The organism is Vibrio sp. 397, assembly GCF_033339395.1.
In the GTDB taxonomy this organism is placed as follows: domain Bacteria; phylum Pseudomonadota; class Gammaproteobacteria; order Enterobacterales; family Vibrionaceae; genus Vibrio; species Vibrio alginolyticus.
The window spans coordinates 1-55,712 of sequence record NZ_JAWOUN010000021.1; the positions used below are offsets into that span (position 1 = coordinate 1).

52 protein-coding genes are annotated in these 55,712 nt (G+C 44.5%); 33 read left to right on the plus strand and 19 right to left on the minus strand.

Annotated elements, in window-relative coordinates:
• Positions 1 to 75 precede the first annotated feature (75 nt).
• Positions 76 to 375 (minus strand): YfcZ/YiiS family protein, encoded by a 300-nt coding sequence (locus R7P36_RS21860; RefSeq protein WP_005385031.1) that lies wholly within the window; start codon positions 373 to 375, stop codon positions 76 to 78.
• 607 nt (positions 376 to 982) lie between these two features.
• Between R7P36_RS21860 and R7P36_RS21865 the strand changes: the two genes are divergently transcribed.
• Entirely contained in the window at positions 983 to 1,444 is a 462-nt protein-coding gene (locus R7P36_RS21865; RefSeq protein WP_005385033.1) for a TetR/AcrR family transcriptional regulator, read from the plus strand.
• Between the two features lie 112 nt (positions 1,445 to 1,556).
• Here R7P36_RS21865 and R7P36_RS21870 read toward each other — a convergent pair whose 3' ends face one another.
• Genes R7P36_RS21870 through R7P36_RS21895 form a run of 6 tightly spaced genes read right to left on the minus strand, consistent with a single transcriptional unit; the run spans position 1,557 to position 6,135 of the window.
• The gene (locus R7P36_RS21870) at positions 1,557 to 2,339 is read right to left on the minus strand and encodes a heme ABC transporter ATP-binding protein (RefSeq protein WP_005385036.1); all 783 of its coding nucleotides are present in this window, start codon (positions 2,337 to 2,339) and stop codon (positions 1,557 to 1,559) included.
• On the minus strand, positions 2,339 to 3,376 hold the full coding sequence (locus tag R7P36_RS21875) for an iron ABC transporter permease (RefSeq protein ID WP_318122301.1): 1,038 nt from the start codon (positions 3,374 to 3,376) through the stop codon (positions 2,339 to 2,341). Before R7P36_RS21875 ends, R7P36_RS21870 begins: the two co-directional genes overlap by 1 nt.
• 9 nt (positions 3,377 to 3,385) lie before the next feature.
• A complete protein-coding gene (locus R7P36_RS21880; protein WP_213899136.1) occupies positions 3,386 to 4,255 on the minus strand; it encodes a hemin ABC transporter substrate-binding protein in 870 nt (289 codons plus the stop codon).
• A 28-nt stretch (positions 4,256 to 4,283) separates the two neighbouring features.
• Positions 4,284 to 4,697, minus strand: coding sequence for an ExbD/TolR family protein (locus R7P36_RS21885; protein ID WP_213966344.1), 414 nt, complete (start codon positions 4,695 to 4,697; stop codon positions 4,284 to 4,286).
• Positions 4,694 to 5,392 (minus strand): MotA/TolQ/ExbB proton channel family protein, encoded by a 699-nt coding sequence (locus tag R7P36_RS21890; protein ID WP_005385044.1) that lies wholly within the window; start codon positions 5,390 to 5,392, stop codon positions 4,694 to 4,696. Before R7P36_RS21890 ends, R7P36_RS21885 begins: the two co-directional genes overlap by 4 nt.
• On the minus strand, positions 5,392 to 6,135 hold the full coding sequence (locus tag R7P36_RS21895; RefSeq protein ID WP_021707650.1) for an energy transducer TonB: 744 nt from the start codon (positions 6,133 to 6,135) through the stop codon (positions 5,392 to 5,394). Before R7P36_RS21895 ends, R7P36_RS21890 begins: the two co-directional genes overlap by 1 nt.
• Before the next feature lie 160 nt (positions 6,136 to 6,295).
• Here R7P36_RS21895 and hutW point away from each other — a divergent pair, with 160 nt between their 5' ends.
• From hutW to R7P36_RS21915, 4 genes are all read left to right on the plus strand, one after another.
• Positions 6,296 to 7,666, plus strand: coding sequence for a heme anaerobic degradation radical SAM methyltransferase ChuW/HutW (hutW, locus tag R7P36_RS21900; protein ID WP_064354555.1), 1,371 nt, complete (start codon positions 6,296 to 6,298; stop codon positions 7,664 to 7,666).
• Positions 7,667 to 7,698: 32 nt separating this feature from the next.
• Positions 7,699 to 8,202: a heme utilization cystosolic carrier protein HutX gene (gene hutX / locus R7P36_RS21905; RefSeq protein WP_005385051.1), complete on the plus strand. Its 504-nt coding sequence runs from the start codon at positions 7,699 to 7,701 to the stop codon at positions 8,200 to 8,202.
• Positions 8,203 to 8,258: 56 nt separating this feature from the next.
• Positions 8,259 to 8,789, plus strand: a complete 531-nt coding sequence (gene hutZ / locus R7P36_RS21910) for a heme utilization protein HutZ (RefSeq protein ID WP_005375331.1) — start codon at positions 8,259 to 8,261, stop codon at positions 8,787 to 8,789.
• A gap of 97 nt (positions 8,790 to 8,886) precedes the next feature.
• The gene (locus R7P36_RS21915; RefSeq protein ID WP_033906781.1) at positions 8,887 to 9,423 is read left to right on the plus strand and encodes an ATP:cob(I)alamin adenosyltransferase; all 537 of its coding nucleotides are present in this window, start codon (positions 8,887 to 8,889) and stop codon (positions 9,421 to 9,423) included.
• Between the two features lie 80 nt (positions 9,424 to 9,503).
• Here R7P36_RS21915 and R7P36_RS21920 read toward each other — a convergent pair whose 3' ends face one another.
• Positions 9,504 to 10,418 (minus strand): chemotaxis protein, encoded by a 915-nt coding sequence (locus R7P36_RS21920; RefSeq protein ID WP_033906782.1) that lies wholly within the window; start codon positions 10,416 to 10,418, stop codon positions 9,504 to 9,506.
• A 215-nt stretch (positions 10,419 to 10,633) separates the two neighbouring features.
• On the opposite strand from R7P36_RS21920, the gene ppiC reads away from it, so the two are divergent.
• The 6 genes from ppiC (at position 10,634) to R7P36_RS21950 (ending at position 17,676) form a co-directional block, all read left to right on the plus strand.
• A complete protein-coding gene (gene ppiC, locus R7P36_RS21925; protein WP_080276970.1) occupies positions 10,634 to 10,975 on the plus strand; it encodes a peptidylprolyl isomerase PpiC in 342 nt (113 codons plus the stop codon).
• A 343-nt stretch (positions 10,976 to 11,318) separates the two neighbouring features.
• Positions 11,319 to 12,623, plus strand: a complete 1,305-nt coding sequence (locus R7P36_RS21930) for an MATE family efflux transporter (RefSeq protein ID WP_170897046.1) — start codon at positions 11,319 to 11,321, stop codon at positions 12,621 to 12,623.
• Between the two features lie 171 nt (positions 12,624 to 12,794).
• Positions 12,795 to 13,544 carry an ATP-binding cassette domain-containing protein gene (locus R7P36_RS21935; protein ID WP_318122303.1) on the plus strand — a complete coding sequence of 250 codons (750 nt, stop codon included), beginning with the start codon at positions 12,795 to 12,797 and terminating at the stop codon, positions 13,542 to 13,544.
• A gap of 20 nt (positions 13,545 to 13,564) precedes the next feature.
• Positions 13,565 to 14,413 (plus strand): ABC transporter ATP-binding protein, encoded by an 849-nt coding sequence (locus R7P36_RS21940; RefSeq protein WP_054701280.1) that lies wholly within the window; start codon positions 13,565 to 13,567, stop codon positions 14,411 to 14,413.
• On the plus strand, positions 14,403 to 15,917 hold the full coding sequence (locus tag R7P36_RS21945; protein ID WP_170897045.1) for an ABC transporter substrate-binding protein: 1,515 nt from the start codon (positions 14,403 to 14,405) through the stop codon (positions 15,915 to 15,917). Before R7P36_RS21940 ends, R7P36_RS21945 begins: the two co-directional genes overlap by 11 nt.
• Before the next feature lie 4 nt (positions 15,918 to 15,921).
• On the plus strand, positions 15,922 to 17,676 hold the full coding sequence (locus R7P36_RS21950; RefSeq protein WP_395234527.1) for an ABC transporter permease subunit: 1,755 nt from the start codon (positions 15,922 to 15,924) through the stop codon (positions 17,674 to 17,676).
• A gap of 178 nt (positions 17,677 to 17,854) precedes the next feature.
• On the opposite strand, the gene R7P36_RS21955 is transcribed toward R7P36_RS21950, so the two are convergent.
• Entirely contained in the window at positions 17,855 to 18,613 is a 759-nt protein-coding gene (locus R7P36_RS21955) for a DeoR/GlpR family DNA-binding transcription regulator (protein WP_005375354.1), read from the minus strand.
• A 274-nt stretch (positions 18,614 to 18,887) separates the two neighbouring features.
• Between R7P36_RS21955 and ltnD the strand changes: the two genes are divergently transcribed.
• From ltnD to R7P36_RS21985, 6 genes are all read left to right on the plus strand, one after another.
• Entirely contained in the window at positions 18,888 to 19,796 is a 909-nt protein-coding gene (ltnD, locus tag R7P36_RS21960; RefSeq protein WP_054701282.1) for an L-threonate dehydrogenase, read from the plus strand.
• 25 nt (positions 19,797 to 19,821) lie between these two features.
• Positions 19,822 to 21,078 carry a 3-oxo-tetronate kinase gene (otnK, locus tag R7P36_RS21965; protein ID WP_005375358.1) on the plus strand — a complete coding sequence of 419 codons (1,257 nt, stop codon included), beginning with the start codon at positions 19,822 to 19,824 and terminating at the stop codon, positions 21,076 to 21,078.
• A gap of 11 nt (positions 21,079 to 21,089) precedes the next feature.
• Positions 21,090 to 21,737: an aldolase gene (locus tag R7P36_RS21970; protein WP_005385078.1), complete on the plus strand. Its 648-nt coding sequence runs from the start codon at positions 21,090 to 21,092 to the stop codon at positions 21,735 to 21,737.
• On the plus strand, positions 21,737 to 22,513 hold the full coding sequence (gene otnI, locus R7P36_RS21975; RefSeq protein WP_005375365.1) for a 2-oxo-tetronate isomerase: 777 nt from the start codon (positions 21,737 to 21,739) through the stop codon (positions 22,511 to 22,513). Before R7P36_RS21970 ends, otnI begins: the two co-directional genes overlap by 1 nt.
• A 61-nt stretch (positions 22,514 to 22,574) precedes the next feature.
• Positions 22,575 to 23,534, plus strand: coding sequence for a D-erythronate dehydrogenase (gene denD, locus R7P36_RS21980; RefSeq protein ID WP_005375367.1), 960 nt, complete (start codon positions 22,575 to 22,577; stop codon positions 23,532 to 23,534).
• Positions 23,534 to 25,027 (plus strand): GntP family permease, encoded by a 1,494-nt coding sequence (locus tag R7P36_RS21985; RefSeq protein ID WP_005375369.1) that lies wholly within the window; start codon positions 23,534 to 23,536, stop codon positions 25,025 to 25,027. Before denD ends, R7P36_RS21985 begins: the two co-directional genes overlap by 1 nt.
• 266 nt (positions 25,028 to 25,293) lie before the next feature.
• Here the strand turns inward: R7P36_RS21985 and rcnR are convergent, their stop codons facing one another.
• Positions 25,294 to 25,566 (minus strand): Ni(II)/Co(II)-binding transcriptional repressor RcnR, encoded by a 273-nt coding sequence (gene rcnR / locus R7P36_RS21990; RefSeq protein ID WP_005375370.1) that lies wholly within the window; start codon positions 25,564 to 25,566, stop codon positions 25,294 to 25,296.
• Positions 25,567 to 25,701: 135 nt separating this feature from the next.
• On the opposite strand from rcnR, the gene R7P36_RS21995 reads away from it, so the two are divergent.
• Together R7P36_RS21995 and R7P36_RS22000 are read left to right on the plus strand one after the other, a co-directional pair.
• Positions 25,702 to 26,778: a nickel/cobalt efflux protein RcnA gene (locus R7P36_RS21995; protein WP_158173187.1), complete on the plus strand. Its 1,077-nt coding sequence runs from the start codon at positions 25,702 to 25,704 to the stop codon at positions 26,776 to 26,778.
• 549 nt (positions 26,779 to 27,327) lie between these two features.
• Positions 27,328 to 28,887: a methyl-accepting chemotaxis protein gene (locus R7P36_RS22000; RefSeq protein ID WP_017635256.1), complete on the plus strand. Its 1,560-nt coding sequence runs from the start codon at positions 27,328 to 27,330 to the stop codon at positions 28,885 to 28,887.
• Positions 28,888 to 29,034: 147 nt separating this feature from the next.
• Here the strand turns inward: R7P36_RS22000 and R7P36_RS22005 are convergent, their stop codons facing one another.
• A complete protein-coding gene (locus R7P36_RS22005) occupies positions 29,035 to 29,934 on the minus strand; it encodes a LysR family transcriptional regulator (RefSeq protein WP_005385088.1) in 900 nt (299 codons plus the stop codon).
• Positions 29,935 to 30,075: 141 nt separating this feature from the next.
• Here R7P36_RS22005 and accD point away from each other — a divergent pair, with 141 nt between their 5' ends.
• Positions 30,076 to 30,939, plus strand: a complete 864-nt coding sequence (gene accD / locus R7P36_RS22010) for an acetyl-CoA carboxylase, carboxyltransferase subunit beta (protein WP_017821534.1) — start codon at positions 30,076 to 30,078, stop codon at positions 30,937 to 30,939.
• A gap of 31 nt (positions 30,940 to 30,970) precedes the next feature.
• Here the strand turns inward: accD and R7P36_RS22015 are convergent, their stop codons facing one another.
• On the minus strand, positions 30,971 to 31,948 hold the full coding sequence (locus tag R7P36_RS22015; RefSeq protein WP_005375380.1) for a hypothetical protein: 978 nt from the start codon (positions 31,946 to 31,948) through the stop codon (positions 30,971 to 30,973).
• A gap of 448 nt (positions 31,949 to 32,396) precedes the next feature.
• Between R7P36_RS22015 and R7P36_RS22020 the strand changes: the two genes are divergently transcribed.
• Entirely contained in the window at positions 32,397 to 34,823 is a 2,427-nt protein-coding gene (locus R7P36_RS22020) for a M9 family metallopeptidase (protein WP_213899137.1), read from the plus strand.
• Between the two features lie 280 nt (positions 34,824 to 35,103).
• The gene (locus R7P36_RS22025) at positions 35,104 to 35,334 is read left to right on the plus strand and encodes a PAS factor family protein (protein WP_005375384.1); all 231 of its coding nucleotides are present in this window, start codon (positions 35,104 to 35,106) and stop codon (positions 35,332 to 35,334) included.
• Between the two features lie 77 nt (positions 35,335 to 35,411).
• Here R7P36_RS22025 and R7P36_RS22030 read toward each other — a convergent pair whose 3' ends face one another.
• Positions 35,412 to 35,789, minus strand: coding sequence for a carboxymuconolactone decarboxylase family protein (locus R7P36_RS22030; RefSeq protein ID WP_213899138.1), 378 nt, complete (start codon positions 35,787 to 35,789; stop codon positions 35,412 to 35,414).
• A 58-nt stretch (positions 35,790 to 35,847) separates the two neighbouring features.
• The gene (locus R7P36_RS22035; protein ID WP_017821530.1) at positions 35,848 to 36,204 is read right to left on the minus strand and encodes a MerR family transcriptional regulator; all 357 of its coding nucleotides are present in this window, start codon (positions 36,202 to 36,204) and stop codon (positions 35,848 to 35,850) included.
• A gap of 520 nt (positions 36,205 to 36,724) precedes the next feature.
• On the opposite strand from R7P36_RS22035, the gene R7P36_RS22040 reads away from it, so the two are divergent.
• The gene (locus tag R7P36_RS22040; RefSeq protein WP_005385092.1) at positions 36,725 to 38,074 is read left to right on the plus strand and encodes an alpha-amylase family protein; all 1,350 of its coding nucleotides are present in this window, start codon (positions 36,725 to 36,727) and stop codon (positions 38,072 to 38,074) included.
• Between the two features lie 108 nt (positions 38,075 to 38,182).
• Here R7P36_RS22040 and R7P36_RS22045 read toward each other — a convergent pair whose 3' ends face one another.
• Complete coding sequence (locus tag R7P36_RS22045; protein ID WP_005375388.1) at positions 38,183 to 38,476, minus strand: ArsR/SmtB family transcription factor; 294 nt, start codon at positions 38,474 to 38,476, stop codon at positions 38,183 to 38,185.
• Between the two features lie 245 nt (positions 38,477 to 38,721).
• On the opposite strand from R7P36_RS22045, the gene R7P36_RS22050 reads away from it, so the two are divergent.
• Entirely contained in the window at positions 38,722 to 39,015 is a 294-nt protein-coding gene (locus R7P36_RS22050) for a hypothetical protein (protein WP_005375389.1), read from the plus strand.
• A 92-nt stretch (positions 39,016 to 39,107) separates the two neighbouring features.
• Here the strand turns inward: R7P36_RS22050 and R7P36_RS22055 are convergent, their stop codons facing one another.
• The 3 genes from R7P36_RS22055 to R7P36_RS22065 all read right to left on the minus strand — a co-directional run bounded on the left by R7P36_RS22055 (position 39,108) and on the right by R7P36_RS22065 (position 42,278).
• Positions 39,108 to 41,072 (minus strand): monovalent cation:proton antiporter-2 (CPA2) family protein, encoded by a 1,965-nt coding sequence (locus R7P36_RS22055; RefSeq protein WP_005375390.1) that lies wholly within the window; start codon positions 41,070 to 41,072, stop codon positions 39,108 to 39,110.
• Positions 41,069 to 41,686, minus strand: coding sequence for an NAD(P)H-dependent oxidoreductase (locus tag R7P36_RS22060; RefSeq protein ID WP_005375391.1), 618 nt, complete (start codon positions 41,684 to 41,686; stop codon positions 41,069 to 41,071). The genes R7P36_RS22055 and R7P36_RS22060 overlap by 4 nt, the downstream gene beginning before the upstream one ends.
• 166 nt (positions 41,687 to 41,852) lie before the next feature.
• Complete coding sequence (locus R7P36_RS22065; RefSeq protein WP_005375398.1) at positions 41,853 to 42,278, minus strand: universal stress protein; 426 nt, start codon at positions 42,276 to 42,278, stop codon at positions 41,853 to 41,855.
• A gap of 445 nt (positions 42,279 to 42,723) precedes the next feature.
• Here R7P36_RS22065 and R7P36_RS22070 point away from each other — a divergent pair, with 445 nt between their 5' ends.
• From R7P36_RS22070 to R7P36_RS22105, 8 genes are all read left to right on the plus strand, one after another.
• Positions 42,724 to 44,295, plus strand: coding sequence for an ATP-binding cassette domain-containing protein (locus tag R7P36_RS22070; protein WP_213899139.1), 1,572 nt, complete (start codon positions 42,724 to 42,726; stop codon positions 44,293 to 44,295).
• 206 nt (positions 44,296 to 44,501) lie between these two features.
• Entirely contained in the window at positions 44,502 to 46,661 is a 2,160-nt protein-coding gene (locus R7P36_RS22075; protein ID WP_213899140.1) for a prolyl oligopeptidase family serine peptidase, read from the plus strand.
• A gap of 527 nt (positions 46,662 to 47,188) precedes the next feature.
• Positions 47,189 to 47,980, plus strand: coding sequence for a hypothetical protein (locus R7P36_RS22080; protein WP_017635247.1), 792 nt, complete (start codon positions 47,189 to 47,191; stop codon positions 47,978 to 47,980).
• A gap of 90 nt (positions 47,981 to 48,070) precedes the next feature.
• Positions 48,071 to 49,213, plus strand: coding sequence for an efflux RND transporter periplasmic adaptor subunit VmeP (gene vmeP, locus R7P36_RS22085; RefSeq protein ID WP_063518257.1), 1,143 nt, complete (start codon positions 48,071 to 48,073; stop codon positions 49,211 to 49,213).
• A 10-nt stretch (positions 49,214 to 49,223) separates the two neighbouring features.
• Positions 49,224 to 52,364: an efflux RND transporter permease subunit VmeQ gene (gene vmeQ / locus R7P36_RS22090; protein ID WP_213899141.1), complete on the plus strand. Its 3,141-nt coding sequence runs from the start codon at positions 49,224 to 49,226 to the stop codon at positions 52,362 to 52,364.
• Positions 52,365 to 52,484: 120 nt separating this feature from the next.
• On the plus strand, positions 52,485 to 53,570 hold the full coding sequence (locus R7P36_RS22095; RefSeq protein ID WP_213899142.1) for an OmpP1/FadL family transporter: 1,086 nt from the start codon (positions 52,485 to 52,487) through the stop codon (positions 53,568 to 53,570).
• A 176-nt stretch (positions 53,571 to 53,746) separates the two neighbouring features.
• On the plus strand, positions 53,747 to 54,226 hold the full coding sequence (locus R7P36_RS22100) for a hypothetical protein (RefSeq protein ID WP_250154945.1): 480 nt from the start codon (positions 53,747 to 53,749) through the stop codon (positions 54,224 to 54,226).
• A gap of 42 nt (positions 54,227 to 54,268) precedes the next feature.
• The gene (locus R7P36_RS22105; protein WP_250154946.1) at positions 54,269 to 54,544 is read left to right on the plus strand and encodes a hypothetical protein; all 276 of its coding nucleotides are present in this window, start codon (positions 54,269 to 54,271) and stop codon (positions 54,542 to 54,544) included.
• A 47-nt stretch (positions 54,545 to 54,591) separates the two neighbouring features.
• On the opposite strand, the gene speG is transcribed toward R7P36_RS22105, so the two are convergent.
• A complete protein-coding gene (gene speG / locus R7P36_RS22110) occupies positions 54,592 to 55,131 on the minus strand; it encodes a spermidine N1-acetyltransferase (RefSeq protein ID WP_005375417.1) in 540 nt (179 codons plus the stop codon).
• A 246-nt stretch (positions 55,132 to 55,377) separates the two neighbouring features.
• Here speG and R7P36_RS22115 point away from each other — a divergent pair, with 246 nt between their 5' ends.
• Positions 55,378 to 55,530, plus strand: coding sequence for a hypothetical protein (locus R7P36_RS22115; RefSeq protein WP_005375418.1), 153 nt, complete (start codon positions 55,378 to 55,380; stop codon positions 55,528 to 55,530).
• Positions 55,531 to 55,712: the final 182 nt, after the last annotated feature.

Genomic DNA, 55,712 nt, shown 5'->3' on the forward strand with positions numbered 1-55,712 from the left:
TTGGCGCTGGACTAAACAAAGGCCCCCTTTTAGGGGGCTCACACAAAGCCACCTTCTTTAGAAGGTGGTAATTTACTAACGCGCGAGTGAGCGAGTTTTTAATTCAAAGATAAGTTTTTCAGCACTTACTTCAAATTTGAATCGAGCCGTCGCTTGGTTCGCTTCTTCGGTTATTTCTGAAACATTGTATTCAACATCAGCACATACTGATTTAGCGAGCTCGATGTATTTTTGTAGTTCAGACTCTAGCTCTGTTTTTGTCTGTGCGAAAACCGTTACGTCGGCAACTTCGTCACCTTCTTTGATGATAAAGCCTATCTCGCCAGCACAGCCGCAGGCCTCACATACTTGGTTTTTTTCTAATTCGACACTCATAACGAATCCTCTTGTAAATACTAAGGGTATTCTATCAGGTATTTGATCTGTATCTACAAAAATGACGACTTTTGCGTAAAAAAGGAACAGAATAGGCACTTGTTAAGTAAGGGTTAAAGATTGGATTACTAAATCATCAAGAACGTTAATGTGATATATATCAACATTTAAAATCAATTAACGAACATAGTGACGAGATTTTGCTCAGTCCAGTTGAACTAATGGTTAATTTATAAGACTATTTCTTGATTGATTATTTTTAATAATTATCATTCTTGGTCTTTGAATAGTTTCGATGAATAATTGGCGCAAGGTTTTGATGAGACTAACTTTTCGCCTTATTTTGAGTAGCATGTATTGACAAAAACATAACTGAAAATTACACATTACGCAGTGTAAAGACGTTATGGTTTGGAACTCGACATGATATTAAATAGTCGCAATACATATACCCAAAGCGCTTTCAAGTGCAGCGCTTAGCAACCTGATTTCTAGGTTTTCGCTAATCGAACCGCATCGGCGAGCCGGGTATAATGCTAAGAATGATTTCATTCTGGCCTCATTTAATAGTGAGTTAGATGGATTTACAAAGAGAAGAGCTTAAAATATGCCAAAGCGTAGTAAAGAAGATACCGAAATCACTATCCAAAAGATCATGGATGCCGTTATTGATCAGCTACTCAGATTAGGTTACGACAAAATGTCGTACACGACGCTAAGCCAGCAGACAGGTATATCGCGTACCGGTATTAGCCATCACTTCCCTAAGAAAACGGACTTCACCGCCGCACTGGATGGCCGTATCTTTAAAATGTTTATTGAACACTTAGAGTTTGATAAAGGATTAAATGCATTTTCACAAAGTTGGATTAAAGCGCTGGAAGATGCTGAGTTTCTCGCGATTTTACGACTGCTATTCCATCACATTGTCACCGCTGAAAATGCGCAAGAATTTGCTGCTAATGGTATTGACCGCTTATACAAAATGGTTGAAAGCCAGTTTGGTGCGGGTGGTGACAAAGAGCTTGAGTGGTTGATTGGTCGATCATTGATCCAAATGAGCAAGTAATAGCCTTTAAAGCACCAAATTCTGCCACTATCAAAGCAAAGGCCCGCAATTCTTATATTGCGGGCCTTTGTCGTATCAAAGTGTTTTAGAGACGGCTTAGAGGAAATACGCTTTATGCTGCGGCATGCACTTGAGGGAAGTCTAGCGTCGGATGTTTTGTCACAATAGATCGATAGCCATAAACTTGCTCAATGCGCTCTGACGTTAGTGCATTCCATGGCGTGTCATCACAAACTAGTTTCCCGTTATGCAAGAGTACAAGGCGGTCTGCGTACTGAGAGGCTAGATTCAAGTCATGTAACACCACAACCACCGCTGCGTTTTGTGCTTTTGCCGTTTCACGAGCAATCTTTAACGTGTTGTGTTGGTGGGCGAGATCCAACGCTGAGGTAGGTTCATCAAGCATTAAGATTCGTTTTTCGCCAGATTGATGTAGTTGTGTCATCACTCGTGCTAGATGCAGTCGTTGCTTTTCTCCACCAGATAAAGACGGGTACAGGCTTTCTGCTAAATGCAATACGTCGGTTTGTTCCATGTAATGTAAAGCCAGTTTAGTGGTTTCTTTATTGGACAGTGATAGCGGTATTGCCCCCAGCTCTACTACTTCTCTGGCTAGAAATGGGAAGGTTAAGGTGCTGTGCTGCGGGAGCATTGCAATATGTTTGGCGCTTTTTTCAGGCTCCCAATCATGCTTTTGTTTGCCGAAGTAGGTGATGTGATGATTCGAAGAGATCTCACCGCATAGAAGCTTGAGTAAAGTACTTTTACCTGCGCCATTGGGGCCGAGTAGGGCGGTCACTTCACCAGCTCGGATATCAATGTTGATGTCATCGAGCACCACACGGTTGCCATACGTCATCGAAATGTTTTTCCCCGATAAAACGATCTGGTTCATTACAAAATCTTCCCTTTTTGCTGGAACAATAAGTAGATGAAAAAGGGCGCGCCAATCAATGCGGTCACGATTCCAACTGGTAATTCAGCTGGTGCCACGGCAACACGAGCATACATATCTGCGGCAGTAAGAAGCAGTGCTCCCATTAAGGCAGATATTGGTAATAGCGTTCGATGGTCAGGCCCAGCGAGCATGCGCCCTAAGTGAGGAATCACGAGCCCAATAAAGCCAATTGCACCACTGATGCTCACCGTAATACCAACACCCAGTGCAGAAAGTAAAATAAGCTGACGTTTGAGTTTTTGAACCGGAACTCCTAAGTGTCTTGCTTCTGATTCCCCTAACAACAGAGCATTCAGCGCCATCGACTTCTTCTGAAACCAGAGCAATAGGATGACGAGTGTTATAGCAGATAGAGCAATCCCTGACCAATTTGCACCAGCTAATGAGCCCATCGACCAAAGCGTCAAATCTCGCAGCATCTGATCATCTGCGATAAAGTTCATGTAGCCAATCGCAGCACCCGAGAGCGCGCTGATGGCAACGCCGGCTAACAACATAATTGTAACTGAGGTACCAAACTTACTTGTGCCGAGTTTATAAACGAGAATAGTCGTTAGTGCACCGCCAAGGAAAGCAAAAAGAGGCAGAGCCGCTAAGTTCATTAGTTGCGGATAGTTTTGGCTAAATTCAGCAAATACAACAATAGCGAATGCACCACCAAGAGCAGCGCCAGCAGACACACCAATGATACCAGGCTCGGCTAATGGGTTACGGAACAAGCCCTGCATAACCACACCACAAATTGCCAAAATGGCGCCGATGAACATACACAAAATGGTGCGAGGCAATCGGATTTCGTTAATGACCAACTGAATGTGAGGAGCGAGATCAGAACTGCCTCCCGTTAGGCTACGCAAACTGTCAGCAAAGCTAATGTTCATTGGGCCAACGGTAATAGAGGCGATAGCAATAAATGCTAAAAATCCACTAAGCACTGATAACGTCGTTGAAAGGGGGATGCGTCTTAACAACATGTCATGTCTCTATGGGTAAAGCAGTGCATTCAAGCGTTTAGCTTCTGCAAGGCTTTTAAGGCCCAAACCACCTACCAGAGCATGGCCATCAATCGTTATGATGTCTTTGTTCTTTCCAGCGGGTGTTGCAGCAAGAAGCGGCATTGCTTTTAAAATTGCATCGGCACCACCCAACGTTCCATAGCTGCGACCGCTAACAAGAATCACGTCAGGCTGCATCTCTACCATCGCTTCTGTGGATAGAGGCTTGTAAGACGAGAGTTGTGTAGCGGCTGGGTTTTGTCCGCCGGCGAGTTGAATAATTGCATCGGGTGTCGTTTGTGAGCCCGCAACATTTGCAGGTCGCCCTTCATGGATCAGCAGAAAGAGCACTTTCTTTTTCTTCGCTTGATCAGGTTGGTTTGCATTGAGTGCTTGTACTTGCGCCTGGACATCTTGCTTTAAGCTTTCAGCTTGAGCCTTGCGATCCATAAGGTTCGCAATTTGATCAATACGTTGATAAAGGCCCTCGACATTTGCATCAGTATTAACAATTTCTACATCTACGCCAGCCGATTTCAATTGGCTCAATGTTGTTTTCGGCCCCATCTCATCAGAACCAATGACTTTTGTCGGACGTAAGGCGAGCAACCCCTCCGCTGAAAGACGACGATGGTAGCCCACTTTAGGCAGTTCCATCCCTTTTGGTAATTGACTGGTGACGTCGATAGCAACCAAGCTATCTTTAGCGTCGAGTTCAAGCAAGAGTTCAGTGACGGCGCTGCCTGCGCTAACAACGCGCTCTGAGGATGGCGTTTCATTGGCAAAAAGTTGACTACTCGCAAGTAGGGAAATAGCTGCCGTGACAACAGCATGAATAGTGATGCGTGTGTTCTTCATTTTGAAAGGATCTCTATCTTACTTATTTTTATGATGGCTCTTCAGTGAGTAACTGAGTTGCTTGAATTCCGTTTTCTTGTAAAAAGCCGAGAAGTTGTACTAGCGACTGAATATTCGCGGTTTTTTCTGCTCCAATTACAATCGGTTTATCGCTTGACTTACTCTCTTCTAACAGCGCGAGGGTAAAGTTGTCCCAATCGATATATGTCTTGCCGTTAATAGCCCAGTAAGGCTCGTCTTTAAGAATATTTACCGTGATGGATTGCTTATCGACATCTGCAACAGCCTGAGATTCTGTGCTCGGTAAATTGACGTCTAATGAATCGAGTTTGACCGCTGCGGTTAACATCAGGAAAACCATGACGATAAAAATAATGTCTAACAGCGGTGTTAAATCGGGGGTTAAACCGTTAAGACTATTTTCTTGTGGTGTTTTAATCATTGAGTTGCAGCCTCAATCTTCTCAGAAGAGCGCAGTGTTACTTTTGAGTGGTCTGGCGAGACATGCTGTAACGAGATACCTTCAAGCCATAAGTTGACGTAGTTTAAAGTGTGCTCAAGCTTGGCGATTACACGATCCGCCCACAAACCAATGATCTGCGCTCCTGAAATGGCAGGAAGTGCGATAATGAGACCCGCGGCAGTGGTGCGCATAGCAAGACCTAGGCCGTCAGCTAAATCATTCGGAGTGATATTCCCCGTTGAAACCGCGATGCCTTTAAACATGTCAATTAAGCCAAGTACCGTACCAAGCAAGCCAATTAAAGGGCTGATGACGCCAATCAGCGTCAGCAAACGAAGGCCGGAATGCAACTGATGGCGTTTTTCTTGCAGCCAAATACCTGCGGCATCTTCTCTTAAAGATTTCGAAAACGAATGATGAGCAAGCAACATCGCAACACCACGGTACAGAAGCGGCCGCTTATTCGACAACTCTTCAGCAAGTGCTTCAAGTTCGCTCCCATTTGTTGGGTCTAATCCTGTGAGCTTTTGGCGAATGGCTCGCTTTCCTACACCAAGGCTAATTAACACATGGAATAATCGCTCGGCGATGATCATCACGGTTAGAGCTGAGCAAATGATCAAAGGCCATGTCATCAGCCCAAATTGAGTTTGTAATTCTTGTAGTTGTTCCATTATCCATCCAACTTAAAACGAACAGGTACTTGTACTCGGTGAGCGACTTTTAGCCCACCTGAAATATGTGGTGTAAATTGCCACTGTTTGATCGCACGAAGTGCTGAGGCATCTAGCGACTCTGTGCCGGAAGACTCAATCAAAACCTGTTTAATCTGGTTACCATTCTCATCTAGCCATATCTCATACAAGGCTACACCTTCAATACCGCGTCTTTGTGCAGACCTTGGGTAACGGGGTTGTGTTGGTTGACTCACAAACGTTGGTTTGTCGACCAAGACAGGCTGAGACGTTGCCCCTTTGGATTGGCTCGCAGGTGCGGATTGTTGAGCTACCGTCTCTTTCTTCACCGGTTCCGTTTTTTTCTTTGGTTTCGCTTCGGGCTGAACCTTTTGCTTTGTTACGGTTTTGGTGGGCTCGACCGTTTTAGGTTTAGATTGTTTAACCGGTTCTGGTTTTTTCTCTACTACCTTCTTCTTAACAGCGTCTTTCTTGACGACCTGTTTTTTTACAATCTTCTTTTCTGGTTCAGGTTGGTCTTGAGGCTGCTCTTTTGGTGGCGCTACATTTTCTGGTGTAGATTTTTCGACAGCGGGAGGAGCAGACACAAGATTTAGACTTACCGAACTTGCTGGGTTTCCAGCCGGCATCGCGAACACCTTTGTCTCTTGAGAAACAAAAAGAAGTGCGGCATGGATGGCAAGGGAAGCACCTCCTGCAATGACATATCTTTGTACGTTCACGGAATATCTCGGGAAACTATGAAAACTTGGGCAGATTATTACTTACAATGGAAATAAGATCAATTATCAATTGCATTATCATTACGCTCAAATTATGATTCTTGCAGAATTTTTAAGATCAGCTTCCATCCCTTACATGATGGGAGTTAAGCGAGTATATATGAGCGTCGATATCGATAAGCTTGATGAATCAGTGTTGGGCAGTGATAGTCCTGATCCATTGCGATTTGCTTTTGTTAAGAAGCATTCTGCACATGCCGGGGGAGCGAGCGTACCTGTGCCCTCGTCTCAACAACAGGCGATTTTTTCGAGTATTACGGCTAACTCAATTAAAGCGACCAATAAGCGCTGTCTTTATATTCATGTTCCGTTTTGTCGCGTTCGTTGCACTTTTTGTAACTTCTTTCAAAATGCTGCAAGTCGCACACTGGTTGATGAGTACTTTGAAGCATTAATGCAGGAGCTTAGAGAGAAAGCGGCATTACCTTGGACACAAAATGGTATTTTTCACGCCGTATATATCGGGGGCGGAACGCCAACGGATTTATCTCCAGTACAGGTTCGTGTGTTAGGCCAGGCTATCCGAGACCACTTTCCTTTGGCTGCAGACTGCGAAATCACCTTAGAAGGTCGCATCAATCGTTTTTCTGATGAGTTGTATCAAGGCGCTTTAGAGGGTGGGTTTAATCGTTTCTCTTTTGGTGTGCAAAGTTTTAATACACAAGTGCGCCGCAGCGCAAAACGTTTAGATGATAGGGAAGATGTCCTCAAACGAGTGAGCGAGATCGCCAAAGAAGACAAAATTCCGGTCATTATCGATTTACTCTATGGCTTACCTTATCAAACCAAAGAAGTGTTAGAGCAAGATTTAAATGATTTCCTCTCGACTGGCGCACACGGACTGGATTTGTATCAGTTAGTGGTTGGTGGGTCAGCTCCCATGCTCAACCTCGTAGAAAAGGGAAAAATCCCGCCACCTGCGACCACACCAGAAAAAGCGGGAATGTATGAGCTCGGTGTGAACTTTATGGCCAAACACCATATGAAGCAACTGAGTGTGAACCATTGGGCAATCGATAACCGCGAGCGTAGTTTATACAATAGTTTAGCCAAGACTTATGCAGAGGTATTGCCAATTGGCTGTGGTGCTGGAGGTAATATCGGTGGCTACGGGATGATGCAACACCGCACACTAGAGACCTATATTAAAGCGGTCAAAGAAGGTCAAAGCACCATCGCGATGATGATGAAGCAAAGCCCTCTAGAACCACTTTTTTCTGCACTCAAATCTGCGTTTGACCGTGGCATTGTTCAAGCAAATCAACTTCCATCATTTATGGGAGAGGACGCGTTCGGGTTTTTATTGCCTCTATTTAAAGTGTGGCAAGCGAAAGGCTTAGTACAACTACATGAACGTAGCGCAGTCCTTACTCTTGCAGGCAGCTTCTGGGCAGTGTCATTGGCTCAAAGTTGTATTCAGGTACTCACGTCGGAGATGAACGAAACCGTACCGAAAGCATCCAATAATTAATGAAAACAAATTGAACAAAAACGGAAGACACAATGGAATCAATCAAGCAACAAGTTGAAGTATTACTAGAGCAAGAACCACAATTATTGCCAGCTGCGATGGCAGAGCGTCTTGGCATTTCCGAGTTTGAGGTTGTTGCGGCTCTACCTCAGGAAATGGTGGCTATTGCACCAGGAGAGCAAGCGCAAAGCATCCTAGAAAGTTTGGTTGGTTTTGGCCCGGTGACGACCATCGTCCACTCTTTTGGTTCTATCTTTGAAGTTAAAGCGCCGTTTCCAAAAGGAAAAGTGGCGCGTGGCTATTACAATTTAATGGGTAGAGAAGGTGAACTGCACGGCCACCTTAAATTAGATAACGTTAAAAATGTCGCATTAGTCAGTAAACCGTTTATGGGTAGAGAGAGTCACTATTTTGGTTTTTTCTCGGAGTGCGGAAGCAATATTTTCAAGGTTTATTTAGGCCGTAACGAAAAGCGCGAGTTGATTGAAGAGCAAGTAACCGCATTTCGCGCCCTACAAGCCGAATTAAAAAAGTAATCACAAACATAATCGAGGCTTAACTCGAATACTAATTAGTAAAGTCAGGTATCAATATGGATCAACAAGTTAAACAAGAGCGTTTGCAAGGTCGTTTAGGGCCAGAGATCAAAGAGTTTCGTCAGGAGCGCCGTACACTTCAGCTTGCAACTGTCGATGCAGAAGGTCGCCCGAATGTAAGCTACGCGCCTTATGTTCAAAACCAGGAAGGTTATTTCGTTCTCATTTCTAAAATCGCTCGTCATGCCCGTAACCTTTTAGAAAATCCAAATGTTTCATTGATGATGATCGAAGATGAAGAGTCTTCAAAGCAGCTGTTTGCTCGTAAGCGCTTAACTTTTGATGCGGTAGCAAATGTAGTTGAGCGAGACACAGAGATGTGGCAACAAGTTGTTGGACAAATGAAAGAGCGTTTTGGTGAGATTATTGATGGTCTAAGCCAGCTAGAGGATTTCGTTTTGTTCAACTTAAAGCCAGAATCGGGGCTATTTGTTAAAGGTTTTGGTCAGGCGTATCAAGTGTCTGGTGATGATTTAGTCGATTTTGTTCACCTTCAAGAAGGTCACAAGAAAGTCGAAAGTGCCTGATTGTAAACCGATCATATGAATGTCGATTATTTGGCATAATGAACGTTTAAAGGGAGTTAGGTTATACTGACTCCCTTTTTTATATTGGAACAAAAGCATGAAACCTGTAAGCAAGGAATTGAGCGAGATTTGCTATCCGTTTATTTACGAGGACAGTCCGGTTTGTGACTTTGAAATTACAGCAGATGAACTTTGTAGTCGTATTGGCCTTGTTCTCGCTATGGAGTTGGACGAGTTTAGCCGTGATATACTGACAAGAATGCAGCCTAATGTTTATCATCTAAATGGTTCGGTTCGCGGAAAATTAGCGATTACAGAGACGGAAGTTGAAGAGTTAAAGGCCGATTATGCTTTGCTCAAGCAACGCATTGATGGTGGCTTCAAAGGCTTTGTTCTACCCGGAGGACACCCGGCAGCCAGTCAATTGCATTTGTGCCGTTGCCAAGCTAAAAAAACGGTACGAGCATTAGTTGCCGTTGAACATACAGGTAAGAAGCAGCCCGCACCTATTTTGTTTCGTTACGCGAACTTATTAGCGAATGTACTTTACAGCCTAGCTTCTTATATTAATCATACTCATCAAGTCAAAGAGACGGAATTCGTTTCTCGTAGTTACGCGATGCCAAAGAAGTGAGCTGAGAAATTAGCGGATGTGAGCATCAGGGATAGGACAAGCACTGCATTATATTCTCAAATCAACTCGTCCAATAAGAGTTAAGAAGTCATAGCTTTGGCTTCTAGCTCTTTTGCTCCGCGAAGCATCGCTTCGATTAGTTCTCCTGCATTGAATTTCTCAAGTGCCTCATGCGCGCCAACTTGGTGAGCTCTGTCTACACAGATTTCGCTCGATAACGATGTATGTAAAATGCGGTATGAATGGTTCAGAGAGGAATTATTCTGAACTTCAAATGCTAATTCATAACCGTCTAATCCGGGCATTTCAATATCGCTGACCAGAATATCAATTGGGCGATGAGCCGCAGCGTCACTTTTCATCAGTTCCAATGCATCTAAACCATTTTTACAGATTTGATACCCAATATTGATGCTATCGAGTGCGTCACACAGCTGTTTACGAGCGATGGAAGAGTCATCCACCAATAGAATACTGAGTGCTTTTAGGCGTTCTCGCTCAATATCTGTCAGCATTGGGATCTTTGAATTCTCGTACTGCGGATAAATTTTGGAAAGTAGAAGCTCCACATCCAGCATTTGAACAGTTTTGTCCTCGTAGCGGGTAATTCCAGTCACGAAAATATTTTTTCCAGCGCTCGGAGGTGGCGTTTCAATAGCTTTCCAATCGCACTCAATGATCTTCTCTATACTACGAACCATAAAAGCTACCACGGTTCGCAAGCAATCTGTCACGATCAAGTAGCAGCTTTTATATTCTTCTTCACTTATAGGACGAAAGCCAACAGCCGCTGACATATCGATCACTGGTACTGTTAAGTTACGTATCGTAACGGTTCCAATGACGTGATGATGCGAGTAAGGGATCTTTGTCGTTGGCATGTACGGGACGATTTCACGGACTTTTAGCGTACCGATAGCGAAACTCTGTTGCAGGGTGAGCTTAAACATCAACATGCCCTGAGATTGATTCGCTTTGCTAATGACTTTTGCCATGAAAATAACCTTATAAACACCACCGAATTGTGTCTAATCTAATCTTATCAGACGAAGGCTTCAACCATCGGAGAGACAAATGTGAGCTTTTTAGACAATCTTTTAGAGACATAGTGATTAACTGAGCAAAACTTGTTTGTATTTTAAACTCATTATGTAGACGATTTTATATTCCTCGTGTATTGGGGCCTTTACCGCTGAGCTATTATTAAGAAATGTTTGGTCTGTTAAAAAGGATTGGGTACACTTGCGCGACCAGAATAGTGAGAGATAGATCAATGGCAAATACAGCAGCCGCATTACATATTCTTGTGAAGCACAAAGAGCAAGCGGAAGACATAATCAAGCAACTGAAAAAAGGCGCAAAGTTTCAGACATTAGCGAAGAAGTATTCAACTTGCCCGTCAGGCAAACGCGGTGGTGACCTTGGTGAATTCCGCCGTGGTCAAATGGTACCTCAATTCGACAAAGTGTGCTTTTCTGGCGAAGTGTTAACGCCGCATTTAGTTAAAACCAAGTTCGGTTGGCATGTTGTAAAGGTGCTTTACAGAACATAAGGCTTGGTATCGACCTAAACATTGTCAGATGAAACCCACAAGCATTAAATATCATCTGTACGGTCTCTTTTCACCAATCACTACCGTCATGACATGGCAGATACATTCTGATCTGCCATGCTCAACCAAACGCTAATCTTTCCAAACTAGAAACTCATTTATATGCAGTTAACTTGGCTTTTCTCATAAGTCGTTATCCTATTTCAAGCTTTGGTATGAGAATACGTTTGCTGGTTGTATCAATTATCAATGCTATTTCTTGCTGGCGAACTTTGGTTCATGTTCGGGCGCCATTCGCATATGATAGCGACCTTATAAAAATTAACCCCGTTCATAATTTAAGATGTCCCTGACTCATAAAGACTATTTTAAAATCGCATTTCCTTTCATTGTTTCTACTGTTACCCAACCATTGTTGGGGGCGGTGGACACCGCGGTGATCGGTAAACTCGGTGTGGCTGAGATGATTGGTGGTGTGGCGATCGGCACCGTCATCATGAACACCTTGTATTGGTTGTTTGGCTTTTTCCGCGTAAGTACTACGGGGCAAAGTGCAATCGCATTAGGTAAAAATAGCCCAGAAGATCAAGCGAGCAGCTTATTTCGTCCTTTCGTGCTTTCGCTTTGCCTTGGCTTGATTTTCATTGCGTTGCAGTCCGTGATTTGGATGGGGGCAGAGCTGATTATCTCCCCTGATGCAGTCGTGGCCGAAAACGCGAAGATTTACTTCGATATCATGATCTTTGGTGCACCGTTTGTACTGCTGAACTACACCGTGATTGGTTGGCTGATGGGGCAGGCGAAAGCCAAAGAAACCTTGTTCACGCAAGTGTTTGGTAACGTGCTGAACATCGTGCTGGATATCGTCTTTGTGTTGTACTTCGATATGGGCATTGCTGGTGTTGCGGTGGCGACACTTATCGCGCAAATCTCGACGTTTGTTATTGGTGCGGTGCTGGTGTTGAAAACCTGTCGCTTCCCGCTGTTTGATCACATTCAGACCGCAAAAATGACGCGTAAAGATCTCAAAGTCATTGCGTCTTCCAATATGGATCTGCTGCTTCGTACTGTGTGTCTATTGGTGTTCTTCAACATGATGGCGCGTGTAGGCTCTCAGCTTGGTTCTGATGTGCTTGCTGCGAACGCAATCATGATGCAAGTGACCTTTATCGTCAGCTACATGTTCGACGGTGTAGCGAACGCGTCGAGCGTCTTTGCAGGTAAAGCGGTAGGGCAGAAGAATCCAACATTGCTTGATAACGTGATTAAGCTAAACACGCAATGGACCGCGGCGTTCGTTCTTGTATTGACCTTGCTGTTGGTGCAGTTCAAACACCAATTAGTGACGTTGTTTACCACTTTGCCAAACCTTGTTGAGCTGTATCTAGACATGAGCCCTTGGTTATTGGCATTCCCGTTGGTTGCTGGTTTTGGTCTTACGTTTTACGGCATCTTTACCGGTACAGGGACGACGCGACCAGTGCGTAACTCTACCTTCCTAACCATGGTTTTGTTCTTAGTGACGCAATTTATTGCGGTGCAATATTGGGGCAATCACGGTTTGTGGCTGGCATTCACTTTGTTCTACGTTGGGCGCTTTGTCTTCTTGTTTCGATACCTCGGTCAAGTTAAACAAAAGTGTCTTTAATTCACACTGTCACAAACGACCTAATTTAGATGTTCTTATAACAAGGGTGGAGCCATCTGCCCTTGTTGATAAATCTGAAAAAGGTGATGAAATAACCTTTCCGACTGGTTTCCTTGCTTTAACCCGCATGATATTATTTGTGATGTTATATTATTACATTTACTTTATGCCGTGATTTCTCAACCAATACTCTCCGTTAATAATGACTCAGAGCGTACACTCTTCAAAGACATTTCTTTTGAGCTGTCTCAAGGTGAAGTTCTTGCCATTATGGGACCTTCCGGCATTGGTAAATCCATGTTGTCGAAAGCCGTCGCAGGTTTTTTGCCGTCTGATATTTGGGTAGACGGAAGTATCCAGCTTAACAGCAGTGAAGTCGCACAAACTGTCATGCTGCAACGTAGTCAATTGCAGCGTCCCGCGGTCATTTTCCAAGATGCACTTAAAGCGCTGAATCCATTGGCGTCTGTCGAACAACAACTGTGTTTGGCATTGACGGGCAAAAAAACGCGCTTGTCTTCAGCAAACCGAGACACCGTGACGACCTTGTTGTCTCAACTCGGATTTGCGGATCCAAAAGCAGCATTAGCGCAGCATCCAAGCCAGTTATCTGGTGGTCAGCGCCAGCGTATTTGTATTGCGATTGCGTTGCTTGGTAGTGCCAACTTGATCATCGCTGATGAGCCCACCAGTGCGCTCGATCCAATCACCGAAGCGGAGATCCTTGAGTTGTTTCGCAGTAGTGTTCAGCAACGCAACATCAGTGGTTTGTTGATCACGCACGATCTGTCTGCGGCTTTGGCGTGTGACAAAGTCTTGGTGATTGCGGACAACACCATGGTGGCTTATGGCGCACCTTGGCAAGCCATTCAGCAAAGTTCGCATCCTTTCTGCCAACAACTTGCGCAACTGCTGCCTTAACCTCATCTCTGGAGCCTATTTTGACTAAGCACAACTTGAGCGGGCACACGCAGCCTAAATCGGCGGAAGTTCGCTTTGAGCAAGCCAGTGTTCACTATTACTCCAAACCAAGTTGGTTGGGGGGCAAACCGTTTAAAGCGCTCGAACAATTGGATCTTTCCATCGACACAAAGAACATTGCGATTGTTGGTCCTTCTGGTGCGGGTAAATCGACTTTGATTGAGCTTCTGTTTGGTCTTCGTAAACCCACATCTGGTGAAGTGTATGTGTGTGGCTATCCGCTATCGCGTAGCTCGGCTAAGCAGCGCCAAGAGTTGTGCCAGCACATTCAATTGATTCCGCAAGAGCCGCAATCGAGCTTGAATCCTTATTACACCGTTCGCCAGATCTTACTGGAGCCGCTAAGCAACATTGGTTTGACACAAGAGCTCAATGAGAAGGTGGAAAAGGTGTTGGCGGATGTCGGTTTGGATCTCACATTGTTGGATCGTAACCCGCAGCAATTATCAGTTGGGCAAGCGCAACGTGTGGCTATCGCTAGAGCTTTGATTGTCGAGCCTTGTGTGTTGGTTGCCGATGAGCCAACCAGCAGCTTAGACCCCGTCAGTCGTAAACAGATTCTCGACTTGTTGGCAGGCATTCAAAAGAGTCGTCAGATGCGCCTGATTTTGGTGACACATGACCTCGATGCGGCACAAACCCTATGCGATGAAATCCTAGTGTTAGACAAAGGACGCGTTGTCGAGCACGGCACAGCACAGAACGTGACAAATAACCCATCGCACTTGATCACGAGAGCCTTGATGAGCGCTCAACACAAAAGTAATGAATTCACAAAAACCATTGGAGAGGTTTCTTATGCACCTTAGTACTCCCAAGTTAGCTTTGTCGCTGGCTTTAAGCGCATTGCTGACGGGTTGTTTTGACTCTGGCGAAAGCAAGCCAGAAGCGGAAAAAGCAGCTGCACCGCAAGCAACGGAAATTCGCGTTGCCATGATGCAACCACCACGCACAGGTTTATCGCCACTTTCAGATGACGCGTTCAAACTGTCACGTTGGAGCACGGCAGAAACGCTAGTGAACCTAAACGATCAGTCGGTAGCAGAACCTATGCTGGCAACAGAGTGGGAACAAGTTGACCCGATGACGTGGCAGTTTACGGTACGTAAAGGCGTGAAATTCCACGATGGTTCTGACCTTGATGCCAATGCGGTTGTGAACTCTCTACAAAAAGCATTAGATGCTGCACCAAAACCACGCATTTTGGATGGTATCGAATGGCAAGTTAGCGCACTGGACGACTTCACTGTTGAAATCAAAACGACCTTTAACGATCCATTGTTGCCAAGCCGTCTATCTAGCCCACAGCTAGCGATCCTTTCTGGTGCTGCATATCAAGAAAACGGTCGCGTTGTGCCAATTAATGCGGGTACCGGTCCATTCGTTCTGACAGAAATCAACGGTACAACCAGCGCTAAATTGAAGCGTTTTGACGGTTACTGGGGCGAAAAAGCAAAAGTAGACAGTATCTTTGCTGAATACGTACCAAACGGTTTTGCTCGTGCTGCGGCACTACGTACCGGTGAGGCGGATGTCGTTGAAGCCGTTCCTGTATCGCAAATCGCGATGATGGAATCTTCACAGCTGCACGAAGTCGCAATGCCACGTACCAACACGCTTTACCTAAACAATAAATCAGATGTGTTTAGCCAGTTCGGTTTGCGTAAAGCAGCGGCTCAAGCGGTTAACCGTGAGCAAATCATCAAAACGGTTTACGAGAACCACGCCGACTCAGCGAAAGGTTTGTTAGGTCCTGCATTGGCATGGGCTCAACCAATTCGTGACGCGAACCCTCGTATGGAAACCATGGAAATGCGCCACGCGAATGGTGAGAAGATCACCATTGGTACGTTTACCGACCGTGCAGAGTTGCCAGAAGTGGCGGTGCTGCTAAGGCAACAACTTGAAGCGGCTGGGTTTGTGGTTGAACTAGACGTTCGTGAATACGCACAAATCGAAAACGATGCACTAGCAGGTAAGTTCGATGCGTTCTTGTTGTCACGTGCAACAGTGTTGGATTCTGGTGACCCAGTGGCGTACATGCAAAGTGACTTTAGCTGTAAAGGTTCTTACAACCTAGGTCAGTTCTGCTCTGAAGAAGTGGATGCTGCATTGAAACACGCTGATCGTCAGCCGTTGGGTGAGAAACGCCAACAAGCGATCATCGAAGCAGAAAGCAAAATCCTTGAGCAATACGCTGTGATTCCACTGCTTCACGAGCGTGTAATCCAAGGTGAGAGTGATCGCGTGAAGAATGCACAACGTGACCCACGTGAGCGTCGCCTGATCGACCAGTTTACTGAGGTGAACTAACTCGATGTCGTCTGTTGCCAACATGCGCTCTCGTTGGAGCGCTTGTATGCCTGAATGGTTTACGCGTTTTTTGTCGCGCTTCCTGTCTCTCGGGGTAGTGGTTGTGCTGGTGGGTTTGATGCCGGATATTGCCGGTATCGACCCAAGCCAATCAATCCTCCGTGCCCGTGCGGGTGCTCAACAATTGCTGACGGCAGAAGCTCTGCAAGCAATTCGAGAAGATCTTCAACTTGACCGCAGCGCTGCTGAGCGACTGTGGGATTGGTTGACGCTTGCCATGCAAGGTGACTTAGGTGTCTCTTGGGTGAGCGGGGCGTCCGTCATGGAGAGCGTTCAACAAACCGCAAAAAAGTCACTATTACTGATGCTTACAGCGCTAGGCATGGCATTTGTAATGTGCATGGCGAGTGTGCTTTACACCGTGCGTCGTTGGCAACAGAATCGTTTAGACAAGCATCATGACACGCTCAGTTCGGTGTTGGTTTCATTGCCTGAATACGTGATTGCTTCGTTGCTGATCATGGTGTTTTCCATCTGGTTTGGCTGGTTCCCGCCTTATGGTTGGCAAGGTGTGCAAAACCTCTGGCTACCCAGTTTGGCAATGGCATTGCCTGCTGCTGGCTTGTTCGGGCGCTTGCTCAATGACAGCCTCAAGCGTGTACTAGATGAGCCTTGGGTGATCACTTGGCTATCGGCGAACGTCAGTAAGTTTCAAATCTTACGCTTTGCCTTGTGGCGTGCCGTTAGTAACTTGATTCCTCAAATCGCAATGACGGTGATTGGTTTGACCGGCGGCGCGGTTGCTGTGGAGCAAGTGTTCTCCATTCCGGGTATCGGACGACTAATCTTAGGCGCCGCGAAGTCACAAGATCTGCCGATGCTGCAAGGTGGCTTGTTGGTGTTGCTGGTGTTCTCGATGTTGATCAGCAGTGCGAGCATCTTATTGCAACGCTGGTTACTCGGGCACAGTGTCACAAGTGGCAAGTTGATCAGCAGTCACAGCACGTTCCGTTTTACCCAAAGCACCACCAAACGCATCGTCAGTGCCACAATCTTTGCCTTGCTGATTGGTTGTGCGGGATGGGCATTAATGCGCGATCCTTACACCATCCAATTTACCCGCCTTGAATCGCCAAGCTTCGCAGCACCGTTTGGTGCCGATGCGGTTGGACGAGATCTGCTTGCTCGCGTTGGCGGCGGTATGATGTCGACAATCAAAATGGGCATCATCGCGACGTTCCTAAGTTTGGTGATTGGTTTGCTGCTCGGCTTCGTGACTCGTTATAGCCAAGGCTTAATTGAGATCACCAAAGGTGTGCCATACATTGTGGCTGGTCTGCTGATTGCTGGTCTAACGGGGATGAACCCAAACAGTGCTTTGATTGCGATTGTTATGGTGTCATGGGCACCATTAGCGGCGCACTGCGCGAGCTTGTTGATGGAAGCCAAAGCGCAGCCTTATACGCATCTTGCGCCCATTTGGGGAACCAGTCAGTGGCGAGTACTCCGCTACTACTTGTTGCCTTATGTGCTGCCGCCATTGATTCGTCATGCGTTTCTGCGTTTGCCTTACATTACGCTTAGCCTGACGTCTCTGAGTTTTATCGGACTTGGCGTTAAGCCGCCCGAACCTGAGTGGGGCTTATTGATTGCTGAAAACTTGCCTTACATAGAGCGCTCACCATTGGGTGTCTTGCTGCCAATCTTAGGCTTAGTTTTGATGGCAATTGCGGTGAATTTGATTTTTGATGACAAGTGACGAGCAGCGATAAAGCGAAGTGAGCTTCCATATCCCAGATGTAATCAGTAATTTGGTAATTTAGAAAACAAAAGGATGTGTTTTCTGCCAGAAAGTACACAGCACGGTCTATGTATATTGGAAGCACCTATAAATTAACGAGTATAAAAGTTACGCGAACTCAGATATTTAGGTAGTGTTACTCTTTATACACACGTAATCCTTTATCCGTTAATTCTTGAGTGACCACTTCGGATAGGTTTCGATCGGTAATAATTCCGTCCAATTGCTCGATGTCTAATGCATGAAAGCTCGCTATCTGACCGTATTTAGTTGAGTCTGAGATCAGATAATTGGTTTGTGCCGCCTTGATGATTGCTTTTTTAACGAGAACTTTATTTTCATTAGGTGTTGATAAGCCTTTCAAGCTCCAAGATGAAGTCGAAATAAAGGCGATATCAATATTTAGCCCATTCAAGAACTCTGCGACTTTTCCTCCAATGGTGGATTGGTTCTCGCGGTCAATTTTTCCCCCAGTGTGGTAAAGCTCACATTCACTGTGCGTCATAAGGAAAGCAGCAATAGAGAAGTCATTGGTGATCACTAAAAGATCATTACGATTTGCTATTTGATGGGCGATTTCTAGAGAGGTTGTTCCCGCATCCAAGTAAATCGTAGCGTCTTGACCAATTAACGTAGCCGCCAGCTTACCAATTTGAATTTTTTCATCCGCTTGTTGCTCGACCTTCGCATCATGGGAAAGTTCGGAATGTAGAGCTTGAGCGAGTTGCACTCCACCAGAAACAGAAACGACTTTACCTGAGGATTCAAGCTTCACGATATCACGACGAATGGTCATATGTGATACGCCAAGGTGGTCGGTTAAATCTGAAATGCTTAACACTTCTTGATGTGATAACAGGGATAATATGGTTCTTTGACGTTCTGCTGGGATCATAGTTTCACTTCTATATTCTTGTTTTTCAGTATCCTACCAATCTTTTCATTTGTTGTGAATATCTGTGAATTATGTTCTCAACGTTGTAAGAACAGCCTTCGCTTGTGTTAACTGCTCGGATTATCTCTGCCCATAAAGAGGTATATATCACGACATTGTTAATTTGTGTGAAAAAATGTGATTCAAAGCGAGGTCTTAGTATTAATCTTCACATATAATCACATCAACCAAACAAGAATTAACAAAGTTTAATAGACCAGAAGGCATTGTTTTTATGAGTGAAGTTCAATCTGTAGGTGTTATCGGTTTAGGCTCTATGGGAATGGGCGCCGCAAAGTCATGTGTGCGTGCAGGCCTCGATGTCTATGGTTTCGATTTAAATTCTCAAGCGCTTGAAGAGTTAGGTTCATTCGGTGCAAAAGCTGTTTCTACAAATGCAGTTGAGTTTGCAGATAAGCTTGATTCGGTTCTAGTTCTTGTTGTGAACGCAGCTCAAGTTAACACGGTCTTGTTCAAAACCGGTCTTGCTACAGCGCTTAAGCCGAATACGCCAGTAATGGTTTCAGCAACCATCTCAGCAGAAGACGCAAAACAAATTGAAGCGAAATTGGCAGAACACAATCTTGTGATGCTTGATGCACCGGTATCTGGTGGTGCTGCAAAAGCAGAATTAGGTGAGATGACTATTATGGCGTCGGGAGCGCAAAGCACATTTGATGCACTTGAACCAGTACTCAACGCAACGGCAGCTAAAGTCTACAACATCGGTGAAGCGATTGGCCTAGGCGCAACTGTGAAGATTATCCACCAATTGCTAGCAGGTGTTCATATCGCAGCTGGTGCTGAAGCAATGGCATTAGCGGCACGTGCAAACATTCCTCTTGACCTGATGTACGACGTGGTGACGAATGCAGCGGGTAACTCTTGGATGTTTGAGAACCGCATGAAGCATGTAGTTGATGGTGATTACTCCCCTAAATCTATGGTCGACATCTTTGTGAAAGATTTAAACCTCGTATCGGACACAGCAAAAGATCTCAAATTTCCACTTCCTCTATCAAGCACAGCACTAAACATGTTTTTGAGTGCAAGCAATGCTGGTTTTGGCCAGGAGGACGACAGTTCCGTTATCAAGATTTTTGATGGTATTGAGCTTCCAGGTGTAGAAAACAAACAGAAATAAGCGCACGTAAAACGGAGAAAAAATGATGTTATTAGGCGTTATCGCAGACGACTTTACTGGCGCAACAGACATCGCAGGTTTTCTTGTAGAAAACGGCATGCGCACAGTTCAGCTTAACGGTATTCCAAAAGAAGAGATTGATGTAAACGCAGATGCGGTCGTGATCAGTCTTAAATCTCGCTCTTGTCCTGTAGATGAGGCAATCGAGGATTCAGTAGCGGCGCTTAAGTGGCTGCAAGCAAATGGCTGTCAGCAGTTTTACTTCAAGTACTGCTCAACGTTTGACAGCACAGCAGAAGGTAACATTGGTCCTGTAACGGATGCACTGCTTGCAGAGCTAGGTGAAGCGTTCACCATTGTATGCCCATCATTACCAGTGAATGGTCGCACAGTTTACAACGGCCATCTATTTGTATTCCAAGACTTGCTAAGCGACTCAGGTATGCGTAATCACCCTGTGACACCAATGACTGATTCAAGCCTAGTTCGTATGATGGATGCTCAATCTCAAGGCAAATCTGGCCTGGTGAACTTCCAAATAATTGAACAAGGTCCAAAAGCGGTAATTGGGCGCTTTGAAGAGCTAAAAGTACAAGGCAACCGCTATGCAGTGGTTGATGCATTCAATGCAGAGCATCTTGTCACACTTGGTCAAGCGGCGAAGTCTCTAAAACTGGTAACTGGTGGTTCTGGTTTGGCTGCGGGTATTGCTAAGAACTGGATAGAGAACCTTGAAGATCAAAGTGATGCGAAGCAAGAGGGGAACCCTAAAAAGGCACCAACCGTTGTGTTATCTGGATCTTGTTCTGTCATGACCAACCAACAGGTCGCTGTTTACAAAGAAAAAGCGCCACACTTTGCTATTGATGTGAAGGCGTGTCTGACGGAAGAAGATTACTTAAATCAAGTGTTTGATTGGGTCATGACCAACATCGAAAGCGAGTTCGCACCACTGGTTTACGCAACCGCAGATGCAGCGGCGTTAAAAGCGATTCAACAAGAGTTTGGCGCGCATGCTTCAAGTCACGCGGTTGAACAATTCTTTAGCCAACTTGCAGTTAAACTTCAGCAGAACGGTGTGAAAAATTTCATCGTTGCGGGTGGGGAAACCTCAGGGGTTGTAACCCAAAGCCTAGCCGTAAAAGGTTTTCATATCGGTCCTCAAATCGCACCAGGTGTACCTTGGGTGAAGTCACTTGAAGGCGAGCTTTCTTTGGCTCTGAAATCGGGCAACTTCGGCGATGAACACTTCTTTGCCAAAGCACAGTCGTTTTTTGAATAGGTGAGGTTGTGATGAATAAAGAATTGATGACAGAACAACAACTGCGAGAGCAAATGGTCACTATGGCGCGCTCTATGTTTGAACGTGGCTATGCGACTGGCGGCGCTGGCAACCTTTCTCTAAAACTGCCTAATGGACACTTTCTGGCAACGCCAACTGGTTCTTCGTTCGGCCGCTTGATTGCTGAAGAGCTTTCGGTTGTGGATATTGATGGCAACCATATCTCTGGTGAAAAGCCATCAAAAGAAGTCGCTTTTCATCTGGCGATTTATCGAAATAACTCAAAGTGTAATGCGATTGTGCATCTGCATTCTACTTACTTGACGGCGCTTTCTTGTCTTGAAGGTCTAGATCGCGAGAATGCCATCAAAGCTTTTACACCTTACTTTGTAATGCGCATTGGCGAACTGCCAGTGATTCCGTACCTGCGCCCGGGCGACCCTCAGATTGCTGAAGAACTTGCGCAACGGGCTAGTGACTACCGAGCTTTCCTCCTGGCGAACCATGGTCCAGTGATCACGGGTACGGACTTTGAAGATGCAGTGGATAACGCAGAAGAGCTAGAAGAGACAGCGAAGCTAGCGTTCATTCTGAAAGACAGCAACATCCGCTACTTAACGGATACTGAGATTCAAGACCTAAAAGGGAGAGGTAAGTAATGGCTAAATTCGCGGCAAATCTGACAATGTTATTCACAGAAGTTCCTTTTCTAGATCGTTTCGAAAAAGCACACCAAGCGGGCTTCAAAGCGGTGGAATACCTTTTCCCATACGCATTCGAAGCGCAAGAACTAGCAAGCAAGATACAGCAGTTTGGTTTTGAGCAAGCGTTATTCAACATGCCTCCAGGTGATTGGGATGCAGGTGAACGAGGTTTTGCAGCTATTCCGGGGCGTGAGGATGAATTTAAAACGAGCGTCGAGACTGCGCTGATGTACGCCAAGGCACTGAACTGTAAAAAGGTTCACGCTATGTCTGGCATTGTTGATTCACGCTTCACTCGTGATCAGCATATTGAAACCTTTATCTCAAACATTCGTTATGCAGCGGATAAGTTTGCCGAACATGGTGTTGAGCTGATGATTGAGCCACTCAACAATCGCGATGTACCGAACTACTTTGTTGCACATCAACGTGAAGCGGTGGAACTCATCAAACAAGTGGCTCGTCCAAACGTGAAATTGCAGCTCGATCTCTATCACGCACAAATTATGGACGGTGATCTGAGTACGTTGATTCGCGATGTGGCGCCATACACAGGCCATATTCAAATTGCTTCTGTGCCTGAAAGGCACGAACCATCGGAAGGCGAACTGAATTACCCACACCTATTCAATGTTTTGGATGACTCTGGTTACCAAGGCTGGATCGGTTGTGAATACAACCCAAGGCATAGCACGCAGCTGGGCCTTAGTTGGGTTAAACCATACCTATAACAATTTTAATTTCTATCCATAAATAACTTGAAACCAATTACAAAAACAAAGGGTCGTGACTATGAATATTATCATAACTGGAGGGGCGGGTTTTCTCGGAACCCTACTTGCCAAATCACTACTAAAAGAAAACAAAGCTGAAAGTATTACTATTGTCGACATTCAAAAGTCGCGCTTAGAGGGCATTGATGACCGAGTCGTTTCTTTAGTCATGGATATGACAAAGCGAGAAAATATAGACCAAGTTATTACTGCCGAAACGACACACATTTTTCATTTAGCGGCAATTGTATCGAGCCATGCTGAGCAAGATTTTGATTTAGGCGTAGCTGTAAACCTGACGACCACACAGTTATTGCTTGAGCGTTGCCGTAAAGTAAACCCTAATATTCGTTTTACGTTTGCTTCATCTTTAGCTGTATTTGGTGGTGATCTTCCGGAAACGATTACACCAATAACAGCACTTCATCCTCAGTCATCCTACGGGACGCAAAAAGCTATAGGTGAGTTATTGGTGAACGACTATGCCCGTAAAGGCTTTGTTAAAGCTGTATCCGTACGTTTACCGACTATTTGTATTCGCCCTGGGAAACCAAACCTTGCCGCTAGCTCTTTCGTAAGCGGAATTATTCGTGAGCCTTTGAATGCTCAAGAATCAAATTGTCCTGTAGACCCTACGCTAAAACTTTGGATATCGAGCCCGTCTAGAGTGGTGGACAATATTCAATATGCAGGGCTAATGCCTTATGAGCAGTTAAATAATCTGTCCTATAGAACGCTTAATTTACCTGGTATTCAAACTACACCAGCTGAGATGATTCAAACAATGGACACTCTAATGGGTAAACAACTTTCTAATTATATTACCTATGAGCATGATGCGGGTATTGATCGTATTGTGAGTAGTTGGCCACAAAAAATTGATTGTACTAAAGAACTGGAGCTTGGATTTAAATCAGACAGTAATTTCAAGGATGTATTACAACAATTTATTTCTGTTAACAATATGGAGATTGTCTAATGTTACCAACCTCAGTAATTGGACTAATAGTAGCCGTATCAGTCCTTGTTTTTCTTGTATTACGTACAAAAGTACATGTGTTAATTGCGATGTTAATTGCGGCATGTATCGCAGGTATTATTGGTGGGTTAAGTGTTGACGACACGATTGCGACCGTTAGCAAAGGATTTGGTGGAACATTAGGCGGTATAGGGATTGTCATCGGTCTCGGCGTTATGATGGGGGCTATTTTAGAGGCTTCTGGAGCAGGAGAAAGTATTGCCTATAATTTTATAAAGTGGTTAGGAAAAAAGAAAGAAGAGGCCGCTCTTGCTGTAACTGGCTATATTGTTAGCATCCCAATCTTTGTGGATAGCGCGCTTATCATTCTTTATCCAATAGCGAAGTCTTTGTCAAAAACGTCCAATCGCTCGATTTTAACGCTTACGGTTGCTCTGGCGGGCGGCTTGGTCGTAGCGCATCACGCTATTCCGCCGACTCCAGGGCCTTTGGGAGTTGCTGGTATCTTTGGTGTCGATCTTGCCAGCATGTTAGGTTTTGGTTTGATGATCGCAGCGCCTTGTGTCATGGGTATTGTTTGGTATGCAAGATGGTTAGAAAAGCAGTTTCCTGAATTCATTCCAACCGAACATTTCTCGAAGTCTAGTGAGCAACTGATTAATGATCACAAAGAGTACATTGCAAGTAAAGAAGCGAAAGACCTACCATCTTTAAGTAAATCTATCGCTCCAATTATTATCCCAATTTTACTTATACTTGCGAAATCAGTGATGGGTTTATTAGAGGGGACTTTCGGTTTCGAAGGGCTGACTGCAACAACATTTGGTCAATTTATCGCTTTTATCGGCAGCCCTACTATTGCACTATCAATAGCGACGTTATTAGCGGTTTACACATTGGGTAATAACCTTACCAAAGAAGAAGCGAATGAAAAGATGGAACAAGGAATCTCCACTTGTGGCATCATTTTGTTAGTAACAGGAGCTGGTGGCGCGTTAGGTGCCGTATTGCGTGAAACGGGTGCGGGCGCAGAGATTGCTAACCAAGTTGCAGGGCTTCCTATTTCTGCGGTTATGATTCCATTTATTATTGCGACGTTAGTTCGTATTATTCAGGGCTCTGGTACAGTCTCCATGATAACCGCTGCTTCTATATCTGCCCCAGTTTTAGTAAATATTCCTGACGTTAACCTTTTATTCGCAGCGACGGCAGCTACGATGGGATCTCTATTTGCTGGCTACTTTAATGACTCGCTATTCCATATTGTTAATCGATTAATGGGGGTGACTGAGGTTAAGAAACAACTCATTATTTGGACTATTCCAACAACAATTGCTTGGGCTATTGGTGGTTCATTAGTCATGATTCTTAACTTATTCTTCGGATCTCATGGTTCAATCTTTGATCCTGTGTTACCACTTGCTGTACTTTTGGGGTGTGTTGCATTTACAAAATCTTACAGCGCTAAGCACGTCGAATTACAAGAGGTATAAAGGTTTACTTGTACTCTTCCATAAAGTAAAAACCTATCACAATATGTATTTTTATCAGATAGTTTAGAGTTTTTTAATAATATGAACGGCCCTATGTTTGGGCCGTTTTAGTTCTTATAAATAAACTATTTAACTCGAACCGATATAGGTTCCATTTTCAACTTAATCAATATGAAATGGAATTGTTATTTCCCGCTTAGTAAGCGATTACCTATAAAGGATCTATTCGAGTTTAACCCTAGTGACTTTACTCTAGCGAAGTAGGGTTACTTTATATAAGAGTCCAGTACTTTTAATACGACTTCCATATCTTTTTCACGTTGAGTTTTGTCTTCCTCAAGTACAACGTGCTCAAGTAAGTGACCTTTAATTACTTCTCGCATCAAACCATTTACTGCTCCCCGAATAGCGGCAATCTGCTGCAACACATCTTGGCATTCATGCTCTTCTTCCAGCATTTTTTTAAGTCCATTCACCTGACCCTGTATTTTACTGACTCGAGTGTTGAGCTTCTTTTGATCTCTGGTTGTATGCGACATGTCTTATCTTCTTTAAGTTACGGGCCGAGTTATTCTAACTGATAATGTAGCACTCAATTTATACTGGGGGGTAGTATTTAATACTAGGGGGGAGTATAGTTTGCGATAAATTAGAATCAACAACAGAGAACAACAATGGATTTTGTCGCGTTACTACAACAAGGTAATGGGTGGTTCTTTATTCCCAGTGCCATTTTGCTTGGCGCTTTGCATGGTTTAGAACCTGGGCACTCTAAAACGATGATGGCGGCGTTCATTGTCGCTGTGAAAGGAACGGTCAAACAAGCCGTGATGCTGGGTTTAGCTGCCACACTTTCTCACACTGCAATTGTATGGTTAATCGCTGTTGGCGGGATGTATATTAGCCAGAAATTCACCGCTGAAGCGGCTGAACCATGGATGCAACTTATCTCTGGGGTCATTATCGTGACAACCGGCGTATGGATGTTTTGGCGGACATGGAGCGATGAGCGAGCTTGGAACAAAGCTCAGGAGCATGCTCGCGACTGGACGACGCAAGTTGTGGATACAGGACATGGGCATGTTTCGCTTTCGATTACACAGGAAGGGGAGCATCACCGTTTCCAATTGCGAACACTCAGCGGTAAACCTTTAACTGCTGAAGGTATCAAGGTTTCGGTATCGAGTGATGGTTATCAACCTGCTGATATTTATCACTTTATAGAGCGTGATGGATACTTGGAATCGGCGTCTTGCATTGAAGTCTCTAATGGACTTTCTGTCACTTTGATCATCGGGCACCATGATCATACCCATGACTTTGATGTACATTTCCGTCCTGGGTCTCATTTAGAAAGCGAAGATAAGGAATATCAAGATGCTCACGAGCGCGCTCACGCTTTAGACATTCAAAAGCGCTTTGAGAATCGAGACGTGACGAATGGGCAAATTCTGCTGTTTGGATTAACGGGCGGTTTGATTCCATGCCCTGCTGCGGTAACGGTTTTGCTTATCTGTTTGCAGCTTAAGGCAATGACTCTTGGTGCGACTTTAGTTGTGTCATTCAGTATTGGCTTAGCCTTGACTCTGGTTGCTGTTGGCGTTGTGGCTGCAGTGGGCGTGCAAAAAGCGACATCTAAATGGAGCGGTTTGAATGATGTTGCACGTCGAGCTCCTTACTTATCGGGCGTCTTGATCAGTGCAGTTGGTTTATACATGGGTATGCATGGATACATATCGCTGACGAGTTAAACTCTGTGGTAAAGATTTTTTTCCTTTCTTTTTTATGGGCAATGGCTTCATGCCTTGGTTTACCTATTTTGCTGCCGATTCTTGATTGAGAATTACTCGATCTGACATCGCTGCCATATCTACAAACCAAGTCATTCTCGCTTCACCAAACATCTCGTATTACAACCGCTGCGATTGTGGCTCTAATATCTGAACCTGAGATACTAAATGATAAAACGGGAGCACTGACCACAGCGCTCCCGACGGTCAAAACGCTAATTAGAAGTCTTTTCTTTAATGTTCGATACCAATTTGGTCGCATAGTTAAATTTAACTATGCAAACGTTTCCTTTTGCGTACTCGTCCCTTCGCCAAACCTCGTAGAAATGTGACGTTTTGAAGACTTTTTTTCCTTCTGTCTAAAGTAATCGGGAACCAAGCAGATACATAGTTATAAAGTTATGTCTTGCTCTGCCAAACAGACCCAAAATGCAGTTTGGTTGGTTTTGGAGAAGAAAGGCTTAGCGCTCGATTAATGAGCATCAATTGAATTGTATTGAGACAATTATAATGAAAAGAATCATCTTATTAGCAGTCTGCGCCATGTTTGGTATTGCTGTCGTGGCGAGTATGGCATCAACGTACCTAATTTCGAGTCAGAAAATCGATGACATCATCTTAAACAAATCCCAAGTTCAAGCTGAGTTTCTAGCGGGAAATGCGAGTTATATTTTGGAGAACTCAGCCAATCCAATGCAAGATTTACAATCGCTTGTTGAGGGGCTGAAACAACGTTCAGACGTGAGTTATGCCGTTGTAATTGACCGTAACGTAACGGCAGTAGCCCACAGTGATAAGCACAAGCTGAACAAAACCTATAACGATGAATATACTGTTGAAGGCGCGACGAGAGGTGTTCAACAGTACTCAAAGTGGTATGCCGATGTCCAGAAAGTATGGGTGTTTGACATCATGGCACCAATTTATGTGGATGGTCAGTTATACGGTACTTTTGATATTGGTATTCCTATTACCGAAGTGAGCCAAGCGACGAATGGAATTATTACTTACCAGTTGATCTCTATGGTGGCGATCTTCGTTATGTGTGTTTTGATTCTGTCACTTCTGCTAAATAAACTGATGAGACCGCTTTCTGCGCTTAAAGACGCTCTACAAGACATCTCAAAAGGAGACGGAGACTTAACCGTTCGTTTGCCAGCGAAAGGTAATGACGAAGTCGCGCAAATTTCTTCTGCTTTCAACGTTTTTGTTGGGAAAGTACATGAGATTATTACACAAGTTGTAAATACTGGTGTGGAGCTTAATAGTTCAGCTGTCGCTTTGCGTGGGCAATCTCAGCAAGCGCTCACAAGAGGGCAAGAGCAGAACGAGCAAACCATGCTGGTTGTCACATCCATGAACGAAATGATTGCGACGGTCAATGAAATTGCCTCCAATGCTGCCGGAGCGGCAAATGCTGCGAGTGCAGCAAGTAATGAAGCGCAAGATGGCTACACGACGCTAGAAAGAACCAAAACGGCGATGACTAATCTTGAAAACGAGATGAACAGCACTTCCAACATTATCGTGAGTCTTGCTGAAAATACTCAGTCGATTGGTAGTATTCTAGAGGTTATTAGAGGTATTTCGGAGCAAACCAATCTATTGGCTCTCAATGCGGCTATCGAAGCTGCACGCGCTGGTGATGCCGGCCGAGGTTTTGCAGTCGTAGCTGATGAAGTTCGCAACCTAGCGACTAAAACGGCTCATTCTACCGATGAAATTGACAACATGATTCACCAGCTACAAACTGAAGCTCAAAGTGCGGTGAATTCAATGAGCAATAGTAAGACTCTTATTGAAGAAGGAACGGCAGAAACCGAGTTAGCTCGACAGGCTTTAGAAGCAATAGCTGCACAAGTGACGACTATTTCAGATATCAATACTCAAGTAGCAACCGCAACAGAACAGCAATCAACGGTAGCAAACGAAATTAATATGAACATGGATACCGTCAGCCACTCAGTGAAAAGTGCGCTAACGGCGAGTGAGCAACTAGAAGAATCAAGTCAACAACTCGCGGAGCTATCGCGAACACTCGATCGTCACGTAGGAGCGTTTAGAATCTAAACGCCAACTGACCCTCTTTAATAAAAGCCAGTAAATGTTAATTGCTGGCTTTTTTATTTGAAAAAATCGAGTCTCAAATCGCTTAGCGGTGTTTGTCCTTTCTAGACGATAAAACAGAATACGATAAATTAGTTGAGTAAAGCTTAGCTAGGCGTTAAGTTTTGCGTTTTGCTTTAAATGTTCAACAAACATAGATATTTTCTTAGCTACATGTTTTCTAGACGAGTAAAAGGCGTAAAGCACTAAATCCTCAGGTTCGTACTCTAGAGTGACGATTTCTAGCTCACCATTTTTGATCTCATTTTGGCATGACTCAATTGGCAATATTGCGTATCCAAGCCCTGATAACGCGCCATATCTGGCGAGATGACCGCTGTTTACTTTGAATGAAGATTGCACAGTTTGAGTAATATGGCCCCCAACAGGGTTTCTGAATACCCATGGTGCACCATTTACTGCGGTAAGCGTCGTGATGCAGGGAACATGACTTAGATCCGTAATTTTGTAAGGGGTGGCGTATTTCTCAATTAGTTGAGGCGCGGCTAAAATGGCACTGGGCCAGCGTTTTATCTCTCTCGCCACCCAGTTACTGTCTGACAAAGTCCCTCTATGAAAACTCAAAATGACATCAAAGCTGTCAATAACATCATCTTTAGGGTTTAGCGTTGTATCGCAAGACAAAGAGATTGACGGGTATTGCGTGCAAAAGGTGACAACCGCTTTGGCCAGTACAGGTGTGTCTGGCATAAGAATTCGCAGTTCCCCTGTTACCGTGTGTGAGTGGCGCGTTACCGTTTCTAGTGCGGCGTTGAGTTGCTCCAATAACGGACGAGTGCTGCTATAGAGCTCTTCTCCAGCCTCGGTAGGCGTCATTCGCCTTGTTGTTCTATTGAACAACCTAATGTTTAACTTTTCTTCAAGCAGGGCAATGTGTCGGCTGACATTTGATGTTGGTATATTCAAACACTCAGCGGCTCGCTTAAAGCTGTTGTTCTCATAAACACAGTGAAAACTTTTTAACCAGATTTGGTCAACGTTATCAAACATTTCATTATCCCACTTTATTGGATTATCAAGCCAGCATATCGCACTTTATCCCTGTACTAAGTTACATACAATCTTATTTACAAGTTTAAGCGAACAAACAACGAAATATCGCGCTAGAACGTAATCAATAGTGGTGAATTTATGAGCTGGTTAGAACGGTTATTTGAGAATAAAAATATAATAGGTTCGCGCAAAGCGTCTATCCCTGAGGGAGTTTGGACAAAGTGTCCTGAGTGTGAACAAATACTTTATCGTGCCGCGTTAAAAGAAAATTTGGAAGTATGCCCTAAATGCTCATATCACATGAGAATGGCTGCGCGTCAAAGGTTGATCTCTTTTCTGGACCATGGAACACAACAAGAGTTGGCAAGTGAGTTGGAGCCACAAGATATTTTGGGTTTTAAAGACTTAAAGCGATATAAAGAGCGAATTGCTTTAGCACAGAAAACGACTGGAGAAAAAGATGCGTTGGTGGTGATGGAGGGCAAGTTATTGGGGCTGCCTGTTGTTGCGTGTGCATTCGAATTCTCTTTCATGGCAGGCTCGATGGGCGCAGTGGTTGGCGAGAAGTTTGTCCGAGCAGTTGAAAGCGCAATTAATACAAAATCTGGGTTAGTATGTTTTTCCGCTTGCGGAGGGGCGCGCATGCAAGAGTCTTTGGTGGCACTAATGCAAATGTCAAAAACCAGCGCCGCGTTAAACCACTTATCTGAGCACAGATTACCCTATATCTCAGTATTGACGGACCAAACTTATGGTGGCGTCTCGGCGAGTTTAGCCATGTTAGGAGACATCAATATTGGTGAACCTAAAGCAAGTATTGGCTTTGCGGGAAGACGTGTCATTGAGCAAACGGTACGTGAAAAGTTACCAGACGAGTTTCAGCGAAGTGAATTTTTACTAGCGCATGGTGCGCTAGATATGATTGTCGATAGACGTGAAATGCGCGATCGCGTTGGCCGCTTACTGGCTAAGTTAACCAACGCGAGGGTGGTCTCAGAATAGGTTGTATTAAAATTAGACTTAGTACTTGCGTTTATTGAGCCGTAATCATTACAAACCGTTCATTTTGCCCCCATCTTGGTTCCGCATTCATTAGGCTGAGATCCAACGCCGTTTGGTATGGGTCAACAGCAAAATGGTTGCTTACTAACCCCCAGAGCATCCAGTTGATTGCGGTTTCATTCTCGGTAAGCTCTTCGAGTGGCGCTTGGAGGAAAAAGTACTCATCTTCGCCATCGTAACCGAGCCGATCATAGATAATGTTGCGTAGCTCTCGATCCAAATCATGTTGGAGGTTGATTGAGTCGTACAGTTGCTCTTCTGTTGGGCCATTCTCATGGTGATAAACATTGCGTTTTGACTCTTTGTGTAAAGTACCTGCGCCAGTTTCAATGCTTACTTTCTTTTGCGAGTGTTGCTCAAGAACTTGAATGATTTCATCCTCTAGTTGATCGAGTTTACTCAGCAAAACTTGATTGTTTATGTCACCAGCGGGGGAGGCCATCGTTTGGAAGGCTTTCACTCTCTCGTAGACTGCTTTCCCGTGAGGAAGGGCTGCAAAACACTGTTCTTGGAGCGCTTCATTGGCTTGCCAAATGCCCGAGTAGAGCTCGTAATCATGTGTATATGGTGGAAGCTCTTCAGTATCTTCCCCTAATAATTCTCGCCAGCGCTTTTGCCACTGTTCTTCTTTTGCGTGTTTTACACGCGCGTATTGCTTAACCCAGCGGTTACGAAGTTTTACCCCAAAAATGGCAAGTCCCCATGGAGCGAGCAAATAAAAATAATAGTGAGAAGAGTTATCCCAAAAGTAACCGTAAACGTAAACACCAAAAGCAAGCACCCAAGTTCCAATAGTACAAGCAATAACCCCGGACATTATTGATGATTGGCGCTTTGTTTCTCTTAATGTATTACCTTCAGCACATAACCAAAAAATGCCACCAAAAACAAAGGCAAACGTTGTCATGAAGTAGGCAATCCCCGCTCCCAAAAATCCCCAAAGTGACATGTATTATCCCTAGCCAAATATCTGCTTTATTCACTCATCAATGACTGGAGGAGTAAATGTGTTTGATTTGGCGGAGAATTTACCATTAATGCCAGCCTTTTGATATGCACTCGATGACTTATTGGGAATGAGTCACAAATAAAAATAGATGGTATCAAGCATCAAAATTTAATTTAGAACCTTTGATTGTCGTGAACTCTATCTGGAAGAGTTAAGGGGGGCGTTTAAGGGCAATTTTCCTCATAAAGTCGTTATTTAGAAAAAGGTAAATTAATGTTTTTATTGATAATTGTGAGTTTTTTGGGAGTGGGATTGCTCCCATTTAATTAGAGTAAAAGACCTATTTTTGGGAGCGGTTTCATAAATTTTATGACACTGATTTCACTGTTTGAGCTGTAAAGAATATAAATCCCCACTCAATGTATGTTAATAATCAATGAGTGTTGTTATGTCTCATATCCGTTTTTTCCCGCGCCATCGTTTGGCGCTTGCTTGTATGCTAGCGAGTGTGTCTGGCTTCTCTTTTGCACAAAATCAGTGTGCTGTTGCTGATTTACAACAATCGCGAGATCTGGCTACTGCCGTTTCTGGTGCTGAGTATGATTGCTACCACGCTTGGTTTTCAGCACCTTCAGAAACGCTGAATGATATCTATAGTGAAGCGAGCCTAAGCCGTATCCAAGTCGCGCTGGATCAAGAAATCGCTCGCTATCGTGGTGAAGCAGATCAAGCTCGTATTCTAGAGAACCTAGGCGAATTTATTCGAGCGGCCTACTACGTTCGCTACAACGCTGGTACTGGTACACCTGAGTTTTCGCAAGCGTTGAGTCAGCGTTTTGCTCAGTCGACGAACCTATTCCTAAACAACCCTCATGCTTTGGATCAAGGTCGTGAACAAGTTGGTGCAATGAAGAGCCTGACTTTGATGGTTGATAACGTTAAGCAGTTGCCGCTGACCATGGATAGCATGATGGCCGCGTTGATGCACTTTAATCGTGAAACCGCGCAGGACACGCAATGGGTCGATGGTTTAAACAACTTGTTCCGCTCTATGGCAGGCCATGCGGCGAACGATGCGTTCTACCGATACATGGCAAACAATACACACCATATTGATACGTTGGTGAAATTCGCATCTGATAATGCTTGGGCATTAGATACGGATGCAAGCTTTATCGTTTTCAATGCATTACGTGAAACTGGTCGTTTGCTCGCGAGCCCAGATCAGGAGACCAAACGCAAAGCATTGGCAGTAATGCAACAGGTGATGCAGCGTTATCCACTGGGTAGTGAGCATGACAAACTATGGCTTGCTGCCGTTGAAATGATGAGCTACTACGCACCAGAAGGCCTAAATGGTCTGAATATTGAGCAAGCCAAGCAAGATTTAGCTGCACGTGTAATGCCAAATCGTTTTGAATGTCAGGGACCTGCCATTATTCGCTCTGAGGATCTGACCGATGCTCAAGCAGCGAAAGCGTGTGAAGTGCTAGCGGCAAAAGAAGCCGACTTCCATCGAGTTGCGAATACGGGTAATCAACCTGTCGCTGATGATTTGAATGATCGTGTTGAAGTGGCGGTATTCGCGAGTAACACTAGTTACGTTGATTACTCTTCATTCCTATTTGGTAATACAACGGACAACGGTGGTCAGTACCTAGAAGGTGACCCTTCAAAAGCGGACAATACTGCGCGTTTCGTCGCTTATCGCTACGCGAATGGTGAAGATCTCTCTATCTTGAACCTAGAACATGAATACACGCACTATTTAGATGCACGATTTAACCAATACGGTTCGTTCAGCGATAACTTGGCTCATGGTCATATTGTTTGGTGGCTAGAAGGTTTTGCTGAATACATGCATTACAAGCAAGGTTACCAAGCTGCGATTGAGCTGATTGCAGATGGTAAACTGAGCCTTTCCACTGTGTTTGATACCACGTACTCTCACGATACCAATCGTATCTATCGTTGGGGTTATCTAGCTGTTCGATTCATGTTAGAAAATCATCCACAAGACGTCGAAAGCTTGTTGGCATTGTCGCGCTCTGGCCAGTTCGAACAATGGGCACAGCAGGTGACGTCTTTAGGTCAACAATACGATGCTGAGTTTGAACGTTGGTTGGACACATTAAAAGTGGAACCTGAGCAACCTGATACAGACCCAGAAGAGCCAACAGAACCAACAAGCCCTGAAGCACAAGTGACTGAATTGACGGCGAACCAAAGCCTTCAGCTCAGTGGCGAAGCATACAGCGAAAAACTGTTCTACGTTGATGTTCCAGCCAACACCGTTAACTTCAATGTATCTATTGAGGGTGCGGGTGATGCGGATCTTTACATGAGCTACAACAAAGTCGCGCATTACTATGATTTCGAAATGAGTCATTATGCTGATGGCAGCAATGAAGAGATTGTGTTTGAACCAGAGCAAGATGGTTACGTTAAAGCGGGTCGTTACTACATCAGCTTAACTGGACGTGATAGCTATGACTCAGTGAATCTTGTGGCTGCGTTAGAAGTGGAAGCGCAAACACCGCCAACCCAAGTGCAAGATGATTTAGCACCTGTGGTATTAGAGTCTGGTGAAGCCAAAATGCTTACCGTTCACAAGCAGCGTTATGCAGCAGTTTATGTGCCTGAAGGTGTTGAAGAGGTTCGTGTATGGCTAACGGCCCACTCTCAAACTGGTAATGTCGATCTATACGCGAGTAGGGAGCATTGGCCTACAGTAGAGCAGCACGAGTATGCGTCCAACTATGCAGGCAGCAATGAATACCTTGCGATTCCTGTTACTGAAGTAGGGTACGTGCACTTCGCTCTTCAGGCTCCAGAGCAAGGCGATGACGTTGAAATGCTAGTGCACTTCAACTAAAAATTCGATTAACTAAAGTCGAGATAAAACGTCGCTGATACAGCGGCGTTTTTGTTTATATCGGACACGATTATGAACAAACAGCGGCGAATGCTAGTTAATCGGCTGGTTTATCGAGTTATCAGTTGCCCTTTTTCTAAACGGCTTTAGGTTTGTATTGCAATTTACCGCGTACATAAACTTTTTTAGCGACGCGTTCTGTGACCTAGCTTCTGATTTGTGCTTCCCAAATGGATACAATATATATGCACCCCGTGCAATAAAGTGAAAAGGGAAAGACATGAAAACGCTTATTTATGAAACGTTGATTAGCCTTGCTAACCAAGAACCAGAACAACATGCAAGAATCCGACAAAATCTCTATGAACAGTTGGATCTGCCGTTCGATAAGCAGCTGGCTTTGTATTCTTGTGCCCTTGGTCCTGCAAGTTCAGGTAAGTTGGAGAGCAGTCAAGGCATTAACAACGCGGTAGATTGCGCAGTTAAACTGCTTGAAACTCCTGAGCGCTAATTCACTCGTTGTTTTAATCACGGCCCGATCCCCAAGGGCCGTTTTTAATTGCGGTTAAATTGATTTCAACGTTGTTATTACTCTGCTCTTTCCGCTAGCACTTCTTTGAATGCAAACATGCCGTTTAATGCCGTGGGAAACCCTGCGTAGACGGACATCTGCAAAATGATCTCTTTAATCTCATCCTCGCTGCAGCCTACATTCAGCGCTGCATTTAAGTGCACTTTTAGTTGCGGCGCGCAATTCCCCATTGCCGTTAGCGCGGCGACGGTTGCGATTTCTCTCGATTTTAGGTCTAAGCCCGGGCGAGCATAAATATCGCCAAACGGATACTCAATGGTGTACTGAGTTAAATCTGGACAAATATCTTGTAAGCTTTCGATGACATTATGACCAGCGTCGCCATCAATTTGAGAGAGTAGTTCTAATCCTTTGTTAAAGCGCGATTGTTCCATCGGTATGTTCCTAGTGAATAAATGTAAACACACCTTAATCGTTAGAGTTAACTCTAAGTCAACGAACTTTTCCACTTGTATACAAGGCAATTTTTTCTTCTAGAGCCGATAAGTGCTTTTTCTGTTGCTCAATGTGGCGTTTGAGGTTTTCTTGGTGTTGTTCTAACAGGGCTTGACGTTGTGGTACAGATTGAGAGCCGACTTCCCTTAATTTGGCATACTCTAGAATCTCTTCAAGTGGCATTGCAGTTTCTTTTAAACGCTTAACAAAGCTTATCCAGTTTAGATCTTTCGAACTATACATTCGATGTCCACTCGCGTTTCTATGGACATGTTTAAGTAAACCGATTTTTTCATAGTATCGAAGTGTATGAGCAGATAGCCCGACGAGGTCAGAAAATTCTTTGATATTCATTATTATCCTCCAAGGTAGAGCATACCCCATAGAGATAAGCTAAGTTTCGCATTTTGAAGTCATTTCGGGACAGATACAAACAGAAATCTTTAGTCTTTTAACGCTAGGTATGGTGATTTACTGGATTTTTGAAACGCGCCAAACGTGATCCATCTGCCAGTTTCGTTTTATTAACAATTGATTACTCAACGGGTTGGCTTGGCTATTTTTATCCTTTGGGCCTATTTTAGGGCGTACATAGGTCTTATGTTCTATCTTTTTAAATTTAAGTTTTTGTTAATCAAAACAATGCCTTAGTTTTATGTTGGTCTGTTCGGGTTGTATGTCGTGTGCCCGTTATTCACTCAGAACGATTTATCGCTGTGCAATGGATGAGTCGCTACGCCTTCGATTTCAGCCTTGAGTTAGTGCTAAAAGGGTGAGTGCCTCTGATGAATAGCTTTTATAATTTCGATTATTGAATTCACTCACAAAAAAATGCAAACAAGTAATCGTGAGTGGAAACGAGCAGGAGAACAACATGAGTGGCTCACAGGAAACACAATCATTCGGTGCAAACGTTATCTTACATGCGTTTGATTGGAAGTATGCTGACATTGCCCAACGAGCAAAAGAAATCCGCGAGCTTGGTTATGGCTCTGTGTTGGTTTCGCCACCAATGAAAAGCGCACACGATGAGCGCTGGTGGCAGCGTTATCAACCACAAGATTATCGTGTTATCGATAATGCTTTGGGTGATACCAAAGATTTTATTCATATGGTTCGTGAACTGGAGCAAGTTGGTGTGTGGGTTTATGCCGACGTAGTGTTTAACCATATGGCAAATGAGGCCCACCTTCGCAGAGACCTTCAGTACCCAAGACAAGAGGTCTTGGAGGAATACCAGAACAACAAACAGAAATATCAGTCGCTAGCGTTGTTTGGCGATCTATCTCAACCACTTTTTGATGAAGAGGACTTTGTTGAAGCATTCGGCATCAAAGACTGGAAAGATAAGTGGCAGGTTCAAAACGGACGTATCACAGGTGGGCCAACCGATCCTGGCTTGCCAACTCTTCGTGTTTGTGACCATGTCGTTGAGCAGCAGCGAGCGTACCTAAAGGCGCTGAAAGCTATTGGTGTGAAAGGTTTTCGTATTGACGCTGCGAAACACATGACGTTAGAGCATCTTAAGCGTGTTTGGACAGACGACATCACGCGGGATGTGCATATATTTGGTGAAATTATTACCGATGGCGGTGCGACGGAAGAAGAGTATCAGCTGTTTCTTGAGCCGTATCTACAGGAAACTCGCCTAGGTGCGTACGATTTCCCTTTGTTCTCAACCATGTTTAAGGCGTTTGCTAAAAAGGGCAGCTTCAAGTCTCTGATTGATCCCTATTGTTTTGGTCAGGCTTTGTCCCCCGGTCGTGCGATTACATTTGCTATCACACATGATATTCCTAACAATGATGTCTTTCTTGATCTCATCATGGACGAGGAAAACGAATGGTTAGCTTATGCCTATATTCTAGGCCGAGATGGCGGTGTGCCGTTGATTTATACCGACTTAAACACCAGCGGTATTAAAGGTAAAAATGGTCAGCCAAGGTGGCAAGGTGCATGGAGCGACCCGAGAATGGCAAAAATGATCCAGTTCCATAATATGACGCATGGCGAGCCGATGAGTGTTCTTGAAGGTAACGATGACATGCTCGTACTTAAGCGAGGTGACAAAGGTATTGTGGTGCTTAATAAATCACAGCGTCAACAGTCTTTGACATTAAAAACGGATGGCAATTGGGTTGATTTGATGACAGAACAAATCATTCCAACTGACGGTAAGTTAATCGTACCATCTAAGTCGTCGATGTTACTTGTCGCGAACTAGAAGATGTACACACCGAGCTTAGCAACTTCGGTGTGTATGTTTTTCATCGTCATTCACGTTCTGCTGAAATTCAATATAAACTCAAACTCTCTCGTTTTTGCTAGAAATTTATGAGCACTCGTTAACGCAACATTCTGCTTTTAAAAAACCAATTACGTCATCTAAGCACTGATATTCTGCAACACAAAAAAGGGTTCTACCCTCACGGCGCTGGGTGAGAAGACCGGCTGAAGCAAGGCTAGAGATATGATGAGAGAGAGTGGATGCTGGAATGCCAAGCTTTTCTTGTACACCGCCTACCGCGATACCTTTGTATCCCGCTTTGACGACTTCTTTGTAAATACTTAAACGAGTCGGATGCCCTAACTCTTTTAGTGCTTTAGCAACGGCTTCAAGCTCCATACTGACCTCTAAAGAATGACCACAGTAATTTTGTTTCGATAATAGGGAAAGTCTCAGTAAATGCCAACTATTACGATCTCAGAACAATTTAAATCAGATGAGATTCATACTGGCTCATGCCTTCATGACAACAGTTGTCTGTTCTAATGAGACAGATCAATCTTCATTATTATTTCACGCCACGTTCAAAATCCCTCGTCTACACTCAATGTTGAGTTGTCAGTTGGCAGACCAAGGAGGCGGCCATGATTGCGGTTCATAGAGATTATTGTTTGTCTAACAGTTCGGAGTTACATGCCCACGTTAAAGTCAATCCTGTCGGTAAATTAGAAGTTGAGATTGTTGAACTTCAAGAGCGCCACACCACAGAGTTTGATGATTTGTCTTTTGAGAGTCGTGGGTGTGAAACTCGAATCTGTGGTAAAGAAGACACAACTCCGTGGCAGTTCAATCTTGCAGTTACTGATGCGTTAGAGCTTTCTCATTTAGTGGAAGAAGCAAACGAAGAGTATGAGATTTTAATGAATGATCTTATGTAATATCGAGAAGATCATTTTATCCTGCACGGCGTGTGGCTCTGTACTGAAAAAATAAAAACCTCCCAAGCGGGAGGTTTTTAATATGGAGTGCGTTATCGTTGGATAGGCTCTTCTCTTGGTGGTGTTAGCTCTTGGACGTTATCTTCATTAAAGTCATCGGCGTAACCTTTAGGTGGCGGTGTCCAACCACGTTCTGACCGCGATAGTTTGTCATGACGATCTTTTTGCATCTCTTCCGCCATTTTCTCCTCTAACTGAATAAACAGTTGTCGGAAATTGTTGTCATAGCGTTCACCTTCAGAATCATCTTCCCAAGCTTTGTAGAGTATTTCTGACTTACGTGCTTCAACACGCTTATATGTCGCCTTCTGTTGTTCAACAAAGAAGGGGTGAATGCCAAGGGCTTTCATTGTGTGACCGCCCATCTCCAATGCAGAATGGTAGGTCTCTGATTCAATAATATCAGCTCCCGCTTGACGCAAAAGATAGCCATGTCCACGGTCAAAGGCACGTGCAATCACTGTTACTTTTGGGTACGTGTGCTTAACGTACTTCACCAGTTCTACACTCGATTCTTGGTTATCAATCGCCACAACCAACGCAGCGGCGTGCTCAATGCCGGCTGTATGTAGCATATCTGGTCGAGTCGCGTCGCCAAAATAGGCGCGAGTGCCAATCTGGCGCATGTTATCGACTTGGTCAGATTGATGGTCAAGTACCACGGTAGTCACGCCGTTTGATACCAATAGGCGATTCACTATTTGTCCAAAGCGGCCGATGCCGGCGATGATCACCGTGCCTGTTTCCTCAATCGTATCGCTTTCGCGTTCATTTGACTGGCTTTCAAAGCGCGGCAGAATCACTCTATCAAACAGAATAAACAAACCTGGTGTCAGGAACATCGAAATCGCAACCACTAACGCAAGAGTTTGTGAAAGTTCAAATGGGATGACGTGGTTTTGCACTGAAAAGCTTAGAAGCACAAAGCCGAATTCACCTGCTTGAGCCAAGCTTAGGGTAAACAGCCAGCGGTTGCTGCCTTTCACCCTAAATATCAGTGCAAGAATAAACAGCACCAAGGCTTTCAAAACCATCACGCCAATGGTCAATGCCATGACCAACCAGAAATCACCAAAAAGGACCGAGAAGTTGATCCCTGCGCCAACGGTAATAAAGAACAGACCTAACAATAGGCCTTTAAATGGTTCGATGTTGGATTCTAACTCGTGGCGGAATTCACTGTTCGCCAATACAACGCCAGCCAAGAAGGTTCCTAAGGCAGGAGATAAGCCCACTAAGCTCATCAGCGCAGCGATACCAATGACCAGCATGAGTGCAGTTGCGGTAAAGATTTCTCGCAAACCAGAGCTAGCCACATAATTGAGCAGAGGTCGACTTAAAAAGTGTCCACCAACGACGACGATTGCAATCGATGCTGTGATTACGATGCCGTATGCCCAGCCGGGCAACCCCGCAACGAGGCTTAATTCTTCATGGTGCGCTGCGGCTGTTTGAGCCGCGGACTGTGCCTGTTCAATTAATTCAGGTAAGGCCAATAGAGGAATGAACGCCAACATTGGTATCACTGCAATATCTTGAAAAAGCAACACGGAGAAAGCGTTTTGTCCACCTTCCGTCTTCGTTAATCCTTTTTCGCTAAAAGTTTGCAAAACAATCGCAGTAGAAGAGAGGGCGAAGATCAAACCTATGGCTAAGGCTATGGTCCAAGGCTGGTCAAAATACAAGGCAATACCCATAATCGCCGCGACGGTACCGCCGACTTGCAGACCTCCTAAGCCCATTAAGCGATTGCGCATTGCCCACAACATTTTGGGTTCGAGCTCTAAGCCAACGAGAAACAGCATCATCACCACGCCAAACTCGGCAAAGTGCTGGATTGTTGTTGTTTCTTCACCGACTAAACCGATAATTGGGCCAATGACCACACCTGCGATGAGATAGCCTAAAACGGACCCAAGTCCCAAACGCTTAGCAAGTGGGACTGCAATTACAGCAGCAATCAAATATACGAAGGCTTGTAAGAATATCCCTGTCATGAAGCCTCCTTAATGAGCTCTGGCAATGCGCTGTTAAGCTTGATTAATGACGCCGCAGCTTCAACATCCAACCTATCTTCGACTAAAGCTGTTAGCAGGCTCTTGTACCGCTCAACATGACGAGGGATTCGCCCTTCTTCATCTGCTGTACGTGCGCCAAACATCGCGAGAGGGGCAATGTAGTTCATGCCTGTCAGTGCGGACATTTGTTCAATAGGCGCAAGCAGTTGACGAATCGTAAAGTGGTTGTAGCCCTCTGCCTTATAAGCTTCTTCTTTACCCCCTGCAGACAGCACACAAAGCATGGTCTTACCTTGCAGTGCTGTGCCATCTGTACCGTAAGCAAAGCCATATTCCAAAACCAGATCTTGCCACTCTTTTAAAATTGCAGGCGTTGAATACCAATATAGTGGGAATTGGAAAATCACCACGTCATGCTCACGTAGGCGTTGCTGCTCACGGTCGATATTAATATCGAAACGAGGGTATTCGCCATAGAGATCAACACATGTCACGCCTTCAATTTTTTGAGCTTCTTTGAAAAGTGGAGTATTCACTTCTGAACGATGCTGGGAAGGATGAGCAAAGAGAATGAGTACTTTTTTATTTGCCATAGGGATCCTTGCTATCTAAATAACCATGCCCAGTAGGAGCGCGGGTTGGTTAGAAAATGTAACTCATAAATGATCGCCAAGCTAGTTTGGAAAACTGTTTAAGCTGTTTCAATATCAATAAAAAACCACCAAATAAATTGGTGGTTTTGGGAAGCGTTACGTTTTACTAATCATGAATAGGGACGACTAGAATATCCACCGGTGACTTGTTAATTAAGTGTCTGGAGTAAGAAATAATCTTGCTCCAGAAATCTTGGTGGTGACCACAAATCAGAAGATCCACTTCTTGCTCTTTAATGGTGACCTCTAATTTATCAGCCAAGTCGCCAGTACCTACGAAGAAATGTTTAAGTGGGTAATCCATGTAATCACTAAATGTTTTTAAACATTCCATTGAATGCTCATTCAACGGCCTTTGATCCGGGTTTTCTTTAATGTCTACAAGCTCACGATAGATTTCTCCGTGCGTACCATCAATATGAATAAAGGAGATATCGGAGTCGAGATAGTTTGCCATTGATACCGCTCTGTCGATAAGCACGGTGCTTTCATCTGACAGTTCGAGTGCAACAAGGATATGTTTGTATTTCATAACCACGCCCTTATGTGGATTATCTTTACCCTAAGCATAGTATGGCTTGGATAAAAATTGTGTTGCTAAGATCTCGAAATTGTTCAAAGACTTGTTAAAAAGTTAATGTGATATAACAACTTACTGTGAAACTTTCTTTTTGTTCGCATTTGGTTAGAAAGCTTGCTTTTTGAACAAAAAAGCGACTACACTCTGCGCATCATTTCTCTAGGAGATTACGCCAACATGAAGAACTAAACCTGTCATCCATATTTTTACTTATTTTTTGGATCTGCAGGGTTAGTAGGCGTAGCTCACTTTCCGATATTTCTTTGCAACAAGACGACTTTTTGATTTGACGTATATCGTCGAACTTTACATAGAGCTTAATGCGTTTTTGCACGCGTTTTGTTGCAATTTCAAATCATAGCTACGGCTGTTGTCCCTGTCATACAGGAGGCAAATTATGCCGGTTTTACAAGCTTTTAATGTTAGCCATCAGTTTGATAATGGCGAGACGCTATTTCAGTCTATTTCTTGTTCCATGACTAAACGACGTGTTGGTTTGGTTGGGCGCAATGGCATCGGTAAGTCGCTTTTGGCTTCCATTTTGGCGGGAGAAACTCAGCCTGCCAGCGGTGTTGTGACTTCTCCCTCTTCTTTCATGATGTATCGCCAGCAGCCGTCTGATCTGCTTTCAGGCCAGCAATCGATCGCCCAGTTTCTGGGAACAGACTCGGTCTTACATGCTTTGAAGCAGATTGAACAAGGTGATGTTTCTGAGCATTGGTTCGAACTGGTTGGCGAACAGTGGGATATTGAACAGAAACTCAAACAGCAGCTTGCTGCGATGGGCTTGCCGCAAGACCCTGATTTCTCTTGTGCTCGGCTCAGTGGTGGTCAGTTGGCACGTTTGCAGTTATGGCAGTTGTTTGAAAACGAAACGGAGCTTTTGATTCTTGATGAGCCATCCAATCACCTCGATACCGAGGCGAAACAATGGCTGATAGAGTCTATGAGGCATTTCGGTGGCGCGATTTTACTCATCAGTCACGATCGTGAGCTGCTACGAGAGATGGAGGAAATTTGGGAACTATCGGGCCTAGGCTTACAAGTTTTTGGTGGAAATTACGATGTGTACGCCGAGAAAAAACGCACTGAACTGCAAGCGGTCGAGAGGCAGTTAGCGCAAGTCGATAAACAGAAAAAACGGTTAGCCGAGCAAGCCCAGAAAAATCGCGAAAAAGCAGACCAACGCGCCGCGCAAGGGAACAAACTGCGCAAAGACGGCAGTCAGCCCAAAATTTTGCTTGATGGAAAAAAGGATAGCGCGACCGCCAGCGCTTCAAATCGCAATAAGAATGAGCAACTCAGACAAGCGCATTTACAAGCCAAAGAACAGGCGTTGCAATCGCGACATGAGCAACTCAAGGCGCAAAAGCTTTATCTTACAGATAATCCGAACCGTTCGCGAAAAGTGTTGTCGATACAAGAAGGTATATTACCTTTTGGGAATTCTACGCCTATCACGTTGCAGATTTTTGCGAACGACAAAGTCCATCTCAAAGGGAGAAATGGCTGCGGAAAATCAACCTTGTTAAAGACGTTGCTTGGCGAGTTATCGTTGCAGAGTGGTGAGTTGCAAGTGAATACGCCTTTGTATTATCTCGACCAACATTTTGGTGCAGTGAATCCAAATCTTTCGTTACTTGAGAACGTAATGGAGAGCTGCCAAGAGATGACGGAAAGTGAAGCGAGGACCTTATTGGCCGGGATCGGTTTTCGTCGAGATGCAGTGTTTCGATTGGGGCGCCTACTGAGCGGTGGCGAGAAGATGAAGCTCGCGATGCTGATAGTCAGCCACCAAAATTCTCAGCCTTTGCTGCTGCTTGATGAACCAGATAACCATCTCGACCTCGAGTCAAAAATAATGCTTAGTCAGGCGTTAAATGTATACAAAGGTGGATTTGTTCTGATTAGTCACGACCAAGATTTCGCTTCTGAGTCTGGGGTTTTGCGCCAAATCGAGCTGACTTAGACGAAATAGAGTAAACGCCATCGTAGCTCTTCAGTATTGTTCCCAAGTTCTACACTTCCACTTACTAGTTTGTAGAACTGGAAGGAAATGAGGGAGTTAGGATGGCTTTCACAACTCGTTTAGTGAAATTAGATTCATTTTGTCGATATATAGTAGAGTTCTGATGTATTGCACAAAAAGACAACAGAAAAATAAAAAGGAATTTCATGAAAAAGAACACCCTAGCACTCACAACGGCTCTCGCACTCGGAAGTGTGTTGTCTGTGGCGTATGCAAATGAAGCGGCGCAATCGTCGGTTGAACAGGTAACCCCGAAAACCATCACGTATCCAACCACACAAAAAGTGGATGTTGTCGATGGCTACTTTGGTACAAAAGTGAGTGATCCTTATCGCTGGTTGGAAGACGATCTCAGCCCAGAAACCGCAGAATGGGTTAAGGCACAAAATGCAGTGACGTTTGATTATCTGTCGAAAATCCCTTACCGCGAGCAGATTGAAGAGCGCATCACTAAGCTCATGGACTACGAAAAGCAAAGCCAACCGTTCAAAGAGGGTAAGTTCACTTATTTCTACAAAAATGACGGGCTACAAAACCAAGATGTGCTTTATCGGCAGTTAGGTGATGGCGAAGCAGAAATTTTCCTCGATCCAAATACTTTTAGTGAAGATGGCACCACATCGTTAGCGGGAGTGAGCTTTTCACGTGATGGTTCTTTGGTTGCATACAGCATTTCGGAAGGCGGTAGCGATTGGCGCAAAGTCATTGTGTTAGACACAGAAACCAAAAAGCCCGTCGGCGAAACGCTGGTGGATATTAAGTTCAGCGGCATCAGTTGGCTCGGCAATCAAGGCTTCTATTACTCAAGTTATGACAAGCCAAAAGGGAGTGAACTTTCCGCGAAGACAGACCAACACAAGCTCTACTTTCATAAACTAGGGACGAAACAAAGTGAAGACCAATTAATTTTCGGTGGTGTAAAGGACGAAAAGTATCGCTACGTTGGGGGTTACACGTCGGAAGATGAACGCTACTTGTTTATCTCAGCCAGCGTATCGACGTCGGGCAACAAACTGTTCTTCAAAGACCTGAGTAAGCCAAATAGCCCGCTGAAAACCATTTTAGATAACACCAGTTCTGATACTTGGGTGATAGACAACCAAGGCACGAAACTGTACTTGGTTACGAACCTTAATGCGCCGAACAAACGCGTCGTGACGGTGGATGCAAGTCAGCCGCAACCCAAAAACTGGAAAGATGTGATTCCTGAAACAAAGAACGTGTTACGTGTTTCTACCGCGGGTGGCAATTTGTTTGCGAGCTATATTGTTGATGCGATCTCAATGGTGAAGCAATACGACATGAACGGCAAACTCATCCGAGAAATCAAATTGCCTGATATTGGCAGCGCATACGGTTTCTCAGGGAAAAAAGAAGAAACCGAAGTCTACTATTCTTTCACCAACTACAAGATGCCAAGCACTACCTATCGTCTGAACATCAAAGACGGTGATAGCGAGGTGTACTACAAATCTAAAGCGCCATTTGACCCTGTTTTGTATGAATCTCGCCAGGTGTTTTACACCTCAAAAGACGGAACAAAAGTGCCGATGATCATCACCTATAAAAAAGGGACACCGATGGACGGCAGTGCACCAACCATCCTATATGGTTATGGCGGTTTCAACATTAGCCTCACGCCATCTTTTAGTCCGACACGTGCGGCTTGGTTAGAGCTTGGTGGTGTTTACGCGGTAGCGAACATTCGTGGTGGTGGGGAATATGGCAAAGAATGGCACAACGCTGGCATTCAAATGCAAAAGCAAAATGTGTTTGATGACTTTATTGCTGCGGCTGAATTCCTAATTGATGAAAAGGTAACGTCATCAAACAAGTTAGCCATTAACGGTGGATCGAATGGTGGCTTGTTAGTAGGGGCCGTTATGACGCAACGTCCAGAGCTGTTTAAAGTGGCGCTGCCAGCAGTCGGCGTACTGGATATGCTGCGTTACCATACTTTTACCGCAGGTGCTGGTTGGGCGTATGACTACGGCACGGCAGAGCAAAGTAAAGAGATGTTCCAATATCTGAAAAGTTATTCGCCGGTGCACAATGTAAAAGCAGGGGTGGAATACCCAGCAACATTGATTACAACCGGTGATCATGATGACCGTGTTGTTCCTGCTCACTCATACAAATTTGCTGCTGAGTTGCAATCGAAGCAAGCGGGTTCAAATCCGACCTTAATTCGCATCGAAACCAATGCAGGACATGGTGCAGGCACACCAACGCGTAAAATAATTGAGACAAATGCAGATATTTATAGTTTTGCACTGTTCAATATGGGAATAGAGAAACTGCAATAGTGCGAATTGTTTGCGTTTTAGTTATCGAAACGCATCGGCGATTTATCGCTCGATAATAAAAGGGAATCACAGAGAGTGATTCCCTTTTTATTTATTATAGGCCTACTATTCTAATCTGATGCTAGGCTAATCAAACTAAGGTTTTTAAATTATTATAATGTTCTAATTAATCTGAAGAGTGTTGTACGATCGAAATGAAACATTGATCGCGATCACCTAAATCCATTGCACTCTCTATTCATATGGTAAAATTAATTAATCATTTGTTCTAATGATAATTGAATTTTCATAAGTTTTAATATTTCCTTCTTCATTGGTATTACCAAATTTCAAGTTATATAAGATATAAGTAGCGGTGATTGAACTTTTACGATGCTTTATTTTATTTTAATTAAAACGTCGAATGTTTCGTCATTATTGAATTTGCTTTGATAATTTATGTTATCCAAAGCGAGTTGTGTTGCTTGCTATTTATGATGACCTCATGACGTGAATAATTTTATAATCATTAAAATGGATACAGTTTTATGAATTTAGTGAAACCGTCTGTTGCCATTATGGTTGCAGCCCTACAACTCGCGTCTTCTGCCTATGCGCAGACAAACAATAACGAAGAACTACAAGATATGTCTGACCCACTTGCGGTATACACCCAAGCTGGCTTTGGTATTACTGATAAAGGCGCGAACATCAAAATCGGTCAAACTTACCAATCTAGCCAGCCTGGTACCATGGCGATGAACATCATTGAAATGAAAGGCATTGGTGGTGAGCTATTTGGCATTCGCGACAATGACGATCCAATATATGCCAACGTTGATGACAGCATTGACTCTTTCAGACTACGTAATTTCCAAGTAGAAGTCGCAAAAGGTCTAGGCCGTCAATTAGATGTAAACTACGACGTTGATAACGATAAATTAGATGCATCTTATAGCTTTATTCAAGGTCTACCTAAGTTTGGTATGTTGCAGCTATTTCCTTTAGCTGGTGCGGGTGTCACTATTGCTAATGATTTTAGTGGTGATGACAAAGGTTATGAAATTCCAGGTACTTTCACTGTTGTGGGTATGTACTCAAAAATTGAATTAACCGATAAAATCTGGATTAACTACAACCCAATGTATATGCATACGTTGTCAGGGTCTAGTCAATATAAAGATACTTATTATGCGGGTGAAGATAATATCTTGACTCATGAGTTTGCGTTGTCTTATCAAATTAATCCTCGCGCAAATATTCGTTACTTTGCAAACTGGAATGAGCACGTTAATTTCGGTGATGGTGATCACCGTATCGAATTTAACTACCAATTCTAACTCCCTCGTTTATTTACAGAATAGAAAGTAGGTTTATCCATATATTTAAATATCTAGGCCAAAGCACTTTCTATATAAAGTAGGTTTATCATGAAAGCCAAATATAAATTTGCGTTGGTATCTATTGCTATATCTTCTGCATTACTATCAGGATGCAAAACTGGCGATATCGCAACGAAAACTGCCCAAGCACCCTCTGTTGAAACCGTTACCCTAACCGAAACAAAAATCACTCCTTATCATACTTTTATCGGTCGAACTGAAGCGGTAAATGACGTTGATATTATGCCTCGAGTCGGTGGCGAATTAACCGCGATTCATTTTAAAGATGGCGATATGGTCGAAAAAGGCCAATTGCTGTTTGAAATCGACGACCGTCCTTACAAAGCGGCACTGGCGTATGCAAAAGCGTCGTTGCAAAAAGCAAAAGCACAACTCGTTCAAACTACGCGTGATGCAGAACGTGTGAAGAAACTCATCAAAGATAAAAGCATCAGTGAGCAGCAATACGATGACGCCATTGCCGCGCACGCCGCAGCGATTGCTTCGGTAGAAGAGGCGAAAGCGACGCTGGTTTCAGCAAGGCTCGATCTTGAGTTTAGCTCTGTGCGTGCTCCTTTCTCTGGCCGCGTGGGTTTCAGCAACTTCCGAGTGGGTGACCGTATTTCGAAAATTCAACTCGTTCCTCTTGTTTCGATCACTCAAATCGACCCAATTCGCTTTGGCTTTGATGTGGATGAGAAGCTCTACCGCCGCGTAAGAAGTGCGATTGATGTGGCTCATCGTAACGATGACAAACTGGATGTTGATTTAACACTGACGCTTTCAGACGGTTCATTGTATCCGCTAGATGGCAAGATCTACGCCGTTGGCAACAAGATCGATTTAGAAACAGGCTCAATTCGAGCAGAAGCACAATTTGATAACCCAACTTACGCGCTTATGCCGGGTGAATATGGCAACTTGACCATCAAGCTGCGCAACAAAACCATTGATGGTTTGCTTATCCCATCGGTGGCTGTTCAGCAAGACCAAGCGGGTGACTACGTCATGGTGGTTGGTGATGATCACGTGGTGTCTCGTCGTAACGTTGAACTCGGTCAGACCTACGGTGTGAAACGTGCTGTACTGACTGGTTTGGCGGCTAACGAAAAAGTCATCGTCAATGGTCTACAAAAAGTGCGTCCGGGTGCAACGGTGAAAGACGTTGAGCTACAGAGTGAACAAGGCTGAGTGAGTACTGATGTTAAGTAAATTTTTCATTCACCGGCCGAAGTTTGCTTTGGTGATCTCACTGGCGATGACATTGATGGGTATGATCGCCCTGAAAGTCTTGCCAATTTCTGAGTATCCTCAAATCTCTCCAACGGTAATTACGGTGAGCACCATGTATCCGGGTGCAAACGCGGACGTGGTTAAAAAGACCGTAGCACAACCGATAGAAGCCAAAGTCAACGGCGTTGAAGACATGATTTACATGTCTTCTGTGATTGGTAACGATGGCTCATACACATTGCGTATTTACTTCCGAGTGGGCGCAGATGGCGATATGGCGCAGGTTCGTGTGAACAACTTGGTGGCACAGGCGACGTCGTCTCTACCACAAGAAGTAAACCAAATCGGTGTGACGGTTAAGAAGAAATCTTCCGACATGCTGGGCGTTATCACACTGCGTTCTCCGAAACAGTCTCACGACAGTATCTACCTTTCTAACTACGCGGATCTCAATATTGTCGAGCGTCTAAAACGTATCGAAGGTATGAGTGACATTACGCTGCTGGGTAAGAAAGACTACTCAATGCGTATTTGGTTGAACCCAAATAAACTGGCTACCTTGAAGCTTTCTGCTAGCGATGTTATTGGCGCAATTAAAACGCAAAACATCCAAGTGGCGGCGGGTAAGATCGGTGGTATGCCAGCTCCGGTTGACCAGCAATATCAATATGTTTTGCAAACCAAAGGCCGCCTCACTTCTGCGGAAGAGTTCGAGAACATCATCATTCGTGCGAGCAAGAAAGGTTCTTTGATTCGCTTGAAAGATGTGGCTCGTGTGGAAGTTGGTGCACAAGGTTACGAAGCTGCTGGTCGTATGAATAACGAACCAGCCGCCGTTCTGGCCTTGTACCAGTTGCCGACCGCGAACGCGCTAGACGTGATGGAACGCGTGAAAGAGGCCATGAAAGAGTACGAGAAATCGTTCCCAGATGATTTGGTCTACGACATCGCGTATGACTCTACCGAATACGTAGAGACATCGATTGATGAAGTGTACGAGACGCTGGTGATTGCAGTACTTCTTGTCACCTTCGTTGTGTACGTTTTCTTGCAGAACTGGCGAGCGACCATCATTCCAACCTTAGCGATTCCGGTTTCCATCATTGCGACGTTCGCAATCATGGGCGTGATGGGCATGACCATTAACACGATCTCGTTGTTTGGCTTGATCCTCGCCATCGGTATCGTGGTGGACGATGCGATCATCGTGGTAGAGAACGTGGAGCGGGTTATCCATGAAGAGCATTTAGACCCGATTCCGGCCACGATCCAAGCTATGAAAGAAGTGACGGGGCCAGTATTGGCAACAACGCTTATTTTGTTGGCGGTATTTGTACCAGTTGCGCTATTGCCGGGTATTTCTGGTCGAATGTTCAACCAGTTCGCGGTCACCATCTGTGTGTCGGTGCTGATCTCTGCGATCAACGCATTAACGTTAACGCCAGCGCTTTGTGCGTTGATGTTGAAATCTACTCACTCGCAACCTATTGCGCCTTTGCGTGCGTTTAACCGCGGTTTTGAAGCAATAACGCGTAAATACCAAGGTTTAGTTGGCTTCTTGAGCCGTCGTATTGTGCTGAGTATCGGTGTGTATGGCGCGCTTATTGCGGTGCTGGCATTTGCGTTCATGACCGTACCTTCCTCTTTCGTACCGAACGAAGATAAAGGCGTGTTCATGGTCGAAATGCGTTTGCCAGACGCAGCAGCATTGCAGCGTACTGCACCATTAATGAAGAAGTACGTTGATGAGCTAAAACAGATGGAAGGTGTGGAGAACGTGGTTTCGGTTGCGGGCTTCTCGGTAATTAACATGGCGTCGATTCCAAACTCGGGCATGTTGATCATCAAACTGGATAACTGGAGCAAACGTAAAGACCCTGAACTACACCAACGTGCGTTGATGAACAAAGTTAACCAAATGCTGAACTCAACGCCAGATGCCGCTTCGTTCGTTTTCGCGACGCCGGCAATCAAAGGCATGGGTGCGGTGGATGGTTTCAACCTTGTGCTGCAGGACAACTTGGGCCGTTCTCCACAAGAGTTGGCAAAAACAACCGCTGATTTTGTTGCCCAAATCAATCAACTGCCTGAAGTGGCGCGTGCGTTCTCGATTTTCCGTGCCAACATTCCGCAACGTTACATCGATATTGACCGCGATAAAGCGATTTCGATGGGCGTACCGTTGAATGAAATCTTCAGCACACTGCAAGCGCAGTTGGGCGGTGCCTACATTTCTGACTTCAACTTGTTTGGTCGTTCGTACCAAGTGAAAGTGCAAGCAGAAGAGCAATATCGTGACAACATCGACGACATCGACCATCTGTTTGTTCGTTCTAGCTCTGGAAAAATGGTGTCACTGGCAACGCTAGTGAAAGTGAAGCCGATCTTCGGCCCTGATACCTTGTCGAACTACAACATGTTCAGTTCTGCAACCGTGAACGGTGCGCCAGCGCCAGGCTACAGCTCGGGTGATGTTGTAAAAGCCATTGAAAAACTGGCTGCAGAATCTTTGCCAAGTGGTTACTCGTACGAGTGGTCAGGCATGACTTACCAAGAGATGAAAGCAGGCAACATGGCACCAATCGCGTTCGCATTGTCTTTGCTGTTCACCTACTTGTTCTTGGTGGCTCAGTACGAAAGTTGGACCATTCCTGCTGCGGTAATGATGGCGGTTCCAGTCGCGATTCTCGGCGCAATGGGCACGCTACTGCTGGTGGGACAACCGTTCGATTTGTATGTGCAGATTGGTGTGGTCATCTTGATCGGTATGTCCGCCAAAGTGGCGATTCTTATCGTGGAATTTGCCAAAGTTCTGCGAGAAGAAAAGGGCTTATCCATCATTGATGCTGCCAAAGAAGCTGCTCGAATCCGTTTCCGTGCAGTACAGATGACCGCATTTGCCTTCATCTGGGGGGTATTCCCGTTGGTGATTGCATCGGGTGCCGGTGCGGCATCTCGTCACTCACTGGGCTTTGCAGTATTCGGCGGCATGATTCTCTCTACGTTTGTAGGCACGTTACTGACGCCAGTGTTCTTCGTGATGATGCAATCTCTGCGCGAGAAGTTTAAGCGAAAGAAACCCACTGAACTTGAGGTGAGCGAGCAATAACGCTGATTTCAACTGACTGACTCCACAACACCCCCACGCTGTGTGCGATTGGCCAATGCCTTTCATTGATATACAACCACCGTCGCAGCGTGGGTTCCCCAAACAATAATAGGTTTTAGCATGAAAAATCTTTCAAAAATCGTCGTAGCGAGCTCTCTACTGACGTGTGCTGCTGCGCAAGCGGGTGGGTTATACCTTTACGAAACAACTGCATCGGATATTGGTTTGGCATCCGCTGGTATGGCGGCTCGTGCGCAAGATGCCTCAGTAATGGCAGCAAACCCGGCTGGTCTGGCGAATGTTTCTGGTAAATCTTTCTCTGGTAACCTGATTGGCCTTTACGGTGACGCGCAACTAGACACGATGACTGGCGATGCGGGCAACGTGATTGGTTTTGTTCCTATGGCGTCGGCATTTTACAGCCAACAAGTAAACGACAAATGGACGCTGGGTATTGGTCTGTATGGCAACTACGGCCTTGGCCTCGAGTACGAAGGTCTTTTGGATAATCATTTAGATATTCCTACAGCAACGACGCAAGCCTTAACCATTCAACCTTCCGCTTCTTACCGCATCAATGATCACTGGTCTGTGGGTGCGGCGCTTGGTATTCAGTACGGTATGTATGAAGTGGAAACGAAGGGAGTCTTGAACTTCAATGACGAAGACCAAGATACTCAGCTCAACGGCCGAGTAGGTGTGCTTTATGAAGCAACACCAGGCACGCGTCTTGGTCTGTCTTACTCTTCTGAAACCGAATTTGAATTCGACAAGAGTAACTCCATTGCTCCACAACAACTGATCTTCAGTGCTTACCACGAAGTGAATGATGACCTAGCGGTGATGTGGAACGTGAACTGGCAAGACTGGAGCGAATACACAACCACGCTGAACGTAGAGACACAAGACACTTACCAAATCGCATTAGGTACTCAGTACAAACTGAATGAAAAAATGATGTGGAATGCAGGTTTTGCATTCGATACCAGCATGTATGAAAGTCAATCAAACGGTGACATTACCGTTCCTACTGGCAAGGCGTACCGCATTGGTACAGGCATTGATTACAAATTGGATTCAGAAAACTCAATTGGTTTCGCGTTGGAAGCGATCTTGATGGAATCGTCGGAAACGCCACGCTTACAAGCTGGCTTTGATGAGCCTGCTCTGTACTTCATGAGCATGAGCTACAACTGGAAAAACTAATCATTCCTAATCGCTAAAACGCCTTCCTTACAGGCCATTCCACCCTAACTACCTGCACTGGATGCTGTCACACCATCTAAGGTAGTTAGGGCGCTTCTGTCACATCCAGTGAGTGATGATTCAAAAAGTCTCTGCGCAGCTAAGTGCGGGTATTCAACATCTCAAAGGACTAAAAAATGAAAAATAAACTAGCGTTAGTGTGTACGACTTTGTTGGTCAGTACGCTGGCTCATGGTGCCGAGCACCGAGTAAAAGACAATAAAAACAAGTTGGCGGATGACCCAACAAAAGTCATCACGAAATTTGGCGCGTCGTACGCAAACAACTACGATTTTGATGATCAAAACATCTCATTCTCGGGCTCACTTGCGCTTGACCAAGCGCGCAAAATTAACCTGCGTATCAATGATGATGCGAGCGAGTGGCGTATTGGTGGCTCGTGGTTGTTTCCGGTCGGTATCGTGAACTTCAACTTCGGTAAAAATGAATACGTAAACGGCGCGGATCAAACCAACTACAGCTTTGGTACCTTTATGCCGCTAAGTTATTTCGGGATTGAGCCAGCAGGCTTCCAAATTTTCCCAATGGCAGGCTATACGTACAACACTGGTGATGTTCCTGTTTGTGACGGTGCAGAAAGTAGTCTCTGTAGCTAGCCTAACTTTACGGGGACGCCAAGTGCAGAGAATGGCTTCAATATGATGAGCTCTTCAGGCAGTAGCGGTTACGTTGGTGCATTTGCGCTGAAATCGTTTACCAAAGAGCTGACGTTAATCAGCTTCGCAGCAGGCACTTACGGCTCAGAAAACAGTGAAGGAGAGAACTACAAAGGCTTCTTTGGTGGTATTGGTCTTGGTTACCTCGTGAGCAAACGCCACTCTTTTAACGTAATGACGTTTGTCATGGACAACAACACCTATCTGGATGAAGCAGACAAGCGCATCGTATTATCATATCAATATCAATTTGAATAAATAAAAACGCAGCCCAAATAGCTGCGTTTTTACTTTGATAGAATGAACTAGTGAATTGAGTTGTTTTCTTCGATCTTTTTCTGGTACTGGTGTTTTAATATATACATGCGCTTAACATCGCTGTAAGCGCCGTTAATAAAGTATTCTTCTACAAGGTGACCTTCTTCGATAAAGCCGCACTTTTTGTATAAGTGAATAGCGACTTCGTTATCCACTGCGACTAATAAGTAGATTTTACGTAGATTAAGAATTGAGAATGAGTAATCTAACGCACGATTAATCATCTCTGTCGCATAACCTCGGCCTTGATGCTCTGGGGCGATGATTATCTGAAATTCCGCGCTGCGGTGAATGTAGTTAATCTCGATCAGCTCAACTAAGCCAATTACGATGCCGTCTTCATCTTCGACGACAAAACGTCTTTCAGCGTCATCATGTATATGTTTTCGATAAAGTTCTTCGAGCTCGTCATAAGACTCGTAAGGTTCTTCGAACCAGTAGGCCATGATATTTCGGTTGTTATTCAGTTCATGAATAAAGCGCAAATCAGAACGCTCTAATGCACGCATTTTTAGGCCTTTCTTCATCATTTTTCTCCAATGAGGGCGGAGAATACCTCCGCACTTGATGCTAGAAAATATTACCGTATTTCACAAGAATAGCGCATCTTTTTTTGGAAAATATCCTGTGATTTTCAATGTGGAAACTTAGAGTTCACGACAAATATAAATTAATCTTTACGATAAAAAACTCGATTAGGTGCTTTGCCTAATATCGTATTAAATACCGCGCAACGACTTAGTGTCTTAATCTAAACAAACAAGGTATTCAATATGTTTTCAATCGGTGACGTAGTAGTAGCGACTAAAGGTATCGATCTTGGCGAAATGGTTGTTACAGGTTTAAGCAGTGGCGGTTTTTACACACATGTAAAAGCAGGCGAAAAAACACTAACTTACCCAGCTAAAGATCTTAAGAAAGCATAATTAAATTTGCTCATTCTTATTTTTAACTGGCTTAAAGTTCGTACTAGTTATTTTAAGCGGGTTAGAATCGATAAAAGGTAGCGCAATGAGTCGCTACCTTTTTTTATTTTCAGCCCTAAACCACCTACTTCAGTAGGTGGTTATCATCCGTTTCGGCTTTGCCTGTAAAACTACTCATGCTA

Excerpts from the sequence above, each read along its gene's own strand:
- R7P36_RS21920 (WP_033906782.1), bottom strand. The coding sequence starts at position 10,418 with ATGGCAAAAGTCATTAGCAAAGCGAATCAATCTCAGGGCATGTTGATG.
- speG (WP_005375417.1), bottom strand. The coding sequence starts at position 55,131 with ATGAAGAAAGGCCTAAAAATGCGTGCATTAGAGCGTTCTGATTTGCGC.
- R7P36_RS22015 (WP_005375380.1), bottom strand. The coding sequence starts at position 31,948 with ATGTCACTTTGGGGATTTTTGGGAGCGGGGATTGCCTACTTCATGACA.
- R7P36_RS21955 (WP_005375354.1), bottom strand. The coding sequence starts at position 18,613 with ATGATCCCAGCAGAACGTCAAAGAACCATATTATCCCTGTTATCACAT.
- R7P36_RS21995 (WP_158173187.1), top strand. The coding sequence starts at position 25,702 with ATGGATTTTGTCGCGTTACTACAACAAGGTAATGGGTGGTTCTTTATT.
- R7P36_RS22005 (WP_005385088.1), bottom strand. The coding sequence starts at position 29,934 with ATGTTTGATAACGTTGACCAAATCTGGTTAAAAAGTTTTCACTGTGTT.
- R7P36_RS22045 (WP_005375388.1), bottom strand. The coding sequence starts at position 38,476 with ATGGAGCTTGAAGCCGTTGCTAAAGCACTAAAAGAGTTAGGGCATCCG.
- R7P36_RS22115 (WP_005375418.1), top strand. The coding sequence starts at position 55,378 with ATGTTTTCAATCGGTGACGTAGTAGTAGCGACTAAAGGTATCGATCTT.
- R7P36_RS22000 (WP_017635256.1), top strand. The coding sequence starts at position 27,328 with ATGAAAAGAATCATCTTATTAGCAGTCTGCGCCATGTTTGGTATTGCT.
- R7P36_RS22105 (WP_250154946.1), top strand. The coding sequence starts at position 54,269 with ATGATGAGCTCTTCAGGCAGTAGCGGTTACGTTGGTGCATTTGCGCTG.
- R7P36_RS22070 (WP_213899139.1), top strand. The coding sequence starts at position 42,724 with ATGCCGGTTTTACAAGCTTTTAATGTTAGCCATCAGTTTGATAATGGC.
- R7P36_RS22095 (WP_213899142.1), top strand. The coding sequence starts at position 52,485 with ATGAAAAATCTTTCAAAAATCGTCGTAGCGAGCTCTCTACTGACGTGT.
- R7P36_RS22035 (WP_017821530.1), bottom strand. The coding sequence starts at position 36,204 with ATGAATATCAAAGAATTTTCTGACCTCGTCGGGCTATCTGCTCATACA.
- ltnD (WP_054701282.1), top strand. The coding sequence starts at position 18,888 with ATGAGTGAAGTTCAATCTGTAGGTGTTATCGGTTTAGGCTCTATGGGA.
- R7P36_RS21870 (WP_005385036.1), bottom strand. The coding sequence starts at position 2,339 with ATGAACCAGATCGTTTTATCGGGGAAAAACATTTCGATGACGTATGGC.
- otnK (WP_005375358.1), top strand. The coding sequence starts at position 19,822 with ATGTTATTAGGCGTTATCGCAGACGACTTTACTGGCGCAACAGACATC.
- otnI (WP_005375365.1), top strand. The coding sequence starts at position 21,737 with ATGGCTAAATTCGCGGCAAATCTGACAATGTTATTCACAGAAGTTCCT.
- R7P36_RS22020 (WP_213899137.1), top strand. The coding sequence starts at position 32,397 with ATGTCTCATATCCGTTTTTTCCCGCGCCATCGTTTGGCGCTTGCTTGT.
- hutW (WP_064354555.1), top strand. The coding sequence starts at position 6,296 with ATGAGCGTCGATATCGATAAGCTTGATGAATCAGTGTTGGGCAGTGAT.
- R7P36_RS22060 (WP_005375391.1), bottom strand. The coding sequence starts at position 41,686 with ATGGCAAATAAAAAAGTACTCATTCTCTTTGCTCATCCTTCCCAGCAT.
- R7P36_RS21865 (WP_005385033.1), top strand. The coding sequence starts at position 983 with ATGCCAAAGCGTAGTAAAGAAGATACCGAAATCACTATCCAAAAGATC.
- R7P36_RS21880 (WP_213899136.1), bottom strand. The coding sequence starts at position 4,255 with ATGAAGAACACACGCATCACTATTCATGCTGTTGTCACGGCAGCTATT.
- R7P36_RS22040 (WP_005385092.1), top strand. The coding sequence starts at position 36,725 with ATGAGTGGCTCACAGGAAACACAATCATTCGGTGCAAACGTTATCTTA.
- denD (WP_005375367.1), top strand. The coding sequence starts at position 22,575 with ATGAATATTATCATAACTGGAGGGGCGGGTTTTCTCGGAACCCTACTT.
- R7P36_RS22055 (WP_005375390.1), bottom strand. The coding sequence starts at position 41,072 with ATGACAGGGATATTCTTACAAGCCTTCGTATATTTGATTGCTGCTGTA.
- hutX (WP_005385051.1), top strand. The coding sequence starts at position 7,699 with ATGGAATCAATCAAGCAACAAGTTGAAGTATTACTAGAGCAAGAACCA.
- vmeQ (WP_213899141.1), top strand. The coding sequence starts at position 49,224 with ATGTTAAGTAAATTTTTCATTCACCGGCCGAAGTTTGCTTTGGTGATC.
- R7P36_RS22080 (WP_017635247.1), top strand. The coding sequence starts at position 47,189 with ATGAATTTAGTGAAACCGTCTGTTGCCATTATGGTTGCAGCCCTACAA.
- R7P36_RS21970 (WP_005385078.1), top strand. The coding sequence starts at position 21,090 with ATGAATAAAGAATTGATGACAGAACAACAACTGCGAGAGCAAATGGTC.
- R7P36_RS21930 (WP_170897046.1), top strand. The coding sequence starts at position 11,319 with ATGTCCCTGACTCATAAAGACTATTTTAAAATCGCATTTCCTTTCATT.
- ppiC (WP_080276970.1), top strand. The coding sequence starts at position 10,634 with ATGTTTGGTCTGTTAAAAAGGATTGGGTACACTTGCGCGACCAGAATA.
- R7P36_RS21860 (WP_005385031.1), bottom strand. The coding sequence starts at position 375 with ATGAGTGTCGAATTAGAAAAAAACCAAGTATGTGAGGCCTGCGGCTGT.
- accD (WP_017821534.1), top strand. The coding sequence starts at position 30,076 with ATGAGCTGGTTAGAACGGTTATTTGAGAATAAAAATATAATAGGTTCG.
- R7P36_RS21890 (WP_005385044.1), bottom strand. The coding sequence starts at position 5,392 with ATGGAACAACTACAAGAATTACAAACTCAATTTGGGCTGATGACATGG.
- R7P36_RS21915 (WP_033906781.1), top strand. The coding sequence starts at position 8,887 with ATGAAACCTGTAAGCAAGGAATTGAGCGAGATTTGCTATCCGTTTATT.
- R7P36_RS22025 (WP_005375384.1), top strand. The coding sequence starts at position 35,104 with ATGAAAACGCTTATTTATGAAACGTTGATTAGCCTTGCTAACCAAGAA.
- rcnR (WP_005375370.1), bottom strand. The coding sequence starts at position 25,566 with ATGTCGCATACAACCAGAGATCAAAAGAAGCTCAACACTCGAGTCAGT.
- R7P36_RS21950 (WP_395234527.1), top strand. The coding sequence starts at position 15,922 with ATGTCGTCTGTTGCCAACATGCGCTCTCGTTGGAGCGCTTGTATGCCT.
- R7P36_RS21945 (WP_170897045.1), top strand. The coding sequence starts at position 14,403 with ATGCACCTTAGTACTCCCAAGTTAGCTTTGTCGCTGGCTTTAAGCGCA.
- R7P36_RS21985 (WP_005375369.1), top strand. The coding sequence starts at position 23,534 with ATGTTACCAACCTCAGTAATTGGACTAATAGTAGCCGTATCAGTCCTT.
- R7P36_RS21885 (WP_213966344.1), bottom strand. The coding sequence starts at position 4,697 with ATGATTAAAACACCACAAGAAAATAGTCTTAACGGTTTAACCCCCGAT.
- R7P36_RS22075 (WP_213899140.1), top strand. The coding sequence starts at position 44,502 with ATGAAAAAGAACACCCTAGCACTCACAACGGCTCTCGCACTCGGAAGT.
- R7P36_RS22065 (WP_005375398.1), bottom strand. The coding sequence starts at position 42,278 with ATGAAATACAAACATATCCTTGTTGCACTCGAACTGTCAGATGAAAGC.
- R7P36_RS21875 (WP_318122301.1), bottom strand. The coding sequence starts at position 3,376 with ATGTTGTTAAGACGCATCCCCCTTTCAACGACGTTATCAGTGCTTAGT.
- vmeP (WP_063518257.1), top strand. The coding sequence starts at position 48,071 with ATGAAAGCCAAATATAAATTTGCGTTGGTATCTATTGCTATATCTTCT.
- R7P36_RS22050 (WP_005375389.1), top strand. The coding sequence starts at position 38,722 with ATGATTGCGGTTCATAGAGATTATTGTTTGTCTAACAGTTCGGAGTTA.
- R7P36_RS22030 (WP_213899138.1), bottom strand. The coding sequence starts at position 35,789 with ATGGAACAATCGCGCTTTAACAAAGGATTAGAACTACTCTCTCAAATT.
- hutZ (WP_005375331.1), top strand. The coding sequence starts at position 8,259 with ATGGATCAACAAGTTAAACAAGAGCGTTTGCAAGGTCGTTTAGGGCCA.
- R7P36_RS22100 (WP_250154945.1), top strand. The coding sequence starts at position 53,747 with ATGAAAAATAAACTAGCGTTAGTGTGTACGACTTTGTTGGTCAGTACG.